44 protein-coding genes (1 of these 44 cut by a window edge) are annotated in these 57,671 nt (G+C 46.1%); 33 read left to right on the forward strand and 11 right to left on the reverse strand.

Features of this window, described 5'->3' with window-relative positions; genetic code table 11:
* Positions 1–78 precede the first annotated feature (78 nt).
* Both Y696_RS11405 and Y696_RS11410 read left to right on the forward strand, forming a co-directional pair.
* The gene (locus Y696_RS11405; protein WP_121510539.1) at positions 79–375 is read left to right on the forward strand and encodes a nucleotidyltransferase family protein; all 297 of its coding nucleotides are present in this window, start codon (positions 79–81) and stop codon (positions 373–375) included.
* Positions 372–710, forward strand: coding sequence for a DUF86 domain-containing protein (locus Y696_RS11410; RefSeq protein WP_183084216.1), 339 nt, complete (start codon positions 372–374; stop codon positions 708–710). Before Y696_RS11405 ends, Y696_RS11410 begins: the two co-directional genes overlap by 4 nt.
* 36 nt (positions 711–746) lie before the next feature.
* Here Y696_RS11410 and Y696_RS11415 read toward each other — a convergent pair whose 3' ends face one another.
* The 7 genes from Y696_RS11415 to Y696_RS11445 all read right to left on the reverse strand — a co-directional run bounded on the left by Y696_RS11415 (position 747) and on the right by Y696_RS11445 (position 6,695).
* A complete protein-coding gene (locus Y696_RS11415; protein ID WP_121510541.1) occupies positions 747–1,061 on the reverse strand; it encodes a nucleotidyltransferase domain-containing protein in 315 nt (104 codons plus the stop codon).
* Positions 1,062–1,252: 191 nt separating this feature from the next.
* Positions 1,253–2,734: a TrkH family potassium uptake protein gene (locus Y696_RS11420; protein WP_220668797.1), complete on the reverse strand. Its 1,482-nt coding sequence runs from the start codon at positions 2,732–2,734 to the stop codon at positions 1,253–1,255.
* On the reverse strand, positions 2,731–3,396 hold the full coding sequence (locus Y696_RS11425) for a TrkA family potassium uptake protein (protein ID WP_121510542.1): 666 nt from the start codon (positions 3,394–3,396) through the stop codon (positions 2,731–2,733). The genes Y696_RS11420 and Y696_RS11425 overlap by 4 nt, the downstream gene beginning before the upstream one ends.
* On the reverse strand, positions 3,393–3,830 hold the full coding sequence (locus tag Y696_RS11430; protein WP_121510545.1) for a TrkA family potassium uptake protein: 438 nt from the start codon (positions 3,828–3,830) through the stop codon (positions 3,393–3,395). Before Y696_RS11430 ends, Y696_RS11425 begins: the two co-directional genes overlap by 4 nt.
* Positions 3,817–4,479, reverse strand: coding sequence for a response regulator (locus Y696_RS11435; RefSeq protein ID WP_183084217.1), 663 nt, complete (start codon positions 4,477–4,479; stop codon positions 3,817–3,819). The genes Y696_RS11430 and Y696_RS11435 overlap by 14 nt, the downstream gene beginning before the upstream one ends.
* Positions 4,480–4,492: 13 nt before the next feature.
* Positions 4,493–4,849, reverse strand: a complete 357-nt coding sequence (locus Y696_RS11440; RefSeq protein ID WP_183084218.1) for a response regulator — start codon at positions 4,847–4,849, stop codon at positions 4,493–4,495.
* 10 nt (positions 4,850–4,859) lie between these two features.
* Positions 4,860–6,695 carry an ATP-binding protein gene (locus Y696_RS11445; protein WP_121510549.1) on the reverse strand — a complete coding sequence of 612 codons (1,836 nt, stop codon included), beginning with the start codon at positions 6,693–6,695 and terminating at the stop codon, positions 4,860–4,862.
* A 1,624-nt stretch (positions 6,696–8,319) separates the two neighbouring features.
* On the opposite strand from Y696_RS11445, the gene Y696_RS11460 reads away from it, so the two are divergent.
* Positions 8,320–8,595, forward strand: a complete 276-nt coding sequence (locus Y696_RS11460) for a hypothetical protein (protein WP_121510555.1) — start codon at positions 8,320–8,322, stop codon at positions 8,593–8,595.
* A gap of 458 nt (positions 8,596–9,053) precedes the next feature.
* Here the strand turns inward: Y696_RS11460 and Y696_RS11465 are convergent, their stop codons facing one another.
* From Y696_RS11465 to Y696_RS11475, 3 genes are read right to left on the reverse strand one after another with little or no spacing between them, the layout of a single operon-like run.
* A complete protein-coding gene (locus Y696_RS11465) occupies positions 9,054–10,328 on the reverse strand; it encodes a DnaB-like helicase C-terminal domain-containing protein (RefSeq protein WP_121510556.1) in 1,275 nt (424 codons plus the stop codon).
* A gap of 3 nt (positions 10,329–10,331) precedes the next feature.
* Positions 10,332–11,072: a hypothetical protein gene (locus Y696_RS11470; RefSeq protein WP_121510558.1), complete on the reverse strand. Its 741-nt coding sequence runs from the start codon at positions 11,070–11,072 to the stop codon at positions 10,332–10,334.
* Complete coding sequence (locus Y696_RS11475) at positions 11,053–11,301, reverse strand: hypothetical protein (protein ID WP_121510560.1); 249 nt, start codon at positions 11,299–11,301, stop codon at positions 11,053–11,055. Before Y696_RS11475 ends, Y696_RS11470 begins: the two co-directional genes overlap by 20 nt.
* Positions 11,302–12,046: 745 nt before the next feature.
* Between Y696_RS11475 and brxF the strand changes: the two genes are divergently transcribed.
* The 29 genes from brxF (at position 12,047) to Y696_RS11615 (ending at position 55,806) form a co-directional block, all read left to right on the forward strand.
* Positions 12,047–12,520 carry a BREX-3 system P-loop-containing protein BrxF gene (brxF, locus tag Y696_RS11480; protein ID WP_121510561.1) on the forward strand — a complete coding sequence of 158 codons (474 nt, stop codon included), beginning with the start codon at positions 12,047–12,049 and terminating at the stop codon, positions 12,518–12,520.
* Between the two features lie 17 nt (positions 12,521–12,537).
* Positions 12,538–16,257: a DUF6079 family protein gene (locus Y696_RS11485; RefSeq protein ID WP_121510563.1), complete on the forward strand. Its 3,720-nt coding sequence runs from the start codon at positions 12,538–12,540 to the stop codon at positions 16,255–16,257.
* Positions 16,257–19,073 (forward strand): DNA methyltransferase, encoded by a 2,817-nt coding sequence (locus Y696_RS11490; protein ID WP_121510565.1) that lies wholly within the window; start codon positions 16,257–16,259, stop codon positions 19,071–19,073. Before Y696_RS11485 ends, Y696_RS11490 begins: the two co-directional genes overlap by 1 nt.
* A 5-nt stretch (positions 19,074–19,078) precedes the next feature.
* Entirely contained in the window at positions 19,079–19,831 is a 753-nt protein-coding gene (locus tag Y696_RS11495) for a DUF3800 domain-containing protein (protein ID WP_121510567.1), read from the forward strand.
* Positions 19,832–20,047: 216 nt separating this feature from the next.
* Positions 20,048–22,807: a DEAD/DEAH box helicase gene (locus tag Y696_RS11500; RefSeq protein ID WP_121510569.1), complete on the forward strand. Its 2,760-nt coding sequence runs from the start codon at positions 20,048–20,050 to the stop codon at positions 22,805–22,807.
* Entirely contained in the window at positions 22,807–24,732 is a 1,926-nt protein-coding gene (gene pglZ / locus Y696_RS11505; RefSeq protein ID WP_183084219.1) for a BREX-3 system phosphatase PglZ, read from the forward strand. Before Y696_RS11500 ends, pglZ begins: the two co-directional genes overlap by 1 nt.
* A 5-nt stretch (positions 24,733–24,737) precedes the next feature.
* Positions 24,738–25,472: a hypothetical protein gene (locus Y696_RS11510; protein WP_147431784.1), complete on the forward strand. Its 735-nt coding sequence runs from the start codon at positions 24,738–24,740 to the stop codon at positions 25,470–25,472.
* Positions 25,473–26,030, forward strand: a complete 558-nt coding sequence (locus Y696_RS11515) for a hypothetical protein (RefSeq protein ID WP_121510573.1) — start codon at positions 25,473–25,475, stop codon at positions 26,028–26,030.
* Between the two features lie 166 nt (positions 26,031–26,196).
* A complete protein-coding gene (locus Y696_RS11520) occupies positions 26,197–26,688 on the forward strand; it encodes a hypothetical protein (RefSeq protein WP_147431785.1) in 492 nt (163 codons plus the stop codon).
* Positions 26,689–27,181: 493 nt separating this feature from the next.
* Entirely contained in the window at positions 27,182–27,304 is a 123-nt protein-coding gene (locus tag Y696_RS14355) for a hypothetical protein (protein WP_259459393.1), read from the forward strand.
* Positions 27,305–27,899: 595 nt separating this feature from the next.
* Positions 27,900–28,646, forward strand: coding sequence for a CBS domain-containing protein (locus Y696_RS11525; RefSeq protein ID WP_006489796.1), 747 nt, complete (start codon positions 27,900–27,902; stop codon positions 28,644–28,646).
* A gap of 12 nt (positions 28,647–28,658) precedes the next feature.
* The gene (locus tag Y696_RS11530) at positions 28,659–29,195 is read left to right on the forward strand and encodes a hypothetical protein (protein WP_006489794.1); all 537 of its coding nucleotides are present in this window, start codon (positions 28,659–28,661) and stop codon (positions 29,193–29,195) included.
* A 435-nt stretch (positions 29,196–29,630) separates the two neighbouring features.
* Positions 29,631–32,723: a PD-(D/E)XK nuclease family protein gene (locus Y696_RS11535; protein WP_183084220.1), complete on the forward strand. Its 3,093-nt coding sequence runs from the start codon at positions 29,631–29,633 to the stop codon at positions 32,721–32,723.
* Complete coding sequence (locus Y696_RS11540; protein WP_121510577.1) at positions 32,716–35,613, forward strand: exodeoxyribonuclease V subunit beta; 2,898 nt, start codon at positions 32,716–32,718, stop codon at positions 35,611–35,613. The genes Y696_RS11535 and Y696_RS11540 overlap by 8 nt, the downstream gene beginning before the upstream one ends.
* A gap of 97 nt (positions 35,614–35,710) precedes the next feature.
* Positions 35,711–37,705 carry a formylglycine-generating enzyme family protein gene (locus Y696_RS14360; RefSeq protein WP_259459936.1) on the forward strand — a complete coding sequence of 665 codons (1,995 nt, stop codon included), beginning with the start codon at positions 35,711–35,713 and terminating at the stop codon, positions 37,703–37,705.
* Positions 37,706–38,000: 295 nt separating this feature from the next.
* Positions 38,001–38,870 carry a hypothetical protein gene (locus Y696_RS11550; protein ID WP_121510578.1) on the forward strand — a complete coding sequence of 290 codons (870 nt, stop codon included), beginning with the start codon at positions 38,001–38,003 and terminating at the stop codon, positions 38,868–38,870.
* A gap of 339 nt (positions 38,871–39,209) precedes the next feature.
* On the forward strand, positions 39,210–41,459 hold the full coding sequence (locus Y696_RS14365; protein ID WP_259459937.1) for a formylglycine-generating enzyme family protein: 2,250 nt from the start codon (positions 39,210–39,212) through the stop codon (positions 41,457–41,459).
* A 153-nt stretch (positions 41,460–41,612) separates the two neighbouring features.
* Positions 41,613–43,127 (forward strand): formylglycine-generating enzyme family protein, encoded by a 1,515-nt coding sequence (locus Y696_RS11560; RefSeq protein WP_121510580.1) that lies wholly within the window; start codon positions 41,613–41,615, stop codon positions 43,125–43,127.
* A gap of 105 nt (positions 43,128–43,232) precedes the next feature.
* The gene (locus tag Y696_RS11565) at positions 43,233–43,430 is read left to right on the forward strand and encodes a hypothetical protein (protein WP_121510582.1); all 198 of its coding nucleotides are present in this window, start codon (positions 43,233–43,235) and stop codon (positions 43,428–43,430) included.
* A 391-nt stretch (positions 43,431–43,821) separates the two neighbouring features.
* A complete protein-coding gene (locus Y696_RS11570; RefSeq protein WP_121510583.1) occupies positions 43,822–45,591 on the forward strand; it encodes a hypothetical protein in 1,770 nt (589 codons plus the stop codon).
* A gap of 146 nt (positions 45,592–45,737) precedes the next feature.
* On the forward strand, positions 45,738–47,162 hold the full coding sequence (locus Y696_RS11575; protein WP_121510585.1) for a vWA domain-containing protein: 1,425 nt from the start codon (positions 45,738–45,740) through the stop codon (positions 47,160–47,162).
* Between the two features lie 207 nt (positions 47,163–47,369).
* Positions 47,370–49,034, forward strand: coding sequence for a hypothetical protein (locus Y696_RS11580; RefSeq protein ID WP_121510587.1), 1,665 nt, complete (start codon positions 47,370–47,372; stop codon positions 49,032–49,034).
* Positions 49,035–49,124: 90 nt separating this feature from the next.
* Entirely contained in the window at positions 49,125–50,831 is a 1,707-nt protein-coding gene (locus Y696_RS14370; RefSeq protein ID WP_259459938.1) for a formylglycine-generating enzyme family protein, read from the forward strand.
* A gap of 153 nt (positions 50,832–50,984) precedes the next feature.
* Positions 50,985–51,821 carry an SUMF1/EgtB/PvdO family nonheme iron enzyme gene (locus Y696_RS11590; protein WP_121510589.1) on the forward strand — a complete coding sequence of 279 codons (837 nt, stop codon included), beginning with the start codon at positions 50,985–50,987 and terminating at the stop codon, positions 51,819–51,821.
* 154 nt (positions 51,822–51,975) lie between these two features.
* The gene (locus Y696_RS11595; RefSeq protein ID WP_121510591.1) at positions 51,976–52,839 is read left to right on the forward strand and encodes an SUMF1/EgtB/PvdO family nonheme iron enzyme; all 864 of its coding nucleotides are present in this window, start codon (positions 51,976–51,978) and stop codon (positions 52,837–52,839) included.
* A 393-nt stretch (positions 52,840–53,232) separates the two neighbouring features.
* The gene (locus Y696_RS11600) at positions 53,233–53,400 is read left to right on the forward strand and encodes a kelch repeat-containing protein (protein WP_121510592.1); all 168 of its coding nucleotides are present in this window, start codon (positions 53,233–53,235) and stop codon (positions 53,398–53,400) included.
* A gap of 87 nt (positions 53,401–53,487) precedes the next feature.
* Positions 53,488–54,423, forward strand: coding sequence for a hypothetical protein (locus Y696_RS11605; protein WP_121510593.1), 936 nt, complete (start codon positions 53,488–53,490; stop codon positions 54,421–54,423).
* Positions 54,424–54,546: 123 nt separating this feature from the next.
* Entirely contained in the window at positions 54,547–55,389 is an 843-nt protein-coding gene (locus Y696_RS11610; protein WP_121510594.1) for a PEGA domain-containing protein, read from the forward strand.
* A 78-nt stretch (positions 55,390–55,467) separates the two neighbouring features.
* Positions 55,468–55,806: a PadR family transcriptional regulator gene (locus tag Y696_RS11615; protein WP_259459939.1), complete on the forward strand. Its 339-nt coding sequence runs from the start codon at positions 55,468–55,470 to the stop codon at positions 55,804–55,806.
* A gap of 8 nt (positions 55,807–55,814) precedes the next feature.
* On the opposite strand, the gene Y696_RS11620 is transcribed toward Y696_RS11615, so the two are convergent.
* Complete coding sequence (locus Y696_RS11620; RefSeq protein ID WP_183084221.1) at positions 55,815–56,582, reverse strand: DeoR/GlpR family DNA-binding transcription regulator; 768 nt, start codon at positions 56,580–56,582, stop codon at positions 55,815–55,817.
* 248 nt (positions 56,583–56,830) lie between these two features.
* Here Y696_RS11620 and nagZ point away from each other — a divergent pair, with 248 nt between their 5' ends.
* Positions 56,831–57,671: the 5' portion of a beta-N-acetylhexosaminidase gene (gene nagZ, locus Y696_RS11625; protein WP_147431786.1), read on the forward strand. Its footprint extends 689 nt past the window's final position; only the first 841 of its 1,530 coding nucleotides appear in the window; its start codon is at positions 56,831–56,833; its stop codon lies off the right edge, out of view.

Genomic DNA, 57,671 nt, shown 5'->3' on the forward strand with positions numbered 1-57,671 from the left:
TTGTTTCCCCGCGAAGCGGGCAATTCGACCGCCGATGCTATAATTAGCCTAGAACAATGCTAATTGTGGAGGAACAGTATGAATACTCTGGAAGATATTCTTTCGAAGCTCTCCGGGAAGCTATCAGAGCTGAAAGAGGAGTACAAGGTGAAAACCATAGGAGTCTTTGGTTCCTACGCGAGAAACTCGTACACCCAAAGCAGTGACGTGGACATTCTTGTCGATTTCGAACAGACTCCCGATCTCTTCGAGTTCATAAGGCTTAAGAACGATCTCGCAATGTTGCTTGAAAAGCGTGTTGATCTGGTAACTCGCAAAGCACTAAGAAAAGACTATGAAGATCGGGTCTTATGCGAGGTCAAATACATATCATGAGACCAGATAACGCTGAGAAACATATTGAAGAGATACTAAGGCTCATAGGAGAGATCGAGGGGTTTCTCCAGGGAGTGTCTTTTGACGAATTCGAGCATAAAAGATCAATCAACTACTCAGTTTTGTACGCCTTACTGCTAATTGGTGAAACTGTCAAGAAAATACCGCTTTCATTTCGAGCAATGCATCCAAACATTCCCTGGAAGGAAATCGCCGGAATGCGCGATGTGCTCATTCACGACTACCTTGAAACGGATCTCGAGATCGTCTGGAAGACTGTTCAGAAAAGTCTTCCAGAGCTGAAGAATGAATTGTCAAAGATCTTGAATGAATGAAACCTATTCTCGCTGAATGGTGTTAAGAGCCGCCCTTCATTGACCGTCCCAGATTATGGACCCTTCCTTCAAGGCGCTCTTGAAAACCATGAACGGGTTGTCTGCGTAGTCTGCGATATCGCTCTCGGTAGCTACTATGATGTCGAAAGGAGTCTTCACACCTTTGATTTCTCTATACAGCATCTGTGCCGTGCTCCTGCGGCCTTCCCCATCCTTCACAATAACCAGGAGATCATAATCGCTCGTGACTGAACCCTCACCCCTGGCGCGCGAACCAAACAGCAGTACTCTTATTGGAGACGCCAGCTGAACAATCTGATCCAGCAGGAGATTGAGATCATTATCGGCCATATTGACACCTCCTCGACTCCATTAAATTATTGCAAAATACCATTTTCCCAAAAACAAAGTCAAAAAGCTAACAGAAACATCGAAGGATTCATGATCCGCTCTCCACAGTGAACGTATTCACAAGATCGAACGCAACGCAATGCAAGAAACGGAGTGCTGGAAAGGGGAAATAAGGAATGGGAAGAGGACTGTCAGTTCTTAAAAATTTGTTTTGCATCTCTGATAACCCTTGCCATTGAGTAGAAGATAACGAAGAACTCCAGCCTACCGAGGATCATGCCGACGATCTGAGTCCAAGTTACCACGAGGGGAGCATCGGGAGAGGTGACGCCTACGGAGAGCCCTACTGTGCCCAGACTGGAGGCGAATTCAAACATGGCATCCTTAAGCGAATATCCGCTGGCAGTGATGATTACCACTCCTATCAGAAAGGTCATAATGTATAACGAGACATAATTTGCGGTTTCGATGAAATGGTTCTTTGTGAGATAAAACTTTCCGTCAGGCCTGTAAACGTAGTATCGGCTGGTGTAGTTACCCGGCTTACTGTACCTTCGAATGTTCCACAATACCGATTTTGCCAACAGCATTATTCTGTACTGCTTTGCTCCGCCGGCAGTCGACCCTGTCCCGCCTCCGACAATCATGAAAATTATCAGCATGAAGAGTGCAAGGCTGCCCCAGGACGCGTAACTAGTTATTGAGAATCCCGTTGTCGAGAGGGCCGACGTAAGCTCGAAGAGTCCTACTCTGAATGCCTTGGGCAACGATCCGTACACTTGCGAGAGAGAGAAGATGGACACGAGAGGAATGCTTATCAACAGCAGGAGAGCGCCAAAACGCAATTCACTGATCTTGAAGAACTGCTTGAACCTTCCTCTCAAGAAGAGATATGAGGCAGCGAAATTCACCGTCCCAAGTATCATCAAAGCAATCGTAACGGCCTCTATCGGAAGGCTGTTGTATTCGCCTATGCTTCCGACTCTTGTAGAGAACCCCCCCGTCGAAAGCGCCGACATGGCGTGATTTACGGAATCGAAGAGTCCCATGCCGCAGATCGCGTACAAGACCGTCCCCAGTGCGGTATAGCCGAAGTATATTGTGACTATGAGCCTGGTCGATCTTCTCACGTTGGGCAGAAGGAGATCGGACCTTCCTTCAGCATTGTAGAGACCCGGTCCCAGCGGACCTATGATCGCCGAAAGCATCACGACGGCAATTCCGGCTCCGCCTACAAACTGCATTAGACTTCTCCAAAAAAGGAAGAGATGAGGAGTTGAACTCACATCCATCATCGACAGACCCGTGGTGGTCCAGCCGCTGACCGATTCAAAGAATGCTTCAGAGAACCCAAGCAAACCGGCGATCATGAATGGAAGCGAGGAGAAAACGATCGAGGCGAACCATGCCAGAACGATGATGATTCCGCCTTCGTGAAGACTTAGCGCAGCTTCTTCTCCACCCTTGAAAAACCTCCTGAGAAGAAGACCCGTAAGCGCCGCAATGGCTGCAGGAATTAGAAATGCGTCCGCATACTCTACTTCGGAAGGGTAGAAGATCAGCAACAAGACCGGGAGCGCAAGGACAACTGAACATCCTATCATCATCACTCCGGTATAGTTCATTATGAGACTGTATCGCTCTTTCAGCAGCCGAACATATTTCAAACTCAATCTACCTTTCTCTTTATAGCGCTCAGAGTAGCCGACTGAACCTGTGGCAGAGACAGAATTATCAGCCTGTCTCCCGGAGAGACCGTCGTATCGCCGCGCGGTATTATGGGCTTGCCTTCCCTGATTATGCACCCGATAATTGCTTCGTGAGGCATCTCGAAGAGATTGAGCTGTTTTCCCGAAATCGGGTCTTCGGTATTCACGTCAACCTCCAGTATCATGACCTTTCCCTCTTCAACAGGGGTCAGATTCATTATCGTCTCATTCCCCACGCTTTGCTGAATGAGCGAAGAGATAGTCCTTACCGTGGAAACCACATAATCTATGCCCAGAGTCTTGAAGACCTCAACATTGCCCGGATCGTTCACTATCGCCACGGTCTTCCTCACGCCGAAAAGACGCGCCGCAGTCTGGCAAATCACAAGATTGTCGGGATCGCTTGAAGTAAGCGCCACAACCACATTTGCCGTATGGGCTCCGGCGTCTTCGAGTATCTCCGGCAGCGTCGCATCACCGTGAACAACGGTCGCCCTGTCAATCTTCGCAAGCTGCAAGGCGTCTTCCTTGTCCTTGTTGATCATGGTGACGGAATAGCCCATGGAAATCAGGTTTTTGGCAAGGAAATAGGCTTTCATCCCCCCGCCTACGACGATTATCTTCAACTCTCAACATCTCCCTCATTCAGAATGCTGTCGCTTACTACGGATGCTGCAAGAACTGTCGGGGAGATTGTTTCGATATCCAGATCTTCATAGACTCTCATCCTTGAGGGTTCGAAGACCCTCGCAATCACTTTTGGAACGTGATAAATCATCTTGGCAATCTGTGCAATCATGATATTCGTGTTATCATCGTCGGTTGACGCGATGAGGATATGAGCCTGTTCTATCTTTGAGTCCACGAGGGCACTCTTCCCAATGACTTCCGTCATTATCGTGAAACCGCTGAACTCCGGGGGAAGCTTCTTGAAAGCCTCTCGATCCCTGTCCACAACGACAACATTGTTTCCGGCCGCAGAAAGCTGGCCGGCGATGCTTGATCCCAGTCCGCCGCAGCCGACGATTATTATATACTTCGAGGTCTTATTCTTCTTCATCTCTTCGTATTTCGCTGCCACCGCTGAGAAGATGCTTTAGATTCTCTTCTGCTTGACTGTAAGACGGCTGCAACTTCAGGACCTTCCGATAGCTCTCCTTCGCCTTTTCTATCTCTCCCTTGCTCTCAAACAGCAGTCCCTGGTAATAATTGGCCTCGGCGTCGTTAGGATTCAGCGTCAACGCCTTGCCGAGAGAACTTTCGGCCTTTTCGTAATCTCCCTCCATTATCTTCTGCTTTGAAAACTCAAGAAAATCCTCGAAACTCTTGAGCTGACTTTCAGAGATCGAATTCCTCGCCCATACGGCCGATACCACTCTCCTGATCTCTCCGGGGGAAAATGGTTTCTGAACGAAATCTATCGCTCCGAGTTTCATCGCTTCCACTGCGTTTTCGACTGTACCGTAAGCCGTGATAATCACGACGTTCACGTGGTTGCCTTCATACCTGAGCTTCCTGAGAACCTCGATTCCGCTCATCGCTGGCAGCTGGAGATCCAGGAAGACCAGATCGTAATCGTTCTCCATGATTTTTGCGAAGGCCTCTTCTCCGTTCATCGCCACGTCAAGCTCGTTGTCCTCGCTTGAAAGACACCTCTTTAGAGTTATTCTTATGTTCTGAGCATCGTCGACAATAAGTATCTTCTTCATGATCATTACCTCCTCAAAGCCATTTCTCGACAGTCTCCCGAATCTTTTCCGGGGTAAAGGGTTTTACGATGTATTCGTTGGCCCCGGCATTGAAGGCTTTCTTTATGTCTTCTTCTCTGGACAGAGCACTAATGAAGATTATTGGTGTCTTCGAAGTATCTGATTCCTTCCTCATCGCCTGACAGACGAGAAACCCGTCCATACCGGGCAGAACTATGTCCAGCAACACGAGATCGGGCGAAATCTTCCTAGAAATCTCGAGCGCCTCGACGCCGCTTCGAGTGCAAACCACATCGTGCCCCATTTTCTCCAGCATAAGCTTCAGCGAGAGAACAATATTCTTTTCATCTTCAACTATAAGAATCTTCACTCGTTCACCTCTAACCCGAGAAATACAGGGTGAAGTAAAAGGTGCTGCCCATGCCCAGTTTGCTGCTTACCCAAATTTCGCCCCCGTGAGCAAGCAGGATTTCTCGACTGATTGCAAGGCCCAGTCCCGTTCCGCCCTGGTTGTCGTTGGCCCTTACAAACTTCTCGAATATCTTCTCATGCATGTCTTCGGGGATGCCTGTACCATTATCCGATACGGAGACAAGAATCTTGTTCATAGTCTTTCTCGCAGAAATATCGATCTTTCCGGTTCCGTCTTTTGGAACATATCTCAGGGCATTTCCTACCAGGTTCGTTATCACCCAGGATATCTTGTTGAAGTCCGCCTTCACCTTCGGTAGATCTTCATTGACGTCTATGTTCAGCTTGACGCCGCTTTCCTTAAGCTGAATAGGAAACGGTCTCAAAGCATTTTCGACGATCTCATCAAGAGAGTTGGGCTGGATATCCATCTGGATCTTTCCGGACTCGATCCTCGAGAGGTCAAGAAGGTCGCTTACCAGAGAGTTCAGTCTCTCCTGGTCCTCCTTCAAAGCTTTAAGCAATTCTCTCTGTTCCTCGCTTATGTCGCCCACAGTGCCGTCGAGCATCAGATTGACGGCCATGCCCATAGAAGTCAACGGAGTTCTGAATTCATGGGAAACGGTAGAAACAAACTCCGATTTCATAGAATCGACTTCCTTGAGCTTCGTGATGTCCTGCATGAGAGTCACAACACCTATTATCTCCCTCTGCTCGTTCTTAATGGGTTTGGATTTCACCCTGAAGTATTTCTTCTCCCCTTCCTTCTCAAGGTTCACATCGACGTAGTTCTTCTCTTCGTTCTTTTCCCCGCCAAGGGTCTTCTTTACCTGCTCGAATATCTCTTCGTTCTTGATTATCTCCAGGAAGTGATTTCTAAGAACCTCATCCTTCCGGATATCGAAAATCTTTTCGGCGGCCCTGTTCAGAACGATAAGTCTATTCTCGCTGTCGGTCACCAGAACAACATCTCCGATGCTGTCAACTATGCCCTCGGCCTTCTGCTTCTCTTCCATTAGCTTCTGCACGTTCATCTCTTCATATGAATTCAGCCTGGCCGCCATCGCATTGAACTCTCTTGAAAGCTCCGCAATCTCGTCGTTTCCCTTACCGGGCAGCTGCTGTTTATAGTCGCCCTGAGCAATAAGCTTGATTTTCTCTATTAGAAGGGTGATGGGTCGCACAATCTTGACGATCAGATACATCGAAAAGAGCACTCCAAGAAGAATCGCTACCGAAGAAATAATAGCAGTGGAAAAGGAAGCGTTCCGGGCAACTTCAAGTGCCCTGTTTCGCTTCGCCAGCATCGCTTCCTGGTTCACGGTGAGTAAATCGCGCGTAAGCTGCTTAACCTCTTCAAATAGAGGGAGGATGTTGTTGTAGTAGTATGAACTGGCCTCTTCCATAGTGCTCTCTCTCCTGATGTCTGAGAGCACATAGTATCTATTTACATAGTCCACATACAGTTCGCCTATGGAGCTCAGTATCGCCGGCTCTTCAGGCTCTGTTATATTATCCTCGGCTCTGGAAAGAGCCTTCAAGAATTCATTCTGATTGTAGACAAAAATATCGGCCGTCGAATCCTCAGGCGAAAACATGCTTGCAAGTTCGGCACTGTCCTGCCTCTCCAGCGCCAATGTCATGCTCTGAGCAGAGACAACGCTCTGATAATTTGCCTCCATAATAGCTTCGATGGCAGAACTCAATCTGGTGAAATTCGTGATCGACCAGATAGCTATAGTCCCGAGTACCACGAAGAGAAAAATAAAAATCGTGATCATCTTCAGTCTAATAGTTCTCTTCACGCTCACACCTCACAATCATCATTATAGACCCATCCCGAGGAGCTTGTCCACAAAAATGAAGAAAGCTGGGCAGAAAACCGGACCCAATACCGAAGCCTCCAATCGAAATTCATCCCAAAGTTTTGCTACCAAGAAGACAGAAAAGGGTGTGGATACTTACTGAGCCTTTGCCAGAATGTGCCCTGAAAGCCATCAAAACTCCGCAAGAAAGCCGTTCGCTACTGAAGCTCGGTTCTGGACTTCGCGTGGCTCAGGGTGAGGCTTTGAAAGAACTGGCAGATTCTTTCCAAGCTGTGCTGAAACAAGTTGCTGGGTTTACGCGCGATCATCCGTGACAGACTCCATTATTTACCTCCAGTTAACATACCTATCCTGATGAGCCAGTCCACTTACGCGGACAGTTCCGGCTTCGACGGGCATTAGAACCGCTGTACGCTTAAGAGCGGAAAACCCGCTGAGTGCTGAAAGAGCCGCTTGCTAGGAAACGCTGGTCGCTGATCGCTGTAAAAGGCCGTCCTTCGTTGTCCGTCCCAGATCACGGACCCGTCCTTCGCCAAGACCAAAGCCCAGATCCTGACCAGGAGCATTGTCAGGATGACGTGAAGGGTCTGTCATCCCGTATAGCCTGCCCTGAAGAGATTCTGTTCAGGGCTCCTGTACGGGATCTCTTTCTTCTCGTCCTTCTCGCCCTCTTTCCTCTCTCTAAAAACAAACGTTACACATGACAGGCTAGAGGTTACAAGATGAAGATCTTCATGCTCTTCTGACCTCCCACATCTGTCCTCTGACCTCCTCAATTTTCCCAAGATCCTGGACACGAAGTGTCGGAACGAAGAATTGCTCTTTCCAAGAACAGTTCCTAAGGCTCTTGCCAGACCCTAGACCCCAAAACCCTAGACCCGGTCATCGCTCTCGTCTCGGAGGACTTTGAACGGCCAACGGACAACCTTGTCTAATGTGACTGGCCTGAGTTAGCAGACCGACCACTTTTTGCCTTCTGCCTTGCGCCTGAGAGAGGGCTTCCCCTTCGGGCGAACGGCCGTTCGCCCCTACAGAATCACCTAAGATTGTCATCCCGTAGTGCTCCTGTACGGGATCTCATCTCGTCCTCTCTCCTAATCTCGTGGTCCTCGGCCAACGGAGAACCTTGTCTAATGTGACTGGCCTGCGTTAGCAGACCGACCACTTTTTGCCTTCTGCTTTGCGCCTGAGAGAGGGCTTCCCCTTCGGGCGAACAGCCGTTCGCCCCTACAAGAAGAATATGATTCTGAATCGGATCACAGATAAAGAAGATCGGCCTTCGTAGCAGACTGGCTTTGAGGATCTTTCCCCGCGAAGCGGGCCTTGCGTCCTGGCATGATCTTAGCCAGCCTTGCGTCCCGGCATGTTCTTCGCCGGCATTGCGACCGCCGATGCTTTACGGCGCATTGCGTCTCTGTTTTATACCAGCATCACTTCCTGCGAAGCAGCATCACTTCTGCCCTTACCAGACCCTACACATCACAACCCTAGACCCGGCTCTTCAAATCTCTTCTCTAAGCAATTTCTAAGCGGCTGTTAAGCGGGCTCTAAGAAATGAGCCGTAGACTGAGAATGTACCAAAAATCATATGGAGGTGTAAGAGATGAAAAAGACAGTGTTAATTGCGATAGCGGTTCTTCTGATCGGTGGAATGACATTGGCAGTAGGCTACGGAACGAAAGCGATGCAGAGAGTTCAGGATCCTACAACCTGTGAGAACTTCGTAGATGCAGACGGCGATGGAATAAATGACAACTGCCCGAATGACGGTGTAAGAGAACTGAAGAATGCCCAGGACGGAACAGGCTACAGACATGGAGCCTCTGGCGAAAAGGGACCGGGACTCGGCAGAGGATTTGGAAAAGCAGCACAACTGTAAGAGATAAACTCCTACACATTCAAGTCAAGGGCCCGAAAGGGTCCTTGTTCTTATAATGAATACAATCGACTTTGACAGCACGAATTCTGAAAGGCCCTTGAGAAGGGCTAGATTGAACGGAAAACCTGACGTGCCACCGCATTTTGAATGACAACTCGCCGATTCGCTGAGAATCTCAGAGGGTCCAGACTAAACTCGGGATTTTCTTTTGCGGGTCCTGTTTATTGCTTTTTTGAAAGAAGTTCTCTCCGAAGAGACAAAAGAAATGAAGAAATCAGATTTCAGAGTTTTGAATCTTCTTCTACTTGAATCTAGGAATATCGGCAGGTAATCCCAATCTCAAGAAAAATCTCGCGAAGGCTTGGGCGAGGTGTTCTCTGTACGGAGGAAGCAAACGAAGCCGGTTTCCGGAAAGCCACTGAATTAGGGGACAAAAAACCGGTGCGGGGCACCGGTTTCTATACAAGGCTAGGGGAAAGTTCTTCTTTGCATTTGGCGGATGTTCCCGTGCCTTCGATAAACTGTCTGGTCATGTTGAAGTCCATGTAGATAGTGCCTGTCTTTCCGTTTCTCTGTTTGGCAACTATCGCGTGATATTCGTTCAACGATTGGCTCTTGTTGTACAGTATTGGCCTGTAGATTAGGATTACTACATCGGCGCTGTGCTCTATCGTTCCCGATTCTCGAAGATTCGAGAGTTTTGGAATCCCCTTGTCGTTCTTGCCGACTTCTCTGTTCAGTTGCGAGGCAATTATGATCGGGACTTTGATATCCATAGCGAGAGCCTTCAGCGACCCCATTATCTCGCCGATCTCTGCGTCCTTTGACTGCTTTCCCGGGCAGCTCATGAGCTGGAGATAATCTATGAAGACAACATCGAATTGATGAAGCATATTCATCAGCTTTATGCCTGCTATGATCTCGTGAACAGATCTCACCCCGCTGTCACAGAAGAACATCTTCTGATCCATCGTCCTGTCAATCGCATCGTTCAGTAGCAATTGTCCTTCTTCGCTCAGCTTTTCCGACTCTGCACTGAGGTTTATATCGAAATCTTTCTGGTGCATTCTGTTCTTAAGGTCAACTACATCGATTTCCAGAGAGATATATCCTATAGTCTTTCCCTCGGCGGCCCAGCGATCCGCAGTATTCAGCATAAAGGCAGTCTTTCCCGTTGCTGTCTCTCCTGCTATTACCACAAGTTCCTTACCCCTAAGACTGTTCAACACCGTGTTGAAATATCTGAACGGCCAATGAAGCTTCTTGCTCTTGTTCGCCCAGACATCCGTGTGAAACTGCTTTAGAAGCATATTTGCCTGCTTCATGTCCACGTACTTGAATCCAGACGAGCTCTCATGAAGGAAGGACATGATTCTTTCGGTCGCAGCCTCAATTCCCATGCTGCCTTGCCCCATAGCACGAGAGATTTGGTTTAGCAGAAACCTGAATTTCTTGTTCCTTAAAGTCTCATTGAAGTAGTCGATCAGATTGTTGGCATGGTTTTCATCTACCAGTTCAACATCATCGACATCAAAGCGTTCCACCCTGTTGTACATTTCCATCAGGATGAAAGTGGGATCTTTGTCTCTCTTTTTTGAAATAATGTCGTAGATAATCTGCGATTCCTGGGAAAGAAACCTTCGATCTATCTCGTCAATCCTGCACCTAAGATTTATGTAGTGTATCAAAGCCTTTAGCACTTGCCTTTCGGACCTGACATCGAGAATCATCATCTCTCATAACCCCCTTCCATTGAACGACTCGCTCTCGAGAAAGCTCATAAATAGCTTCCATAGCTCAGGTTTCTTCAGGAGCGAAAATAGGTACTTTTTCTTATCATCTGCCCTGTTTATTGCTTCGGTGAAATATTCTACAAGCCACATGGGGAAATACCAGTCGATCTGTCGATCTGAATCTCCTATTAGCGCAGCTGCAAGTTTGTAATTGTCCTCGATTTCCAGCCTCTCTTTTATCAGACTTGCAGTTCTCTTGATGAAGTCATTCTTTCCCCACTTAGATATATCTTCGCTCGTGCCTGCACGATACGAAGTATCCTTAGTAATATCATTATTTAGTAGTGACGGGTTTTCCGCCGACGGATTATCCGCTTTTGGTTTTCCCGAAGCCGGGAAATCGGTTTGCGGGTGAACCTCGCTCAAATAAGGAGTTTCGTAAATCAGGTACCTCACCCCGTCGAACTTGCCCTTCGTTCCTCGCAGTTTGACTTTTTTCACATAACCGGCCTTCTGGAGTTCTTCAATTCCCCTTCTAATACTCTCCTTTCCATCCTTAAAATTCCTCCTGATCTCGGAGAGCCGAAACTCCCAGTCATCTGGTTTGGAAAGAAAGAAGGCGAGAAGCCCTTTCGCCTTGCATGAAAGAGAAGGATCGCTCAGAAAGCTTTTGTCGATCGCTACGAAATTTCTTTGCTTCTTTACTCTGAAAATAGATGTGGTATTAGATCTTGAGACTCTCAATTAGCTCTCTCCTTTCTTCAAATACATTCGCATAAGAATCGCGATTCCTGTCGTAGATCTCGTTCATAATCCTGTGGTACTCCCTGTGAACTCTTTCTTCCGAGGAAATGTTGCGGAAACGATCACGATAGGAACTGACGAATCCTCCTGTGCTAGAATCTCTTCGGGTAAAATATCCTTTGTACCTTTTCGGATCTCTTCCAGGAGATCCTTTTTTTCTTCTTGCCATTTTGACCACCTTCTTTCGGTTTGAGATTTTTCACACGGAATCGGAATAGGAAACACCGACTGGGCGTATCATAATCGCAAAGAAACCCTGATTCCAAATACTTAACTATTCTTTAAGTTTTGTTAAGACTGTCCGCTTCATAAACTCCCGAGTACTTGGTAGGAATTACACTGTTGAATTTCATCTCTTCTCCCTCCCTATCTGTTTAGTCTTCAGCTGTTTCTTATATTGAGATACAAGTAAGATCACCTCCTTGAGCAAAATCTGAATTCCTTAAGAGAAAAACGATCATCTAACTATCCAGAGCGGCTTTACAAAAGCAGTACTGATTACCTAAATCTCATGCCAAAGATAGAATCCGATGCCTCGAAATCTCTATTCACTCCTTATTCGCTGAGAGTTCAGAAAATCGAAGAAACACTTCTTGATCATCCGAGGGCCGACTTCACATATCAGTCATTATTTTATAGATACGGAATCCCCAAGACCAAGCTCAGGTGAAAATCACCTATTTTCAAGAAGATGAAACCTAATTGCAATAGCAACTATTTATGTCGAATCTCCCGGCAACGGACCGGAGAAGAAAGAGAAAGTGAAGCAGATGAAAGAGAATAATCTTCAATATTTGGCCCAACTGAGGTCGAAAATAACTCTAATCGCTTCAAATAGCTTTCATTCGCATTTTGTAACCAATGCCTGAATATTGTAAAATTAGATCATTGGACTATTGAGGTGAGCGTGTCTTATGAGAAATCTGGTGAAAGGTGACTATTCCTTTATCAGGAATAGTCTTTTTGAACGTCTTCAAGGAAAGGAACCAGGACTTTTGTTGTTAGCAGGCGGTAACGATCAAGAGAGATCTTCTTTGATGAATGACGTTGCTAACGAGCTGAACGCCGAAGTGCTTAATCTCAATTTTGTTTTGAGCAAAGAAATGAAGACGCTTTCAATGAACGAAAGACCACTACGGGCTTCCAGATTTCTTTCGGAACTAGTGAATTCACGAGAATTGCTACTTCTAGATCACATAGAGATCCTTTTCGAGCCACAGCTCAAACTTCTGCCGATTCAAATTTTGCGTAAAGCCGCAAGAACCACACCGATCATTGCAAACTGGCCGGGAAGTATTGAGAACGAATTCGCAATATATGCCCAAAGAGGCCATCCAGAGTTTATGGAAGTACGATTGGACAGCGAGATTATATTCAAAATAGAATGAGACAAGGGGGTTATAAAATGCGATATAGCGAACTGATTCATTTCGAACCGCTAGAATCAGTGATGCAATTGAAAGACACAAAGAAAGAGGAACGCGCTCGCGACTTCGTTTCCACTTACGTGATCTCTAAACCCATGTCCGATAATCTCTCAAAAGTAGTTTTCTCGAATCTCAGAGTTGACACTCCTGGAGATAACAAAGGATTATTCATAGTCGGAAACTACGGAACGGGGAAATCACATCTCATGGGGGTTTTAGCTTCAATAGCCGAAAATGCTAACCTCACTGAAATGTTGACGGATGAATCCGTCAGAGAGTCCGCAACACAGATCGCAGGGAAATTCAAGGTTATACGTTCCGAAATCGGTGCTACGGAAATGCCCCTAAGAGACATTGTCTTGAGCGAGCTCAAGATGGAACTCTCTGAGATGGGAATAGAATTCGACTTTCCATCTATCGACAAAGTAACTAACAATAAAGACACTCTGAATGAAATGATGAGCCTCTTTTGCGAGAAATATCCGGATAAGGGTCTTCTTCTAGTAATTGATGAACTGCTCGACTACCTTCGCCACAGGAAAGAGCAGAGCCTTGTTCTGGACATGACCTTCCTCAGAGAACTCGGAGAATTCTGCAAGAGTTCCCGCTTCAGATTCATTGCAGGTATTCAAGAGGCCCTTTACGACAATCCAGCCTTTGAATTTGCTTCCGATGCAGTTCGGAGAGTAAAAGAGCGCTTCATAGACATAAGAATCGCTAGAGAAGATATCGAGTATGTTGTCGCGAACCGATTGCTGAAGAAATCCGAATCTCAGAAGGCACGCATAAGGGAACATCTCCAGAAATTCACCAAATACTATGGGAGTATGAATGAAAGGCTAGACTCCTTCGTCAATCTCTTCCCCATACATCCGTCCTTCATTTCGATGTTTGAAAGGATAAGGTTTATAGAGCATAGAGAGGTCCTTCAGACGCTCACGAAGGTCATGAGTGATTTGCTTGATGAAAGGGTTCCCGAAGACGCACCCGGAATGGTTTCATACGACACCTACTGGGACAGGATAAGCTCCAGAAGCGATCTGGTAACTGTGCCGGAGATCAGGCAAACGAAAGAGAAGAGCGATGAACTAGTGGCGAAGATAAGAGCGGGAATGGAAAAACACCGCCTTGACAACGCTGTAAGGATTACTAAGGCGCTTTCCGTTCACCGACTGAGCACAGTAGATATAAACACGAAAATCGGACCCACCATTGATGAACTGAGGGACGACCTCCTGATTTACGATCCCGTGATAGAGGGTCTCGGAGGCGATCCGCAAGAAGACCTCTCGACGATGGTGGAAGGAGTTCTAAATAAAATAATAAACATCGTCAGTGGTCAATATATAGCTTTCATAAAGGAAAACGGCCAGTACTATCTCGATTTGAACAAGACAATCGATTTCGATAGCCAGATTGAGAAGAAGAGAAGCACGATGAGCGACGAAGCTTTCAACAAAAACTATTACTCAATACTGACAAAGCTTATGGAATGCTCGGATAGAACATACGTGCCTGGACACAGAATCTGGCAATACGAGCTGTTGTGGCAGAGTAAGAATACCACGAGATTAGGCTATCTCTTCTTCGGCCAGCCAAACGAAAGATCGACAGCACATCCTCCACGTGACTTCTATATCTACTTTCTGCCACTTTTCAAGACCGGATCTTTCAAAGACGAGGGGAGCGAGGACGAAGTCTTCTTCTCGATTGCTGACATCGATCGGGATTTCGAAGACAATCTCAAAAACTACGCAGCGGCCCTAGAGCTATCTCAAACGGCCGGAAGCCACAAAACTACATATATCAGGCTTTCTGAAGGCTATCTTTCAAGATGCACCAGCTGGTTGACTGAAAACCTGGTCTCGGCATATTCGGTTACCTACAAGAAGTCTTCGAAGTCGATTCCAGAAATCTATTCTCTTAGAAATAAACCCTTCAAGCAGCTAGATGGCTTCAAGGAGATAATCGACGATATATCCTCGACGCTTCTAGACAGTTACTTCTCAGACACCGCTCTGGGTTACCCAGAGTTTGAAACCAAAATGACCTCTCAGAACAGAAATCAAATCATCGAAACAACTATAAGAGGGATGATAAATAATACACTTTCGAGGCAGAGCAAAGAAACGCTTTCGTCCCTCCATCTGCTGAATGATAACGGCGATATAGTCACGTCGAAATCGCCTTATGTGAAGAAGATTATGAGCCTTTTGGAGGAGAAACCTGTTGGTAGTGTCTTAAACAGAAACGAGCTCTTCGAAATTACCGAGACCGGTGAATATCTCATGCCTTTCAGGCTGGAACCGGAGTGGGTTGTTGTCTTGCTGGCAGCAATGCTTTATATGGGCGAGATAGAGCTATCCTTGACTGGAGAGAAGCTCGATGCGAGCTCTCTTGACAAACTCCAGAAGCTATCCGTAGATGATTTGGTCAACTTCAAGAATATTAGACTGCCCAAAGATCTTCCCGTCTCGACAATAAGAGAGCTTTTCTCGCTGCTGAAAATCAATGAAGGTCAGGTTTCGCAGCTCCAAAATGGAGACTCCGCCCCTGTTGAGAACATGTTGAGAAGAGCTCAATCCAACGCTGAGGACCTTGCCAAGCTTAATGAAAAGATCAAGAATGGAATCGACTTCTGGGAAGAACCTCTACTTCAGCATTCAGAGCTTGAAGAGAGAATGAAAAAGATCAAGAGACTCAAGGATTTCTTTGACTCCCTCACAAACTACTCTACGGTTGGAAAGTTGAAGAACTTGAGAATCTCGAAAGATGACGTGGCAGAGATGAGAAATGAACATGAAACGATCTCGAGAATGAAGACGCTTATAGAGATAATAGATGAGCTGAGCAGCGATGTCGGCTACCTCCAAAGAGCCAGAGAACATCTCCCTTCCGAGACTCCATGGCTCGAAGAATACGGCGAAACGAGAAAGAAAGTGCTCGACAAACTTAAGGATAGCAGCCAGAAGTTGTCCGGCTTGAAGAGGGAGCTCCGATCATCGTTTGACGATTTGAAAATGGGCTATATCAAGCTTTACATCGAATTGCATAGAAAGGCGAGGCTGGATTCTCAGGGAGACTCTAGAAAGAGCAGGTTGCTGAGCGACTACAGATTCAAGACTCTCAATCGGCTTTCAACGATCGAAATGCTTTCAAAGCAGCAGTTTCAGGACCTGACAAATAGAATCACCACTCTCAAGACCTGTTACAGTCTCACCGAAAAGGATCTGGAAAGATCGCCATTCTGCAAGAACTGCGGCTTCAAACCATCCCTCGAAATTTCCGATAATCGAGAACTCTCTCTTGTTCTTGACACCCTCGATGAAGAGCTGGATAGACTCTTCGAATCCTGGACGAAAACGCTTCTGTCGAATCTCGAGGATCCTGTAGTCGGTGAAAACATACAGCTTCTCGACCCCGAAGGCAGAAGACTGGTAGAGAAGTTTATCAAAAGCCAAGAGCTAGAGGAAGAGCTGGTCGAAAATCAACTATTCATTAGAACTCTAGCCGAAGCCTTCTCGACTCTGGAGAAGATAGAGCTCACCACCGAAGAGCTTCAAGAAAGGCTATTCGGCGATCACGCCCCAAAAACACCGCAAGAGATGCGTAAACGCTTTGAAGAATTGATTGAAGAAAAGACCAGAGGCAAAGATATAAACAAAGTCAGAATAATCCTCAAAGAAGGTGAAATGTGATGGAGAACAACAGGCTGTTCGATGATAATGTAGACAAAGGGCCCGTTGAGTGCCTGGGGCTGACTTTCTCTAATGATGAAGAGAGACGGAAGTACTTCAGGGAAAAGCTGGAAGAGAAACTGAAGGACCCTGAGTTCAGGAAGATCGAAGGCTTCCCCAAGGGAAGCGACGAGGATATACTTAACCTCTCCGATCCGCCATACTATACGGCCTGTCCGAATCCATTCATAGACGATTTCATAAAGCATTACGGCAGACCTTACGATCCGGAAGAGAAATATTCGAGAGAGCCTTTTGCAGCTGACGTCAGCGAGGGAAAGAACGACCCGATATACAACGCTCATTCATACCACACCAAAGTTCCTCATAAGGCGATAATGCGCTACATATTGCATTATACTGAGCCTGGAGATATAGTGTTCGACGGCTTCTGTGGAACGGGAATGACTGGATTAGCGGCCCAGATGTGCGGAAATAAAGAGGCCGTCGAATCGCTTGGTTATGAAGTCAGAAAGGACGGAACGATACTGGATGAATCGGGACAACCTTTCTCGAAGCTGGGCGCCAGATATGCAGTTCTGAACGATCTCTCTCCAGCTGCGACCTTCATCGCCTATAATTACAACACGCCAGTCGATGCTAAGGCCTTCGAGAGAGAGGCTAAGAGGATTCTGAAAGACGTCGAAGAGGAGTGCGGCTGGATGTACTTCACGCTCTCCTCTTCGAAGCCTGAAGACATAGAAAGGGCCAGGAAGCTTCTCTCAGAACAGGGCAAAGACTTCGCGAAGGAGCCGCTCCCTTGGGGAAGGATCAACTACACCGTCTGGTCGGATGTCTTTTCCTGCCCCGAATGCGGCGGTGAGATCGTCTTCTGGGAAGCTGCGGTGGATAAGGAACAGGGGAAGGTTAGATCCGAGTTCTCCTGTCCTCACTGCGGCGCATCGTTAACGAAGAAAAGAATGGAGAGGGTCATTGAAACTAAGTTCGATCCAGCCATAGGCGAGACCGTGAAGCAGGCGAAGCAGATCTCTGTACTGATAAACTACTCAATAGGCAAGAAACGTTACGAAAAAGCACCCGATAAATTCGATCTGGCACTCATTGAATATATTGAAAAGAGCGAGATACCCTATTGGTATCCGACTCATAGAATGCCCGAAGGAGAGGAATCGAGAAGAAATGACGATGTAGGTCTAACTCATGTTCACCACTTCTACACGAAGAGAAATCTGTGGGTGTTGTCGGCGGTTTATTCTAGACTTGATTCTCAGGTTGCTCGTTTGCTTTTCACGAGCCAACTAATAAACGTATCTCGTCTTAACAGATACAGGCCTGGCGTTTCCTTTCCGTACAACCCCTTGAGCGGAACTCTTTATGTTGGCTCACAAGTCTCAGAGCCCTATGTGTTCACTGCTTTACTCAACAGAATCAAGAGACTTGTTGATGCTTTCTACCTGAAGGAATGTTCCAACTCAATAGGTGCAAGTTCAGCCACAGCCTTGCAGATTCCAGAGTTATCTACTGACTACATCTTCACAGATCCTCCTTTCGGTGGAAATCTAATGTATTCCGAGCTCAACTTCCTCTGGGAGGCCTGGCTTAAGGTCTTCACAAATAACGAACCGGAAGCGATAATGAACAAGGTTCAGCAGAAAGGGCTCCTCGAGTATCAAGAGCTCATGACGCGTTGCTTTAAAGAGTATTACAGAGTATTGAAACCGGGCCGGTGGATGACCGTCGAGTTTCATAACTCCCAGAACAGTGTATGGAACGCAATACAGGAAGCTATTCAGCGAGCCGGTTTCGTGATAGCAGATGTGCGAACACTGGACAAGCAGCAGGGAACATTCAAACAGGTCACAAGCACTGGCGCAGTGAAGCAGGACCTTATTATCTCAGCATACAAGCCCAACGGCGGGCTAGAGGACAGGTTCAAACTCGAAGCGGGAACTGAAGAGGGAGTCTGGGACTTCCTTCGGGAGCACTTGAAGAGACTGCCCGTTTTCACGGAAAAGAACGGCTCATCCGAGCTTATAGTAGAGAGAACGGATTATCTACTGTACGACAGGATGATCGCCTTTCACATCCAGCGTGGCAGATCCATACCAATGTCTGCTTCAGAGTTTTACAAGGGTCTACGGGAGAGGTTCCCTGAAAGGGATAGCATGTTCTTCCTGCCGAATCAAGTGAACGAGTACGATCGAAAAAGAATTAACGTGAGTGAGCTTCGCCAGCTTTCTCTCTTTGTCACAGATGAGAATTCGGCAATCCAGTGGCTCAGACTTCAACTTCAGAACAAACCACAGACCTTCCAGGAGCTTCAGCCACAGTTCATGCCAATCTCGCGCAGCTGGGCCAAACATGAGAAAGAGATCGAGCTCAAGGAGTTGTTGGAAGACAACTTCATCAAATACGACGGTGAAGGACCCGTTCCTGCCCAGATATGGAGTTGGTTACAAAAGAGCTCGAAACTGAGAGAAAAGACGAAAGACCGGACTCCCGAGACCGCAGACATCTCTCTGAAAGCAGAAGCGAAAGAAAGATGGTATGTACCCGATCCGGCAAGAGCGCAGGACCTTGAAAGGCTTAGAGAGAAGGCTCTTCTTAGAGAGTTTGAAGAATACAGAAATCACGTCGGCAAAAAGATTCGAATATTCAGAACAGAGGCCGTTAGGGCCGGCTTCAAACGACTCTGGACTGAGAAGGATTATAAGGGAATTGTAGAGGTCGCCGACAAGCTAAGCGACAAGGTGATTCAAGAAGATCCCAAACTTCTCATGTACTACGATAACGCCCTTACACGTCTTGGAGAGTAAAAACCGTGAAGTACATATTTTCCGACGAATACGGAACACCGAGCTACAAAGGGATTGATCGTGATGAAAACAAAGTGTTCTTTCTATCGGCGGTAATAGTGGATCCCGATGACTATTCCGAGTTCATTCTTGGACTGACGGACTTCAAGGTCAGGTGGTTCAAACACAAAGCCGAGTTCTGTCTTCATTTCAAGGAGATATCTAAGAGGGAGAGGATTTACAAGTTCCTGAATGATCCTGATAAGGAAGAAGAATTCCACAGAGATCTGCTCAAAGTTATTGGCAGACTCAGGTTTAAGTTCGTAGGAGCGTTTATTGACAAGACTCACATTTTGCGAAAGTACTTATATCCAGTTCATCCTTATATAGGTTCTATACAGATGATCTCTGAAAGATTACCGTTTGATGAGGATTATGAATATATCTGGATTTTGGAAAGCAGGAAGAAGTCGGAAGACAAGTTCTACAGTCAGTCTTTTGAAAACTTAAGAGATTTCGGATTGACAACAACAAGATTGAAACCACGGAATCAAGACCAATTGAAAAAGTTGGGAATTACCCCTCTTTTCAGAGAGAAAAGGGATAGAATTGCCGGACTGGAAATTGCGGACATTCTAGCCTACTGTTTCGGAAACTCCTTGAGAAAGGGCGCAAATTCTGATTTGTGGAAATACTCGAAAAGGATATTCAGGTTTGTTTGTAATAAGAGACTCAAGTTCCATAGATCAATAGGGAAGTCCTTGGGAAGTTTGTCCTAAAAAAGGTTAAGCGGAGCCTTTTTCCTGCTCCGCCCACGGGGACACCCCCATGCAAATGAATTATAGCATTGTGGCTGACGGAATGTCAATACTTCGATCGGGAGAACGAGAATACTGTCACAGAGGTAATTTTAGTGGTTCGTTTTGGTTAACTGAGGAACTTATTTGTTTATGGTCTCGTTTTGTGTGTAAGCTCTTTCTGAATTGGAGTTGTTTATGAGTGAAAAGTGGTACTGGCTGGAAAGTGAAAAGAAGCTATGTATGCTTCTTGAGAGCAAGGAGATTTGGGGTTACAAGACATCGAAAATCTGGATTCCGGGAGAAGACAGGGTAGTCCAAATAGCCTCCGATGAGCTGAAAGCTGCTGAAGAGGTGAAGGACTTTTTCTCGGAAGATTTCATATCCTATGTCTCGGCTTCGGGTAAACTGCTGAACGCCTTCAATTCGTCAGACATTCTTCTGGCACCCATGAATTCAGCCGTTCTACCGCTTCCTCACCAGATTCATGCTCTCCAACGGGCACTTTTAGGTAACAAGATACGCTTCCTTCTTGCAGATGAGGTTGGCCTTGGAAAGACTATAGAAGCCGGCTTGATTATCCAGGAGCTGAAGTTACGAGGTATTGTCAAGAGAGTTCTGATAGTTGCTCCTAAAGGACTGATTACCCAGTGGGAGAGCGAAATGAAACTGAAGTTCGACGAGAATTTCAAGCTGGTGTTCCCTTCAGAGCTTTCTGCATTTAAGAAACTGTCTGGAGTGCAAAATGCCTGGGAGCTCTTCGATCAAATAATCTGTCCTCTGGATTCAGTCAAGCCAATCTATTCCCGTCAGGGCTGGAGTAATGAGAAACTCCAAGAATATAATCAAGAGAGATTTCTCGATCTTGTCGATGCCGGCTGGGATCTTATAATCGTCGATGAGGCTCACAAACTTGGCGGGACCAATTCGGCAGTGGCAAGACACAGGTTGGGACAGAGCCTTGCACAGGCCGCTCCGTACGTCTTGCTGCTTTCAGCCACCCCTCATCAGGGAAAAAGCGATGCCTTTCTCAGGCTAATGTCTCTTCTTGACCCGATCGCATTCACCTCGGAGGATGAACTCGACAGAGATACGGTCTTGGAGTATGTCCTTAGAACGGAGAAGCGAAAGGCGATAGATATAGAGGGAAAACCTCTTTTCAAGAGGCGAATCACGAATCTGGTATCTGTTGATTTTGGCGAGAACCACGTGAAGCAGTATCTTTTGTACGAAGCAGTCACTAAATACGTAAGAGAAGGCTACCGGAAGGCGATAAACCAGAAACAGAATTACATGGGGTTTCTAATGCTTCTGATGCAGAGGTTAGTCGCCTCATCAACTGCCGCTATAGCCAACGCTTTGGAGAAAAGACTGGAGGCAATCTCCGGTTCGGGCGATCAGATGGTACTTCCACTGGAACTCAACAGTTATTCATTCGCAGAATTTGATGAGATGAACAACAGCGAGGAGATAGATTTTCTCGGGATAATAAGGATCAAACCTTTCGTCAGCGAAGAGGAAAGGGTTCGCTATCTTCTAGGTTTGGCGAGATCGGTCGAGTTCGAAGAGAACGATGCCAAGGCTATGAAGCTACTGGAGATCATTCAAACAAGTAGAAGAGAAGAAGTAGATCCAGACGTGAAGATTCTCGTCTTTACTGAGTTTGTAGCAACACAGAAGATGCTCCAGAGATTTCTCGAAGATCGAGGGTTTCCTGTTTGCATTCTAAACGGTTCAATGAGTTTGGAAGAGAGACTGAAGGCCCAGAGATCGTTCGCTAAGGAATCTCAGATTATGATCTCTACCGATGCAGGAGGAGAAGGTCTTAATCTTCAGTTCTGCCATGTAGTTGTTAATTACGATATGCCGTGGAATCCGATGAAGATAGAACAAAGAATTGGTAGGGTAGATAGAATTGGTCAGAGCCAGGATGTTAAGGCCTTCAACCTTGCAATGAAGTCGACTGCTGAATTCAGAGTTATCGAAGTCATCGAACAGAAGCTGAAAGTAATTCTTGAAGAATTCGGTGTAGATAAGACTGAAGATGTCCTAGATTCGACTGAAGCGGCCAACCTCTTCGACGAAATTTATGTCACCGCAATTACAGACCCAGACAATCTGGAAAACCAGATTGAAAGTTCGCTGGAAAGTATAAGACAGCAAATTGTTTTGTCAAAGGAAAGAGGAAGAATCTTACCTGCTGACAGTTCTCTTGAGCCAGAGGAAGTGAGAAGGCTTATAAATCAACCAGTTCACTACTGGCTAGAAAGAGCAGTCACATCTTATGTAAAGAGCAAGGGAGGTAAGGCAATTGCACTGGGCAAAAATTGGAAGATAAGTCTTCCCGGGGTAATTGGAGAGGAGCTTGTGGCTTTCTCACGCAATGATAACCCTGATTTCAGGGCAATAACATTCAACGATCCTTTGGTCAGATCCATTGTTAAGGAAATTCCGCAGTTTCCTGAAGGATTACCAGTACCCTCTGCGATAATTCGCAGCGTACCAAGAGGGATATCAGGTACTTGGTCGCTATGGAGAGTGACGGCCCATGGTTCGAAATATGATCTTAAGAGAGTTTTGCCGGTCTTCGTGAATGAAAAAGGAGACCTACTTCACGGGTCGGCCGATCTGATCTGGAACAGACTCATCGAGGGAGAGATTACGATTACTGCATTTGAAGAGGCTTCAGGGATCTATGAAGGAGCAAATAGAAGATTAAAGGAGACTTTCGATGAGCTGAAGAGTCTTTATTACAAGAGAGCGGACAAGGAGAGAGAAAGGAAAAAAGACTGGTTCAGGATGAGAAGAAAACTCGCAGAGAGATCGGGTCTCTCACGGGTAAGGGATTACAGAGTTCGAAAGGTCGACAAGGAATTTGAAGAATGGAGTTCCCAAGAAGAAACGATTATTCCCCAAATCGAGCTTCTTCTTGCCTTGATCGTCAAGGGGGAAGAGTAATGAGATCCCTGAATTCTCGCATTATTGATAAGATACTCAATCCCGAAAAGGACTCTATGATCGTATATGATCCCGACGGACTTGTCGATCAGGCAGTTCTTGAAGAGCTATCGGAACGAGGCTTCCATGTTATTGAGTACAAAGATCCTATTGCCTTTAGATTTGAATATGAAAGTGAGTTTCGAGACAAAGCAAAGAGCTTCTTAGTACTGACAAGAGAAACACCTGCGGGAGAACTTCCCTTCGACATCTATTCATCACTATTGACCGTTGATGTTTCATTGAGTTCGATCTTTCCGAAACTCAGCAGAACCGCTCTCGAGAGTCTTGAAAGATGGGAGTTAGATAGGCTCAATGATTCTTATAGCGACGACCTCGATTATCTATCGACAAGGAGGACGAGAGAGTTCATTCTGAAGCGCATCTATGAATTCGATCCTTCCAAGCGCTATAACCTAACTGAGCTTATAGCCTGGCTTATAAAGCTCCACTATAACAGGCTTCAGCTTAGAGGCGAGCTTTTCGATCTTGTAATGGATATTGCAAGAGAAAGGGGTTATGAGAGGCTGTTGGATCTACCCTCTTTTGTTGAGCACAGAGAGAGTTTTCTTGAGTTTCTTCAGGAAAGATGGCCAGTATTTCTGAAGAGGCATGGTAGATTTTCAGTGAGTGATAATAACGAAGCTTCATTCAGACAGAAAGGTCCTAATTCTCTGCCCTTCGATGATCCCTCTATAAAGGTCTATACAGACACAATGTTTGCCGAGGGCCTGCTTAAACCTGTCCCCGTTGATGATCCGTCGAAGTTCGAAAAATCCTGGATGGTTATAGGGATTGATGGTCCAGGTTCAGAGCGAATACGATTCAAGAAGCTTCTCCAGATTGTCAGTGATTCACTTCCAAAAGCTAATACTAGTTACAATAACTGGATTGACTTTGCCTGGCGCTGGGCAGAGCTCAACCTAGTTGCCTGTTCGATCCCTTTGGGAAACGACGATCAGTCAGATTTGAATGCAATTAGAACAATCACAGATTCTCAATTCGAAAGCTGGATGGTCGAAGAGTATGGAAGGTTACTCACGGTCTCGTCAAGATGGCCGGTGACAGTAAGAGATATTTTCAACTGGACAAGCAAGTTATCCATAGAAAATAAGAAGCTAGCTCTCATAGTAATAGATGGAATGTCTCTTCTTCAGTGGCTGAAACTGTCTAATTGCATGAAAGACTTTTCATTTGAGCAGTACGCAGCTTATGCGATGATTCCGACAATAACTGCGGTCTCTAGGCAGGCAATCTTTTCCGGAATGCTTCCCATGGACCTGCCAAACTTAACAAGCAATTCCGCAGAGAGCAGGCTGTGGGAGCGGGCATGGTTAGATAGAGGTTTTAGAGAAAGAGAGATCGCTCACATTAATAAACCTGACAATCAGTTAATCCGAGAAGTGGAACAGTCTATCGGCAAGGGACAGTCGTTGATTGGGATTGTCATAAGAGAACTTGATGAAAAGGCTCATGGTGAAAACATTGGAATGAGGGCACTATTAGCAGCCACAGAAACCTGGGCAAAGGAAAGCTGCTTTCTAGATTTATGCAAACTACTTTACAGGGAGGGCTATGAAGTTTTTCTAACTAGTGATCATGGAAACGTGGAAGCAAACGGAATCGGGAATCCTTCAGAAGGGTTGATTGCGGAGACAAGGGGTGAAAGGGTTAGAATCTACAAAGATCGGCTCCTAAGAGAAAAGATCCATATTGAATACCCAGATTCGATAGAGTGGGTTCCGGTGGGACTTCCACAGAATTTCTTTCCCCTTATAGCTCAGGGAAGACGGGCCTTCACAACAGCTAACTCGGTTGTGGTTTCTCATGGAGGTTTGACACTAGAAGAGGTTATCGTTCCACTAATCAGATTAAGGAAAGGATGAGCAAATTGTCTAAGATGCTTGGATTTGACAGACAGATAAAAAAGGAATGGCTAGATGTCACTATTGAACTACTTTTCGAAGGCAAGAACGCTCAGCACATAAGAGAAATGCAAGAGAGATTTATGGCCTTAGATCTTCCCGGAAAAGATGCGAGAAGAAAGACAAGACTCGTCATTTCAAGAATGTGGCTCGACAACAATACAAAGCTGATACCTTTGCGAAAAAGAGCTCTTGAGATTCTGAAAGAGAATCCAGAGATTGACACCAGAGTATTCCACTGGGGCATGAGCATAGCAACCTATCCTTTCTTCAGAGATATCGCGACAATCATTGGGAAGCTCATTGCCCTTCAGGGTAACTTCAAAGTCAGCCAAGTTCACGACAGAATCGGTAAGATTTGGGGAGGAAGGTCAACACTTACCAGAGCCTGTTCAAGGGTAATTCAAACCATGATAATGTGGGAAATTATAGAGAGTACAAAAGAGTCTAAATCATATAACGCCGTTCAAAAGCTGCGAGTTGCCGTGAGAAGAAAGCAGGTAGCACAATGGTTGATTTACAGCCTACTATTAAGCAGGGAGAATGGATCAGTTCCTGTTGAAGAAATCGGAAGATCACCTGAACTCTTTCCTTTTTCGATAGAGATTGGTGTCGATGCTCTTCTTTTTTCAAACGGAATTAAATTATCTCATCGGGGGATCAAAACAGACTTTATTTCGCTCAAGGAGAATAATACTTGAATGAAGACAGATAGATTGGAATCTCTTTCAGAATTGACTGCCAAGTACTGTTACGAGAATCTCGATCTTGATTCTGCCATGCTTGGAAGCGAATACAGTTATCCGAATTTGCCTTTATGTATAATCGATACCGTTTTCTCGATAGGCGTGAGTTATGTTTCTACAAGAAACACAGTAGACAGATTCTGCAGATTTCTGAGCACTGAAAGTACTTCCGAATCGTTTTCAGTTTCATCTTTCCTTTCACTTTATCACTCGTACTCACCACAAAGAATAGCTGTAGAAGTCTTCGGAAACAAGCAACGGACCTCTACTGTCAACGGAATACTGAAAGCTGAAGCGGTTATGATGTTTTCTGAGGCGGTGAGAGCACAGGATATTGAATACCTTAAGGATTCTAGCTCTTTGTTAAATAACGAGGAGTTTGAAGAATCTGTTTTGAGCATTCCAGGACAGAGAAGTGGAATATCTCTTAGATACTTCTATATGCTTATCGGTTCCGATAACTTCGTGAAACCTGACAGAATGATCTTAAGATTCCTGCAAACTGCAACTTAATGCGAAAGCATAACTCCTGACCTTGCATGCAGAATAGTCCAATCGGCTTGCGAATTACTCAGACAATCATTTCCAAACTTGACTCCTAGATTACTGGATAACATTATCTGGAGATTTCAAAGTGAAGAAGCAAAGAAAAACGCTAGTCCAAAGAAAAGGAGGAATCATGAAGAAAACTGTAGAAATCGAAAAATTCGATCTGATGAGGTTTACTGAAAAGACACTCGATTACTGCAAGACATTACTTGATCCTGAAATGGAACCAACTTCCGGAATAGGTTCTGCTGAAGACTATTCTTCCATTCCCGATTTCAGTGATCGAGAAGAGAGAGACTTACGGAAAGAAATTCTAGAAGATAACCTAATGCTTTTCTTCCCATTCATAATGGGGGGTACTGAACCTCCCATTGTGAGTGCAGATGGCAGTTCCTTTTCATATAATCCAGATGATGAGGAATCTGAATACTCTGTTCTTTCCGATCCTATGATTATTCATGGATTCACGATACGAAAGGAGGGCGAGAACCTCACAATTGAATCTGCCGCATATTATCCGGGAGGCTGCACCTTTTCACCGCCTTTTTTGGAATATAAAGAGGATTGCAGCTTTCTGGAGGAACCAATGGAAAAGTTCATTGATTCGTTCATCACAGCCTGAAATTACTTAGTGCTGATTTAATACAAAGCGATTGAGAGAATTCTCCATGATTTAGGAAAAGTGTTACGAATAACTGCCTCGGCCAATAGTAACTAATTCAGGGGCACCAGCATCAGCCATTGCCACTTCTGTATCCAGAACTTCGGGATTCGTTCCAGACTGCGCTTTGCTCTGCGAGAATGGTCCTGCAATTTGGACACTATGAGGTATCCCCTGCAAGTTAAGACAGATGTGTAGATGGCTCCTGAACTCAGCACTGTAGCTTCAAAAAGAAGCCTATATCGGATTGTTGCCAAGGCTTGCAGAACGTATGTATAGGAGTCTCATCAAGGCGACAAGTTACTTATACCTTGAGTAGCTTTGTAGGAATCGGGAAGATGAGGCATGTTTTGAGAAAATCGGAAAGAGAAAGAGTAAGCAATATGATCGGCCCGGGAAAGACGTTGATTTCAGGAAATGGTTGTCTTAGCGAACAGAGAAGAGAGGTGTCAAAATGAAATCATGGATTTTTCAGGATAATCCGGCGATCTTGAGAATCGATAACTACCCGAAAGATCCCTTTGGTGATGACAAAATAAACAAGATCCGACTCCAATCTCGGAAGCCTTTTGATTGATTTGAAGCGGTCTTTTCCGTGACAGACTCGTTTTTTGCATTGCATTGTCTTCCGATGATTTGATTATCGAGCTCATGACATCACCCGCGATAAGGTAAGGAAACGAAAGTAAGAAACATAACTCAGAATCCCCGAAGACATAATGGTCTAGCGGAATTATTAGTGTTCGGAATGTTCAGAAAGAACTCCTGAACTTGAAACTAGAAAAACAAAAAGAACCGTTAAGCACGTAAAACAAGGCGGTCTTTGTCATAGTAAGAGTTTCTTATTCAAATATCCCAACATCGTAATATTTTTCAGTAAACCTTATCGGCCAATGGAGCCCACTTATATAATCAACATCTCTTGAAACCCTCTCTGGAAGCTGTAACCCCCTTGACAGATTCAACATCTAACTGCTATAATGAAATTGTAAACTATTAGTTATTTACCTCTCTTATTGACGTTCTCACACCATTTTGTTCAGCACCTAGCAGAAATTCCCCAAAACACACTCTACTTTCTGTAGTCTACTTGTTTTCTGTTTACAGACCTATCGATCAGCTTCACTAGCTTCATCAAGTTCTAGAGAATTCATTTGTGGAGGTGGAAATCTATGGACAAGAAAGATAATTCAAGCAGGTTTCTTGCGGCTTTTGTTTCAATTGAAGAGTATCTTAGGCGCGCAACAAATACCACTGGCAGGCTCGAATTTTCAAGCGTAGTGACAAAAGTGGCCAACAACGATCGGGTTTTAAGTACATTTAAGCATAGGTTATTAGATTATGCTGACCTAAGAAACGCTATTGTTCACACTAGGTCACCAGATGGTTCGACCATAGCGGAGCCGCATGAAAGTGTTGTAGAGGATATTGAATTCATTGCACGGGAGCTCAGAAACCCTCCCAAGATTACATCTCTGAATAAGAATGAGGGAGTTACAGTCATCGATCCTGAACAATCTGTCAGGAGCGCTCTTGCGATAATTAGAGAGAAGTCTTTCTCACAGATCCCCGTTTACTACAACAAGGAATACAAAGGAATTCTTACAACAAACGCTCTTGCCAGATGGATGGCAAGCGTTGGAGAAGAAGAACGAGCTTACCTTGATGAAAGCACTGTTGAAACGGTGCTTGAATTCTCAGAAGAGAATGAAGATGTGAAGTTCGTCAATAGAAACACTACTCTTTTCGAAGTAGTCGATGCATTTGTCGAGGCCAGTAATGCCGGCAAGAAGCTGGAGGCCATTCTCGTTACGGAAGGTGGTAGCAGAAAGGGATTTCCCATGCAAATCATAACCATATGGGATATTCCAGCTATAAACAGTGTGATATATGGGAACAGTGGATACTCAAGGGCATGAGGAGATGATAATATGAGTCTTGACTGGATGGGGGAACTGGGTGGGATAATTAGAAGTGCTATTGAAAGGAAACTCGATTACTTGAATCTCGAGAAACAGTGGGAGAACTCCTTGAGTACAAAAGGATTACTTTACGCGGAAAACGTTAGGCGCAGGGAAGTGCTTCTTTGCAGAAGAGAGCTAGAAACTTATAGGGAATCGGGATCCTCCTTCCTGCAGGCAAGAACAGATCTTCTTACAAAGCTCTCTGATAGATTGACAGGACTTCTTCTCGAAATTAAACAGATGGAGAAAGAAAGGATTCTTCCATACACAATCCTCTCAGTATCCGATCTTACAGATGATTTTAGTACGGCACACTACGTTTATCTTTGTAGAAATCCCTCTGATAATGAACCTCTGAGCTCATCCATCAGGGACGAGCTGAAGAAACTCTCATCAAAGTATCCGGAGAGATTCCATGAGGCTGAAAAGACAATACTTCCAAGAGAGTATGACACGACTTTCATAGTGGGGTTCATCAATCATTTCTATGAAAGTGAAGATTGAAGCATTTCTCGGAGCCCGGAATTCTTGACTCGTTTCTTGAATGTCAAAACAAGAAATCCCCAGATTTCACCACAACCAGTACCGCTTACAGTAGCAGAGACAACCGATCGCTCAGATTCGACCTGTGAATTTACGAAGCAAGTCTTTTCTTTCTATCAGGGATTTCTATATTAAAAAGAGTATTCCAAAAATGAATATCGAACCTTGACGGAAGACTACCTTGCCAATGACTTTGGGAATCGAAAAGGATTCTGCTGCCGCAGGTCATTCTCTGGATATGATCTTTCTCGGGTGAGTGACGACAATGAATAAAGTTGCTGGACGTAACGGCAAGACTATTAAATTAATTATATCAGGAGTGAGATACGCATTGTTTACGTTATCAAAAACTGTACAATGGTAGTAAAGTTAAGATCTTTATTTAGGGGACAGTTCTTGAAAGGTATTCTTGTCTGTGGAAAAGAAGGCAGAAGAAGAAGCGATTACTTGCTGCAGAAGATTCAGGAGAGCTACAGCGATAATCCCTTCTCGTTTCTCTTCGTCGGACCCTCTTCATTCTTTCTGCGAACTGTGAGAGATTCCCTGTTGAATAGCGGGCTTTCGATCGCCGCCGGACAGTTCAGTACTGAGAGATCTCTCGCCATGAAAATAGTGAGGGAGATGTTCCCGGATCGCAGAGCCGTTCCCGAAAGAGGCGAACGAATAGAGATCGCGAAGGCCTTCGAAAAGGTCAAGAATTACTATCCTTCAGAAAAGGCCACGAGTTACTTTCATGAAGCCATCGTCGTTTTGAAGGAGAATCTCGGAAATTTCGAGACCGCCTTCGGGAGAGAAGACGTCGTTCCAGAGGTTCTGAAGAAAGTCTACGCAGAGCTTCAAGATCACTTTGAAGATAGGAAACTGTTCGATTCATACGATGCTATGAGGCTGGCGGCAGAGCTACCCGATCTCGAAAGAGGCGCTTTCGGAAAGACTCTGTTCATAGACGGCTTCTACGATTTCAGTCCGGCAACCAGGGCTTTTCTGAAGAATATTATGCGTTGCTTCGACGAGGTCTATTTCTCATGTCCTGGAGATAGTGATAGAAAAAATCTGTTCAGGGAGAGTCAAACCATTTCAGCTCACTTCGAGGGCATCGGCTTCGACAAGATAAATGTTGATCGGAGCGAAATCGGCCCACTTACAAAAGTAAAGGAGATTCTCTTTTCGGATCGGGAAGAGTTCAATGACACCGGGTGTGAAAACGCTGAGATTGTCGAGTGCAACGATCTGTACGGAGAGGTCGACTTAGTCGCCAGGGAAGTAAAGAGAGCGATAGCGAAGGGAGAACTGAAGCCAGAGGAGATAGAAATTGTAATACCGAATCAGGATTACTGGAGGGTGTTGAAGAAGTCGCTGAACGACTTCGGGATCCCTGTAGTGAGCAAGAATTCGGTTTCCTTGCTCGAGTCGAAGAGTGTCCAGACCCTTCTACTGCCGCTTGAAGTGGTATCCGGTTCTTTTGAGCCTTCGGGAATCCTCGAAATGATAGATGCCGGCTACGGTGGCGGTACGATAGATTCCGTTCTTTTCGAGAAAGTAATGGCATCGGCCGGTCTGCAATTCGAAATGTCGGAAGCCAGGGCAGAGGATGCAAAGAAGGTATGGCTGGAGAAGCTAGAGACATACAAACGTTTTCTCGATGCAAAGTCTGAAAGCCTAGCCTCCAACGACGATCTTGACGAGGACTTCTCTGCTCTTTCCCAAATCCAGGAGATAAAAGAAGAGATACGGTTTATAGAGTATGCTGCCAAACCCGCTGTCAAGAGGGTCTTTTCACTTCTGAATAGCATCGAGAGAAATGTGTCGATGCCTCTTTCGAAATATGAAGCCTTCTTCCGAGTCTGTGAAGAGGGGCTTGGATTAAAAGAGCTTACGGGAAACGAGGAAAAGACATTAGTATCTGAAAACATTGCCTGCGTCGAACAATTCATTCAAAGAGCCGTTCCTTCACACGCCGGGATTCTTGAAGCTATAAAAATCACCGAGTACGATCCAGAAAAATACTACAAGTCTCTCATGAAGTATCTGGAAGGCGAGGATCTGCGGGGCGAGGCCAATATGGGCGGTGGAGTCGAAGTCCTCTCGCTGATCGACTCTCGATACACTTCGAAGAAGGTCAAGTACTTCATGGGATTCAACGAGGGAAATTACCCCGTTTTGTCTCTCAATCCACTCTATGCGGGCGCGCAGTACTCCGAGCCCAGAGCCAAGGACATTCTGGGCATTCAGGAGAACAGGCAGAAGCTGGGCCTTTTCCTGGCGATAAGCGGTGCGCAGGAGAATCTCTGCATAACTTTCTCGAACTCCACGGTCGATGGGAACGTGTTGATGAATTCTCCTTACGAAGGGTCGGTTCTTGGGGCGTTCGGCAAATCGGAGCCCAAACCCCACGGCCGCGTAGAAGGGAAGCGCACCGATCTCGTACCTTCGCCTTCGGAGTCTATGAGTCCGGCGGATTACAGGCTTTCGATTGCCAGTCTATTCAAGGAGAGCCCCAAGGAATGGGAGAAACATAAAGACTCGGAAACAGCCTCCACTCTGGAGAAGAACCTGAGCTCGATCACAAACGACTTTTCCTTCAAGGTCCCCGGCGTGAAAGCAGCCGAGGAGCTGACGGAGAAATGTATAAGCTTCTCTACGGTCGGGACCTACTGCAAGTGCAAATTCAAGTATTTCTTGAACTATGTGCTTGGGTTGCAGCCTGTTCCGGAGGAGATGCTGGAGCTTTCTCCCATGGATGCGGGAAGCGTTTTTCATGCCGTTCTCAGCGATAACCTCGGAAGGGGCGTCCCGCTAGACGAGAGCCTCGAGAAGAATCTCCGGAGGTTTTCTGGCGGCATAAACAAGGCGCTCTTCAAAAGGCGCTACGATCAGATGTTGAAGATACTTACAGAATATGTGGATTACGATCAATCGGAGGAGACCAGTGCCGGAAGGACTGTATTCCGTACGGAGCTCTCCTTCGGGTTCGATACATCCGATTACGGCCCACTGAAGCTGACCCCCGAAATTTGTGTACACGGAATCGTAGACAGGATCGATACTTGTGAAGACGGTACGCTATTTGTCATCGACTACAAGAGCGGAAAAAGTCTGGGATCGGCGATGGCCGAACAGCTTATACTCTATTCGATGGCAGTCGAAAACGCCTTTTCGGAAGAGAACAAAGTGGTGAGCGGGGGAGAATTCAGGCTCATAAAGGGTAAGAGTAAACGCAACAATTTTTCGATCGATTACTCTTTGGGTGAAAGAAAGTGGAAGTTCTTTGGTGGACTCAAGTTCAAGATTTGCGACACTGCCGAAAAGGGAATGATTTCGGACGACGAGTTTATCGGAGCCGTTGAAGAGATAATCAAAAGCATCCAGTGCGGCGATTTCTCCATCGAAACCTGGAAAGGAAAAGCATCTAGTTGCTATGGGTGCGAAAACGAAGGAATCTTCAACATTCTGAAGTGGAGACAAAAAGGCGGGTCAAGCGATGAATAAGAACACATTCATCTCCGCTTCTGCAGGCACCGGCAAGACATACAGGCTGGTTGAGGAATACATGGAAATTCTTCGCTCCGACGAAAAGCTGGGCATCGAAAACATCCTGGCGATTACCTTCACTGAAAAGGCAGCTGCGGAGATGAAGGAGAGAGTGGCGAAGGCGATACTGGAACAAATAGATAAAGCTGCCAGCGAAAGCGAGCGGAAAAGATGGAAAGAGATCAATTCAAGGGTCATGCACGCCTGGATCTCGACTATCCACTCCTTCTGCGCGAGAATACTCAGGGAGTCTATTCTGAATACGAATTCCGATCTGGATCCTGGATTCTCGATCATTACGGGAACGAAGAAGATACTCGAACTTCAGGCCCTTGGAAGATTCTTCTCGCGCAATCTCGATTCTCTGGATGAAATGATAGACATCTACGGCCTGGACAATACTCACAAGATTCTCGAGGACTGCCTCTCCAAGAAGAGACACAACATGTATCTCTACAGCCCCATTGAAAACAAAGATAAGGAAGAGAACGCCGAGAAGATCTCCAGAGCGACAGCTGTCTGCCACGAAGCATTTAAGAAGCTAAACAAGGAATACGAGGAACTGACATTGAAGAAGGCTCAGCTCGACTTCGAGCAGTTGCTAGAAGAGACAAGGAAGATGCTGAACGACAATCCCAAGATAGCAGCGGAATATTCCAAGAGGTTCAAGTACATTCTCGTTGACGAGTTCCAGGATACGGACGAGCTTCAGGCGGAGATTATCAGTAAGTTGACGGCTTCGGGAAATGTGAAGGTGCTTTTTGTAGGGGACGACAAGCAGTCGATTTACCGGTTCAGGGGAGCGAATGTCGAGATCTTCAATCTGACAAGAAGGAAATTCGAAGAAAGCGACGACGCTACTGACACTCTCGGAAAATCATACAGATCGCACCCGGAGATTGTGAAGTTCCACAACATATTCTTCAAGAAAGTGATGAGCAACCCAACGCTTGAGGCATTTGCGTCGAGGTACGGCGAGAATGTGGAGGCCCTGGAGCCTCACGGTGACAGGAGAGAAAAGCGGGTAAGAATACTTGAAAGCAAAGGCAAAGACCACGCAGGACCCGTCGCTGCTCACATACGTTCGCTTCTGGATGAGGAGCTCGATTTCAGAGAGGGAAAATCTGTTGTAACACGCAAGATACGGCCAGGGGACATAGCCATACTCCTCAGGAAGTTCAAGAACGTTGAAAAGTATCAGGAGGCGCTTGAAGCAAATCGGATTCCTTACTATACGGTGGGCTCTAGAAAGTTCTTCCAGCGGCCCGAGATAGCCGGACTTATAGCATTCGTCAGTTTTCTCGGCAATCCCGCAGACGACAGGGCCTTCCTGTCGTTCTTCCTTTCTCCGGCATGGGGAGGTACGCTTCAGGATGCAGCGAGACTCAAGGAGAAATACAGTCACTTCTATGATTGCATCATGAGGAGCGAAGATGAATCCTTTGTCGATCTTCGCACGATCATAACAAGGTACTCGCGCCTTGCGAGACTACTTAAGCCGGGAGAGATTCTCGACTCCTTCGTCGGAGAGACGGACTACCTTCCGAAGATGACGCTCCTTGCAATGCCAGAGCAGTGTCTGGCCAACGTGATCAAATTCCTTCAAATATCCAAGGAGCTCGACTCTCTCGGGATAAGTTTGAGGGAGTTTTCGAAGAACATCAAATTGTATTCCGAAGAGGCGGACGAGGGCGAAGCGGCCCTGGAGAACGAGAAGAGCGACAGCGTGAAGATAATGACAGTCCACCAGGCAAAGGGGCTGGAATTTCCCGTTGTGATCGTTGCAGAGATGACGGAGAATCCGAGGAAAGAGACCCCTTCATTGCTTTTCGACACAGCTTCGAAGGGCTTCACTCTTTACAGCAAGGAACTGACGACGGATGACCTAGACTTGGTTTATAGAGCAGATCTGAGAAAACAGGTCGAAGAAGAGAAGAGAACCCTCTACGTGGCGCTGACAAGACCCAGGGAAATACTTGTGATGAATGTCGACAAAGAGGCCATGGAGAAGGATCTGAAAAAGAAGAGAGACGATACGGCTATCGGCTGGCTTCCTCAGATAGTGATTGGCCTCTACAACGATGAAACCGGGCAGCTGGAGAAAGAGCTCGAGGACCTGGTTACTTTTGTGAAGACCCCGGCTATCATTGAAGGCGCGGAAATAGGACGTGAAGGAACCGCTTGGGAAGAGCCCGATAAAGATTACATGAAGCGCTTCGATCATCTCAAATTCAGGAGAATAGTCTCACCCACTACGCTCGACTTCGATGACAAACAGACAGAGATTCTGGAGATCGACATCATCGAAAGAACTTCACGTTCCTCAACAGCCGAAGGGCTGTACGTTCACAGGATCTTCGAGCAGCTCGGAAACCCCGCTGGAAGACCAAAGGGAAAGAGACTGAGTGAGATCCTGAAGGACTCTGGACTTCTAAGAGAGTCGGCGGCCCCTGAAAGGGCAAAGGAGATCCTGGAGCAACTGAAGGAGCTTGGCCATCACGAGATAATTCGCGAAATCGAGGACTCAGAGGTTTGCAGAAGCGAAGTGCGCTTCGAGAGAGCCTTCGACAGGTTCATACTGGCGGGCGTAATCGACAAACTCTACAAGACATCCGACGGCTGGAAGATCGTCGACTTCAAGCTGGCCGAAAAGAGAGCTGACATGCTTGAGAGATACAGGTTCCAGATGGAGTTCTACCTGTATCTTCTGAAGAATTCTCTCGACCCTGTTTCGGCGACTATACTGTATCTCAAAGACGGGGATACGGAGACCGTGACTCTCCAAAACACTCGCGACTTCGAAATCAGACTCGAAAACCATGTGACCGATCAAACAGAAGAAAACTGAAAACAGTCTCTGATTGGCTTTGCTGTATGGAACGGACTTGATGACGGAGGGCTTTATTGCCTGCGTAGCGAAACTTCGTCTAGAAGGAGTGAGCTCTTTGAACGAAAGAGTTAGAGAACAACTCACAGAGCTGGTGAAGACGCACGGTGTAGATATACTCGATCAACCGGATAAGATCGAGACCTTGCTCAAAACGTCCTTTGGGGAATCTGAAACCAAGATAATGGCTATCGTAACGGCTCTGAGAGAGGGTTTGCTCAGAGAGTTACTGAGAAGCAAAGACTCCTCTACACAGACTGCTGCAATTGAAGGTTTTTCCCGACGACTTAGAAAAAACCGCTCCATGGATGAAGAGGCCGCGACTTGGGCTATAGAAAGCATAGCACTAGCGCTTGGGAAGTTAACGCCGGCCGAAACTGAATATTCCGGGATAAAGACAACAAATGGAGACGAACTGGTCTATGTCGAGGGCGGTTCTTTTGTCATGGGTGACACCTGGGGAGACGGAGCCGACGTTGAAAAACCGGCGCACAGAGTGAATATCACTTACGATCTCTACGTGGGCAAGTATCCTGTGACCTTCGAGGAATACGACAGGTTTTTCATGGAGACAGGAGCAACGGAACCGGAAGATGAGGGCCTGGGAAGGGGAAGAAGACCGGTAATCAACGTGAACTGGTTCCAGGCGACCTGGTACTGCAACTGGTTAAGCGAGAAGGAGGGCTTACCTCCGGCCTACTATGAAGACGGGAGTCTGCTGGACGAAAACGGGAAGAAGACAAATGACATAGCAAGAGTACGGGGATACAGGTTGTTGAGCGAGGCCGAATGGGAGTATGCGGCAAGGGGCGGGAAAGAGAGCCGAGGTCACAAATATTCCGGCTCCGATGACCCAAGCCTTGTTGCCTGGTTCGATGAAAAACCCAGTGAAGCTCCGACCGATTTGAGTGAAGAGAAGAGGCTCGTAGCCAACGAAGTTGGGATGAAGATGCCAAATGAACTTGGCCTGTACGATATGAGCGGCAACGTTTGGGAGTGGTGTTCAGATCGATTCGATGATTATGCCGGTTCGGAACAGACAAATCCACATTCAATAAGCGAAGGCGGCCGGGTCATTCGGGGCGGATGCTGGTTCAAACCAGCCAGTTTAGCAGAGATTGCTCGCCGAGAAGAACTTTCACCGATGGAAATCCACAATGGCGTGGGCTTTCGAATCTGCAGAGCGGCAGATCGAAAAACAAAAGCAGATTCATTTTCACAGATAAATGAAAGACAGGCCAATGAGGCCCCATTTATTCCAGCCGGAGAGATTCCCGACTTGGTGCTCGTCGAGAGAGGAAGCTTCAAAATGGGAGACACATGGGGCGACGGCTTGATAGACGAAAGACCGGTTCGCGAAGTAAGAATTACGTATGACTTTTACATTGGCAAGCACGAAGTCAGGTTCTCAGAATTCGACGTCTTCTGTGAAGCCACGGGAAGAATCCCTCCTTCCGACGAGGACTGGGGGAGGGGAGATTTGCCCATCATAAACGTAACTTGGTGGGACGCCGTGGAGTTCTGCAACTGGCTTAGCGAGAGAGAAGGTCTCCCAAAGGCCTATGACGATGACGGACGCCTCCTGGATGCCACAGGAAAGGCTACGGACAAATTGGAAAGAGTACCCGGATTTAGGCTGCCTACGGAAGCCGAATGGGAATATGCGGCCAGGGGAGGTAACAAGAGCGAAGGTCATAAGTATGCAGGAAGCGACGACGTGGATGAAGTCGCCTGGTACTCCGAAAATTCGGGAATCAAGACGCACGAAGTGGGAAAGAAGGCGCCTAATGAGCTGGGAATCCACGATATGTCCGGCAACGTCTGGGAGTGGTGCTCCGACTGGTACGAGGAAGACTATTACAGGTACAGCCCAAATGTGAACCCGTACAATACCGAAGGCGACTACGAACGGGTCATGCGGGGCGGCAGCGCGGGACTCAATGAGACTTTCGCTCGGGTAACTCATCGCGATTATCTGGAGCCCTCTTCAGCGGGCAACGCCGTTGGCTTTCGCATATGCAGAACAGCCAACGAACAATCCGAACTTCCTTGACACAACCAAATACTTTTTTCTCAATACACTTTTAGAATCATTTACTGGTGGACCCGATTCCTTAGAAAATGGAGACGGGAAGATGAAGACCTACACTGCGCAGTTCTTCTACTGTAGAACGCGCTCATAGAAAGGAGGAATCATATCTGGAGTACAGATCTTCATTTCGGAAAACAGCAGGCCCGCTCTTGTCATGAGCTTTCATCTCGCTGCAATCACCGTTTCTCAAAGGTCCTGCTGAAAGCAAGTGAGAGTGTGTCAATTACGGGAACCAAATAACTGGAGGGATCGAATAATGACTGTTGAAATGCTTGTGTATGATGGCATAAGGAAAACGATAAACAGATTCAGAGAGAATCCTTTCTTTTACTTCACAGAGTCAGATATCCATGCTTCTCTTCAAAGAGATATCATGGAGGGAGGCAGCAAAGAACTCGTTCACAGGAAAGATGGGATAGCTGTTTCCCTTGTTCATTTAGAATATCCCACAAATTTCAGATATGAAAAAAGCAAACTTCTTGAGGGATATGGTAATGATATCTTGATTACATCGATCGATAATGAAGCTAAATACGGTGATAGAGGTAATTTCGATCTCGTTGTACTAAACAAGGATTTTGTTCTTTCTGTATTCGAAAAAACTCATGATAGCGAAAATTCAGAATTTACCGACCTTGAAATGATTCTGAAGCGTGTGATAAACAAAGATGCTTCGCTTTCGATAGAAAGGAAGCATAAAGATGATTCAACGTACAAAAGAGAAGTGCAGTATGCCATTGAGGTTAAGTTCATACACCCCTTCAATGCGAGAAATATAAATATGCTCGAAGAAGTGATCACGGACAATGAGAAACTGAGATTGGCCACCGAACACTCCGATGGTTTCACTAAAGCTATAAACCTGGTTTTCTGTAGCTCGCAGGAGAAAGTCAGATCCGATCGTAAAGATCCTGTAATTAATAGAATAAGAGAATACATCAGAAATGGTAAAACAGTACACGAGAACAGAGAGTATAAGGTTCCTGAGGCTGCACTAAATGTATTTATCGACTCTCATCTGGATGAGTCGAGAAAAAATACCGATAAACCGATTACCTGGCCCGCTAAAGGCACCATGAATTCAGAAGATTGGAGGAATGAACTGATAAGCACGATAATAAGGTAATTGTCTGTTCAAGACTTCTCTACCCCATGAACAAATCGCGAATCCGGTGAGAGAATCCATAAACGTGATCTCAAAATAATCCTCATAACCATCGACAATTCACAAGATGCGTTTATGAGACCGAAACATTAGAACTGAGAAGATAAGCGTACTACAGAACATCAGTTACAAATACGAAAAAGACTGTGGAAACAGGATTTTCAGAACGAAATTTGACTTTGTATAGAATATAACAACTGCTATATTAATCGTATGAGTGCATTGCACTACTTGCCGTATATTGCCTGAGTCTTCACGTGCTTACTTCGAGTGCGAGGCCTCACTTATGGAGGTGGGGTAATGAAGCGAGTATTCCTTACGCTGTTTCTGATTGGCTTTCTATGTGTCACGCTTGCAAGCACGGAGATAAAGGCCTTCGCTTTCGGAGACCGGGCGTTCAAAGTGGCATACGACGAGTATTTACAAGATCATGTCCTGCCCACCGTCTATGAAATGACAGATACCGGGAGGGTGAAGCTAGACGACAAGAACCTCGGTATCTATTTCATCTGGAAGCATTGGTATTGGTGGAATCAAGACTGGAAATACTGGACAGATTACTGGAGCAAAACACTGGCCGAAATCTCTTCAAAGCGTATGGGAACGGCTATAGGCACGCTGCTAGTAGAAGGAGGAAGCGCGCTCCTCGGAACGGGGATAACTATGCTTGTAGGAGACCTCTTCTCTCTTGGAGCCAGTCTGCCGGCAAGCGTGAAGGCGGTGTTCGAGGCGGGGAAGCTGATCTCCATAGCCCTTGGACTTACTTCAGCGGGCCTGAATACGATCGCGGATACGTTGGCTACGGATAAGGAAGACTTCATAAGCGTTTATATTGCCATGTCGGGAGTCGATAACAACAGCCTTGAAGAGGCGAGAGAATTGCTGGACGTACTGGAAAAGAAGAAGGACGCAATAATGCTCGCCGACTCCGAGATAAAGCTAATAGACGCTATGAACAAGATTATGAATCTGCAGGCATCCACAACGATGCTGGTCCTCGAACCGGCGACGTTGTCCACAATTCAAGGACTCCTGGAGATAATAGACGACTCGCTGCTTGACCTGGCAACGGTTGAAATCGCTCCCAGGGGGATAAAAGAGGACGTTGAAGGGCTCAATTTATTCCTGAACGCTTCAATAATCCATCTAGGACTGCTTGTGGACCTGTCGAGAAATCTGGACGAACTACAATCCGAGATACAGAGTGCTGAATGGAGATTCGACAGCGCGTGGATGGCAAGGGCAGTAATGAGGGCAGCGGCAATCGAAAACGCATACTACCGTGTGATGGCGGGTTACATAAGGCTGCACCTGAAATACCTGCAGAAAGAAGATCCAGGTGTGATGACTCATATAGATTCAGGACTCAGCACGTTCAGGAGCTTTATAAAGAATGTCGGATACTATCTGGGAAGCGAAGAGGAAACGATGGTGACCGAAGTGAAACCGCTTCCGGCTCCGATAAATCCCATGCCCGAAGACGGCGAAATAGATATACAGATCATCCCTTCACACGGTCACGACTGGGTGAGTCTAATGTGGGAGATGCCAGACACGGAAGGCAGGACCGTTACGTACGATGTGCTCGCCGGTACCGGTCGGGATAGCCTGACATACATAGCCCGAGACCTGACGGAAAGGATGTTCTTCTACGACGGGCTTCAGGAAGGCAAAGAGTATTACTGGAAAGTAATAGCCAAAGACAATATGGGAAACAGGAGTGAGAGTCAGATATGGAAGTTCAGCACGGTAAAAGTGGGAGCTTTTCTGAAGACACCCTCCGGAATAGAGATGGTGTATGTAGAGGGCGGAACTTTCACTATGGGCGACACCTGGGGAGATGGATACGATTATGAAAAGCCAGTGCACCAGGTAACGCTCAGCTACGACTTCTACATAGGCAAGTATGAAACTACATTCGACGAGTACGACGCTTTCTGTGACGCTACCGGCAGGAGTAAACCGGATGACAAAGGCTGGGGAAGAGGGAACAGACCGGTAATCTATGTTAGCTGGAACGATGCGATAGCCTACTGCAACTGGCTTAGTGAAAATGAAGGATTGAGTAAGGCATATGACAGTCAAGGAAATCTTCTGGATAAGAATGGCAGAATTGCAGTAGACATTTCTTATGTCGAAGGATACAGACTACCTACAGAAGCAGAGTGGGAATACGCCGCGCGAGGTGGTAAGCAGAGTAAGGGATACAAGTATTCCGGAGGAGACGAGGTGTACTTTGTAGCCTGGTACGGCGACAACTCAGGAGGACATACACACGATGTCGGAACGACGCAACCTAATGAATTGAATATATTCGATATGTCCGGAAACGTATGGGAGTGGTGCAGCGATTGGTATAACAGCGGGTACTACGCAAAGAGCCCAACGACCAACCCGTATAACTATACAGCTGGTTCCTACCGGGTGTTTCGTGGCGGTAGCTGGGGCGACAGTGCGACGTACTCGCGTGTGGCGAATCGCAGCAGCAGCTACTCTCCCACTAACGCGTACTACCGCCTGGGCTTCCGTATTGCAAGGACGGTGCCCTGATTACACTTTAGCTTTTTTACATTTTTACCCTTTGCTGAGTCTCAGAGCGCCGGTGCACGGTTTTCTGCACCAGTGGCGCGAATGAGACGGGACAAAGGTTGACATAACCGGAGAACAGAAATCTGTAACTAACATAAGTGGGGAGGTGTGGGAATGAAGAAAGCGGTATTGCTTATACTCTGCGTCATATTTCTGGCAGCATTTGGACTGGCGAACACGGAACCGGTTATGCCCGCGATAGAGACGGTTCTGGACACAGAAAGACCGAAAGATGTGGACATACTGTTGCTGAGAAACGGGGACAAACTGACGGGCACTGTCGTGAACGAGAACTTCTCTATAAGAACCTCCTACGCCCACATAGTGATAGAGACCAAATACATAGCCGGGATAAACCTCGAAGGGGGAGCGAACAACATAGAATCCATAATCACCGTGAACAACAACCGCTTCTCGGGGTTCATAGACGACGCCTTCATTAGTTTCAAGCTGACGAACGGACCGCAGCTGGAGATAAGGCGCGAGAAGGTCCTGAAGATAGTCTTCAGGCAGAGGCCTCAGGAGACGGCTGGAATGAAGTGGAGGCAGTTCATGCAGCTGAAGAACGGGGACTACTTCCACGGGCAGATACTTACTAAGGACATAACGATCTCCACAACTTACGCGAAGATACCGCTCGACTTCGCCACCACCGAGTCTATAACGCTCATAGGGGACGCCAATCCGCTCACCACAGTTAAGATGACGAATGGGGACACGGTGCAGGGGATACTCGAGACGGAGGACATAGAAATCGAGCTTGACGTTGGATCGGTGATAGAGGTTTATCAGGATAGGATAGACAGGATATTCTTCAAGGAGGGCTACGTGCCAGATAGCATACCCTCGATAGTTACAAGCAGTACGACGGCGAAGGGAAATTTATTGCTGGTAGAGAAAGGCAGCTTCACGATGGGCGACACTTGGGGTGGAGGAGACAGCGATGAAAAACCGACCCACAAGGTCACGTTTACTTACAACTTCTACATAGGCAAGTATGAAACTACATTCGACGAGTATGACGCCTTCTGTGAGGCTACCGGAAAAAGCAGCGCAGACGATAGGAATTGGGGAAGGGGAAACAGGCCAGTTATAAACGTGAGTTGGAACGACGCTATCGCCTATTGCAACTGGATGAGTGACAAAGAAAAACTTCCCAAAGTATACGACAGCAACGGGAATTTGCTGGACAAAAACGGAAGTATAACGACCGATCCGTCTAAGGTAGTCGGATACAGATTACCGACGGAGGCCGAATGGGAATATGCCGCGAGGGGTGGTAAAAAGAGCAAAGGTTATAGGTATTCCGGGAGCGACAATGTAGATGAGGTGGCCTGGTATGATCAGAACTCGGGAGGAATGACTCAAGAAGTCGGGAAGAAGGCACCTAATGAGCTGGGAATCTACGATATGTCCGGAAACGTGTGGGAATGGTGCAGTGACTGGTATGGAGGGTACTCCAGTTCGGCACAGACGAATCCGTATAACAACAGTGGTTCCGACCGGGTGCGTCGTGGCGGTAGCTGGGGCAACAATGCGACTTACTCACGGGTAGCGGCTCGCGACTGCTACTCTCCCGCTTACGCGTACGACCTCCTGGGCTTCCGTATTTGCAGGACGGTGCCCTGATTTACACTTTAGTATTTTTACATTTTTACCCTTTGCTGCGGCTTCGAGCGCCGGGCACGGAGTAGCCCGCAAGCGCGAGGAGACGCAGGAGGTACCGGAGGTTATATGGCCTTCAGGATAATAACTATTTCATTCGACAACGAGAGAGAAGTGTTTCCGGATAATGATCTCAACGCTTTTCTGCTGGACAAGAAGGTTAACAACTATCGCGTCGAGTTCTTCATCAACGCCGGGAGGACTTACTGGAGCGTCTTTCTGGAATACGAAGAGATAGAGGACAGAAGCGTTGAAAAGCTGACATAACAACAGGGCAAAGGATAAAAGGAAGTATTCGAAGAGCCAAAGGACCAGAAAAGGAAAAGGGCACAAACTCGCGTTGCCAGTCCGTATATTTTCTTTCTTGCTTTACTGGTTGTTTTCATGAATTTCAAAAGTCAAAATCAGGGAAAAGTGTTAGTAGTCAGCCTCTATTTGCTCTCCTTGATACATAAAATCGAGTTTTCAGCAAAATTGGAAGACTCTTTTTCTGCAATCATAAAGACTTATTCGAATTACTTAGGTCATCTCTTTGTAAATAATGTAACAAGTGCTATATTAATCGTATGAGTGCATTGCACTTGTCTTCTCATCAGCAGCATTTTGTCGAAAACGACTATTCATAAGTGCAGTACCCCCAATAGCGGGAGGTGGTGCAGTGAAAAGCGAGCGCGATTTTTTTGGGCGAAAGCTGTTAGCCTTGAGTCTCATCCTTCTTCTTTCAATTCTTGTGGCTGCTTTCAATCTTGGAGACGCCTTAAAGAGCATTCAAGAGTCTGCTGGAAATGTTATCAACAAGACAAAGGAATCAGTTTCAGACATTTACGACAAAGCCAAAGACACATTGTCAGAGACTTATGACAATGTCAAGGACACAGCAGGTAATCTTTACGATAGTGCAAGAAACACAGTTGGAAATGCTGTTGAAGATGCTTCAAATAAGGTCGGGAACTATTCTCAGCAGTTATCAGAGACGATAAAAAAGGAAGGCAAAGAGGCCATAGAAAACATTGAGAAAAAGACTTCCGAAATAGTGAACATGGATACTAGAGAACTGGTGAATAAAGCAACTGAAATCAAGGATTGGACGGTAGATGAGGGAAAGAAGATCTGGAAAGAAATGGACGAATACCCTATGTTGAAATCCGCTGTGCAAGTTGCAGCCAATCATGCCTATGAAAGCACTGTTGGACAGGTAGAAACAGAGATAATCCTTGCCACAGCGGTTTATGAAATGGCAAAAGACGGTAAGCTTGAATCTGAAGAGATGATGGTCTTCTGTGATCAAGTAGTAACAATGGCAATCGAGGAAGAACTAGCAGAAGTAGAAATGGCAGTGCAGATAGTAGGAGTGGTTTCGGAAGCATCTGGTCTCATGAGCGAAAGCGAAGTGGATATGATGCTGAACCTTTATGATAAGGCAGTGGATATAGCATTTTATAACAGGGACTGGGATGAGAAAGAGATCATAGAGCTTATGTACTACGTCTCAGAATCGATCCCGATGTATGATTATTCGATAGAAGAAGTAACGCCCATTGTCGAAAAGGCAATTTTGCAGGCAAGAAATGGATCGATCGAGCCGGAGCAGGTAATTCGAGAGTTGCGTATGGAACTGGGTTACGCTGGTGAACCGATTGATTACCTCACCCATGGTGGGTTAGTCATCGCAGGCATCTTGTTGCTTTTCTTTGGATACAGGATACTCCGGAGCAGCGCCTGGTTGATCGGCATATTGTCTCTTCCCACTATAGTGGGTATAAGTGTCTATTTCATGAGTGATAATGTGGCAATAACTGCTGCCCTTACCGTTATAGCGTTTCTTGCATCGATTTTCATACGAAAGGCATTTCTCCATTTGCTGGTTGGATTCGCCGGATTTGTTATGACCTATGTATTTATTGTCTTTATGATGTCAAAAGAGCTTATTGGAAGCATCCCGATCGAGTGGTTGTTCGGGATCTCATTATTAGGAGCTATTGTAAGCGTATTAATAAGAAAGTTCATAGTAATAACATTGACTTCACTAGCGGGCGCGACTCTGGCAGTGTCGAGTGCGGCAAGCATAGTGAACATGGTTGACCCGGGGATATTTGCCGGAACCGGAGCATCTTCAGTTCAAAGCGTCGGGACGAATATACGGGCTTTTGTGCAAAGCATAGAGATTATTACCAGAAACCTCTTCGATCAAATAGCTTCGTTTCTCTATTTGGACAGACTGGATATAGATCTAATGCCAGTAAGGCCGACATATGCGAATTTGAGTGGCGGAAGTCAGTATTTCTACTTTTCTCTCATAGTGCTAATCCTCATTGTATTGAGCATGGTCTTTCAGTACCGAAGACAGAAAACAAAGATTGCAGTGAAAACATTAGAGAATTCGGAAGGACATGAGCTTGTAGATGGTGAAGGTGATTTCAACCCTTGACCAATTTTTGAAGAGCAATGACTTTCGCTTTTTGGTAAGTGTTTTCCGTAATAAACAGTTCCTAATGATGAGACAGTGCTAGTTTGCAAAGACGTCCGTTTGCTGGGAAATCATAGCAAAAACTGCTTTCGTTTGGAGGTGAGGTTTTGAAGGGAACTTTTCAAAGGATTGTACTAATTCTCTTTGTTGTGGTCTTATTCTCGGTAATGACCTTCGCGGAGTTGATTGTCAAAGAAAAGGACTTTACAATGCTACCGCTTATAAAGCTGAAATTTGGATCACAGGAAAGACTTAGCCTGCAGACTACGGTTCTAGAAGACGGAAAAAAGGTCCAGGTTCAGAGGTTTGAAATGACGCAAGGAGGTATGGTAAAGCCCGTCGATATTGTCTTTGTCATCGATACATCTGGAAGTATGGACGACAAAGTCGAGAAGCTTAAAAACTCCGTTCGAAGTATCCTGAGCATAATGACTGGAATGGATTATCGCGTTGCAGTAACGGGATTTGGTGACTCAGGCAGTTTCAAGATCTACAAGTATCAGGGTGAAAACTTCGTAAATAATGCTTCCAGTGTTGAATATCTTCTTGAATTGCTCTTAGACGACAATTTTGGAGGGGATGAAGCGCAAATAGAGGCTCTGTACGAAGCGACGAAATTACCTTTTAAGAGTGGTGCTTTGCGCTTAATGATAATGATTACGGATGAAGATACAACACAATCATCTGCCAATTCAAATTTGTACAACACACTCATTCGCAAGATTTCAGAGGATCAGATAAGCGTTGTCTGCCTTCTCGGTTCCCACGGTACAACCCCAGCTACTGAAGATACCAGATACAGTGAGATATCTCAGAGAAGTGGTGGATACACTATGGATTTAGGCAGTTCGGGTATTGAATCAAGCATGCGCGGGCTTGCCATGGCACTTACGGATGAATACTACCTTGAGTATTACACTAATTGTAAGTTCTACGATGGTAGAACTACCAAAATCACCATTGGGAACCAGTCTATGTCGATACAGATACCGGAAAGAAAAGTAAGTTTGAGAATCAGAAGCAATATGAACTCAACGTTATATGTCGATTCTACTGTGGTTGGACAAACAAATCAATACATAACCCTTTACGAAAGCACTGTACCGGTGGATTTCAGAGTTGGTGACCAGAACATGGTTCCTAGAGAGTTCAGTTCAGTGGTTAGGAACATGGATCCTTACTACGAGCTTGTTCCGAGAAAGCTGAGTTATGAGATTTCTCTCAACTACTTTAGTGCTATTGTTAATTCGATTTTGATTGGAGTGACTTTAGGAGGGCCGATTTCTTTGGCTGCTTGTATGGCTGCTTCAATGTTTTTTGATTTCTTCGATGCTGATATGATAGTGCCCACCGTGGTAATTGGAGCTACTGCCACAGCGTTCGTTTTCTACAGGGCCTTAATAAACACTGAGAAGAGTGAGCAAGAAGCAAAAAAAGCATCTTACGATGAGTACAACTTACTGGTACAACGTTATTTCGAAGGAAGATGTTCGTACAACGACCTTATCTCAAAGTATAACCAGCTAAAGTGAGGAAGAGTTATCATTCCATATTCCGGTCAAGAATCCGGATAAAGCTTCCATGAACACGAATAGCTACTCCGAAACAAATGGTTTTGGAAAACTGTGGATTTGGTTCTTTCAGACAGATTGAAACTCTTGTTACTGCGGTAAGCTCTCGAAACAATTAAGCTATTTTCTCCAATCTTGCAAAAAAAGGCAAAAAGAGGGGGGAAAGTAATGAAAAGAAGAGTAATGCTTCTATTGACGGTTGTACTTGTTGCAGCATCGCCTTGTTTTTCTTTGTATGTAGGAACACTATACTTCCCGAAAGACAGGGTTGATGTGGGAGGTGGAAACGAAATCTATACCTTCTTCGTGGAAGAGCCGATGACGATGTTCGATTACCTCTTCGGAACGACCAGTTACTTTGACAAGCTGAAAGATGAAGGGAATCTCAGGAGGTTGTACAAAGAGACCCTTATAGACATAGCTATGCTGGGTACCCTGGATCCCTCAATAAGCTTGATCTCAGAATGCTATGAAGAGATAGACAGGATAGGTGGGGTTTGCGGAGATGCTTCGGAAGCTATGGACTGGTTAATCACGATTTACTCTGCGATCGTGAATAACAGGTATGTACCCGGCAGTGATGAAATGGGGACATTTCTGAATTATCTAAAGCGCTTTGGCAGAGTAGACACTAACATCACATCACAGTGGAATGCAGTTTCCAAAGGGATAGGAATAGCTGGCGAGATCGTGAAATGGTCAAAATATCCGTTATTGATCAATTCTGTAAGTGCTCATATGCTATCTATGGATTTCGCACTGCGAAGACTGAAGACACTGCAAAGGGAGATTGCCCAGAATACAGATTCATTAGAGGTCTCTCCCCTTTTCAAAGAAGCACTATGCGAAGCGATTGAAGACCTCGAGGCTTGGTCAAATGAAGGGAACATGAGAAGATTCGCAACGGCATATTTTGATCAGATAGACGAGATAGATTTAGCGGCGGATGTTGCAGGGACGGCTATCTCTGTAATTAAGGGAGCTATGAGTTCCGCAGGAGTTTCTGCCATTCCGATTCTGGGTTGGGGATTTGCCATCAAATTCAGTATAGAGACAATACTGAGTGGAATAGATGCGCAGGAAATCTTCGGCAGACATCTCATATCCGGAGACATATTGCACCATCTGAGAGAGCTGCGATGGTCAAGCGAGGTCGGAAGCGGCGAGTATATTGAAATCGCGATGATGGAGCTATACAGCCAGATGTATGCGGCGGAGCTAGGAAAAGACTTCTTTGGGGAGAAAGTGCAGAAGTTTGTGGTGTGGAAGAGCAGAGAACAGAAAGAGGTAATAAAGGACTTCGATAATGATATCGAGTTGGTCAGGGGATATATAAAAGAACTGGTGAAATCAGACGAAATCCTGAGTGAGCTGGAAAGAATCTATGGGGAAACAGGCAATGCAGCTATTCCCGATAGTAGCCAGATTATTCCGGCAAAGTCGACTCGAGAAATAAAGCTAGCCTATGGAAATGTCACCTATGGAATTGAGTATACCTGGCCAATTTCATGGATGGCAATTGGTGGATTCACACTCCAAGACGATAAGTGGGTGGAATTCGGTATCCCCGGAGGAACAGAAGCTAGACTCGAATTTGTCCCGGAAGATCACGGTTGGAAATACGCGCTTCTGGTGGTGGCAACCTACTACACGAGGGAAATGTACATCATTACAGAGGTTTCTGATCCCGACTACACATATAGGGTTCAGTGGGAAAGTTCTGCCGGATTACCTCCGATGAGTTTTAATGCAAGGCTTTTCAGAGTCTCGAGTAACCCCAGTGAAGTTGAAATCAATCTCTGTCTTGAGGAATTCGAAAACCCGGAGTCTTGATTTGCTGATTTCTCTGGCTTATGGATCAAGTGCGAATTATTCATTGAAATAATATTGGGAAATCGTTTCCAAAAGGAGGGGTAATGTACCATGATCACAAGAGAACTCATGGAGAAGCTTATAAGAAAATATGTAAAAATCACTATAGTCTATTCAGTAATCATTTTCATCATGATAATAACAAATCCCTTCTGGCAAGATGGGAAAGAATTTTGTGAGTGGTCGAGCGGGGATGTATTTAAGTGGTTTTCTAATGAGGGTTTTACTTTCCAGTGCTTTGCGCTAAATTCCCTTCCTTTCTTTCCCATTTTATATTTTGTTCTTTCTCTGTTTTTACTAATACCTAAGAAAGCCAGCAGAATAGTATTTAGTTTTCTGTCGCTATTAACGACGGTGATTAACGTAGTACTTATTATAGTTGTTTTGGAATTCGCTTCTAGGGCAGGTAATAACCGCTATGGTAGCTTCTATTATTCAGAAGAGGAAGGTATATGGGGTTTAGTTAATTCAGTAATCTCTCTTTCTGCGACTTTGGCAATAATCTTAGCAATAATTTTTACATTGCCTGTAGTGCTGGTGAGTATTGCTAGCAAGAATAAGACACGAGAAATAGTTGTGGCAGTGTTTATTACTTGTTTATGCATTATAGCGCTTATTCTAATTCTGACAAACCCCTTCTATCTAGTGGGTAGCCGGTTATTTCGTCTTACGCCGTTCCAAAATCAGTACTTTCTTTATGCTTTTGCGATCAAGGCTCAGCCTTTCTTTCCATTGGCTGTTTTGGCTCTCTTCTTCATAAACCTCATTTCCAATGAAGCTTATCGGAAATTAGTGCGTATTACAAGTTCGATAACTGGTTTCTTGTTTGCAGCTAGTATTATAATTCTAGTTTATCTGGCTAGTTATAGAATCAATGAAAGCGGATTCTCAAGATATTTCAACTATAGTTATGAGCAAACTATTTTGGGGTTCTCTGGCATGTTTTGGTCTCTCATCGTTGTAATAATGATGTTTACTATCCGAAGATCATCTTTTTCCATACAGAAAATGGTGAAAGTCGAAAAGGGTTCTTTCACAACGGTAAGCAGTAACAACGAAGACCAGAAAGTTGCTTCAGAGAAATCTAGCACAATTACATTCGATTACGACTTCTGCATTGCGAAATATGAGTGTACATTTAGCGAGTATGACGTGTTTTGTGAGATCACTGGGAGAAAAGAACCAAACGATAGCGGTTGGGGAAGAGGAAATAGACCAGTAATATATGTGAGCTGGTGGGATGCAATAGCTTACTGCAACTGGTTGAGCGAAAAGGAGAAACTTACGAAGGCTTATGACACCAATGGAAATCTGCTGGACAAAGAAGGAAGAGTAACGACTGATCCGTCGAAGGTCGTCGGATACAGATTACCGACGGAGGCCGAATGGGAGTATGCCGCGAGGGGTGGTAAAAAGAGCAAAGGTTACAGGTATTCCGGGAGCGACAATGTAGATGAGGTGGCCTGGTATGACCCGAACTCGGGAGGAATGACTCAGGAAGTCGGGAAGAAGGCACCTAACGAGCTAGGGTTGTACGATATGTCCGGAAACGTATGGGAATGGTGCAGCGATTGGTATGGAGACTACTCCAGTTCGGCACAGACGAATCCGTATAACAACAGTGGTTCCGCCCGGGTGATTCGTGGCGGCAGCTGGGTCGACAATGCGACTTACGCACGGGTAGCGTATCGCAACAACTACTCGCCCACTCTCACGCGCAACTCCCTGGGTTTTCGTATTACAAGGACGGTGCCCTGATTACACTTTAGCTTTTTTACATTTTTACCCTTTGCTGCGTCTTCGAGCGCCGGGGCGTGGGCTTGTGTCCCAGGGGCGCGAGAAGGCGCTACTAGGTTGAAGTCGACTTCAAATGACAATTTATATATCTTGCATAATTGGGGAGGAAGAAAAATGAGAAGAGCGTTACTACTGACCTGTGTAGTTCTTCTACTGACAGTCTTTGGACTTATAGTTGTGAGCTGCTCAAAAGCGCCGAAAGGAATGATCCTTGTCGAAAAAGGCAGTTTCACGATGGGCGACACGTGGGGAGATGGAGGTAGCATGGAAAAGCCAATCCACAAGGTGACGTTCACGTACGACTTCTACATAAACAAGTATGAGACTACATTTGACGAATACGACGCTTTCTGTGAGGCTACCGGAAAAAGCAGCCCAGACGATGAAAATTGGGGAAGGGGAAACAGGCCAGTTATAAACGTGAGTTGGAACGAAGCTATCGCTTACTGCAACTGGCTCAGCGAAAAAGAGAATCTCCCCAAAGCATATGACAGCAACGGGAGTTTGCTGGACAAAAACGGAAGTATAACGACCGATCCGTCGAAGGTGCTCGGATACAGATTACCGACGGAGGCCGAATGGGAATATGCCGCGAGAGGCGGAGAAGTAAGTGAAGGATATAGGTATTCAGGTAGCAACTATTTGGATGAAGTGGCTTGGTATGACCGAAATTTTGGGCTTATGACTCAAGAAGTCGGGAAGAAGGCGCCAAACGAGCTGGGTATCTACGATATGTCCGGAAATGTATATGAATGGTGCAGTGACTGTTATGGAGGGTACTCCAGCTCGGCACAGACGAATCCGTATAACAACAGTGGTTCCGGCCGGGTGCTTCGTGGCGGTAGCTGTTTCAACGGTGCGAATGACGCACAGGTAGCGTGTCGCCACGTCTACTATCCCACTATCGCGGGCGGCGGCATGGGCTTCCGTATTGCAAGGACGGTGCCCTGATTTACACTTTAGTATTTTTACATTTTTACCCTTTGCTGCGGCTTCGAGCGCCGGGGCGTGGGCTTGTGTCCCAGGGGCGCGAGAAGGCGCTACTAGGTTGAAGTCGACTTCAAATGACAATTTATATATATTGCATAATTGGGGAGGAAGAAAAATGAGAAGAGCGTTACTACTGACCTGTGTAGTTCTTCTACTGACAGTCTTTGGACTTATAGTTGTGAGCTGCTCAAAAGCGCCGAAAGGAATGATCCTTGTCGAAAAAGGCAGTTTCACGATGGGCGACACGTGGGGAGATGGAGGTAGCATGGAAAAGCCAATCCACAAGGTGACGTTCACGTACGACTTCTACATAAACAAGTATGAGACTACATTTGACGAATACGACGCTTTCTGTGATGTTACCGGCAGGAGTAAACCCAACGACTGGGGTTGGGGAAGGGGAACCAGACCTGTAATCAACGTGAGCTGGTGGGACGCCATCGACTACTGTAACTGGTTGAGTGAAAAAGAGAAACTCCCGAAAGCATATGACAATAACGGAAACTTGTTGGACAAAAACGGGAGAGTAACGACGGACATAGCAAAGGTTGTAGGGTACAGGTTGCCTACTGAAGCCGAATGGGAATATGCAGCCAGAGGTGGGAACAAGAGTAAGGGATACAAGTATGCAGGAAGCGACAACGTAAATGACGTTGCCTGGTACAGTTCGAATTCGGGGAGCAAGACACAGGAAGTCGGTAAGAAGGCGCCCAACGAGCTGGGTATCTACGATATGTCAGGAAACGTGTGGGAGTGGTGCAGTAACGGACTTCAATGGTACACAGAGACACCAAAGACAAATCCGTACAACTATTCCCAGCTCGTTCACCACGTTAGTTCAGATGATCCGTACCGGGTGTATCGTGGCCGCGGCTGGAACAGCGATGCGACGAGCGTTTGGGTAGCTGACCGCGACTACGGCGACTCTACTGACACGTACGACAACCTCGGGTTCCGTATTGCAAGGACGGCACCATGATTTACGCTTTTTCATTATTCTGCGTCTCAGAGCGCCGGGCACGGAGTAGCCCGTAAGCGCGAGGAGACGCAGCAGATATCGGAGGTTCTATGGCCTTCAGGATAGTAACGGTTCCTTTGGACTACCCATCGACGGGCCGGAAGACACGTTTATGAGAGTGGGACTCGAGGGTGGATAAAACAACCCCCAGAACATCAGCCACAATCACCAACAACCTGAGGCAACAAGAACCTACGGGGAAATTTGACTTTGTATAGTATGTAACAACTGCTATATTAATCGTATGAGTGCATTGCACTACTTGCCGTATATTGCCTGAGTCTTCACGTGCTTACTCTGAGTGCGAGGCCTCACTTATGGTGGTGAGATAATGAAGAATAGGTTCCTGTCTGTATGTTTTATCCACTGAGCGCCTCCTGGCAGAAAGGAGATCCCTCTCTTTCAAAGAGGAGCGCGCTTGCGGCAGCTTCGGTAGGTAGTAAGGTTTATTTGATTGGTGGTTATCTCTACGGGAATCCGGTAATAGAGCTCAATTCAGTAGAAGCTTATTCGACCGAATGATCACCAATACCGGTTTTTGAGAGAAGGACACTACTTGACTTACGCTCTATGAGTTGAATGCCAAATGCTTGTAGAATGAGAATTTCGATGGAGGAGGGAAATGAGTATGAAAATGATAAGAAGAATGTTGGTCATGATTTCTCTTGTTTGTTTGTTCTTCCTGCAATGATTTTGGCTACAGAAATGGAGACGAGCTGCGCTGTCTTTTTCAACGATGGTCAGGTGATTCATGCGGAACGGTTTCTGAAATTCCAAAACTTTTATTATTATAATGGAAACTTGAGATCTGGCTCAGCATTTAGTCTATCTGATAGCCTAAGTTTCGCTAGAACTCTTGAAAGTCAATCCTTCGATGTTAGGGTGTCAGATATCAGTAGACTTGAAAGACTTGGAGATGGATGGAGGAACAACCTAATAAGAGTAACTCTGCGTAATAGCAAAGCGGACAATTTATATCTAGTAGTGTCTGAGGATCTGAGTAGAATATTCGTAGATTACGTAGATTCATTTACCGGACAACTAATGAAAAACTACGATCTTGATATGTCCAAAATCACAGCCGTTTCTTTTGGCCAAGACATAGGCAATATGAAATTCAATCCCATCACAAAACAGATATTCCCCAAGGAATTCAACTTTGATCCATATACCGGAGAAAAACTCAGATTTATCAGTAGCACTACATCTGCGCCGTTCTCGGATAGTTATCAGTACAACACAGATGTTCAGTCATCCAACTACAACACTTATTCAGAAGGAACGGGAAAGCTAACTCTCGTGGTCACTGTAGGACTTACAAAGATATTCTTCCTCACGACTCACGACCTCGTGGTTTCTATAAGTGGCCCTGTATCGAAGGAACAGACATTCACGGATATTTCCGCCGGCAGTCCGGTGCAGGTTGCATTTAACGACATACCCAACGGTGAATACCACGTAGAAGCGAAGTGGGGAGACGAAGTTGTAGCCAAATCAATAGTTGTAAATGGCGACACGGTTGATTTTCAGATGATCATCTATTGAGTCGGTTGCGAACAGACGTTCCGAAATCCATAAACTGTGGGCATATAAGACATAAGCAAATGCCAAAAGGGGTGAGCACATGAAAAAGATACTGTTGCTGCTACGGTGGTAGCAAGTTTTACTATGTTGTTTGGTACGGAAGCCCCCAGATATGTTGCGTTAACCTCTTCAGACGGGGTCAAGATTCTCGTGGATGGCGTTCACAAGGGAACAGTCGTCGGAAGCCAGCTTATACTATCACTCGAACCCGGAACGTACACGCTTACCGCCCAGAAGCAAGGCTATGAGGACAAAAGCGTTGTAGTGACTGTGCAATCGGGCAGATCGACGTCTGTGAGTATTGAATTGAGTCAAGCTAAGATAATGCAGGAGAAGATCCCAACGGAACAGAAGAAGGTTGTTCTGGGGCAGAAGACAGGCACTATAAATATTTACAGCATTCCTTTCCCTTCTGCAAAGGTATCCATAAACGGAGTCAACTATGGGGAGACGGATATAAGACTCACGAATTTTCCTGTCGGAAAACTAACGATTAAAGTAGACTCCGGCGGCAAGAGCCTTCAGAATGTTTTCACACTCAACGAGAATGAAACCATCGATCTGCAGGCGAACTTCGTTGACGGTAAGATATACCAGCTATTCACCGTCAGTTTTGACTTTCCGGACGATGTGGAAGTAACAGTAGACGGGAACACTATAAAGAAAAACGAGCCCGTTGTCTTGATCGGTCCGGATCACCGCGTAGAGATGAAGGCGACCGATCTATCGCGCTATGAGCCTCCGACTGTGAAGCAGATAACAGTTACGGGCAATGGTTCTTATGAATTGATCCCAGATTTTTCGGAGGAATACCTCGATTACGTCTCCTCCCTTCACCCCGGAGAGCTTGTCAATGTAGAAGGGGGTAGCTTTCACGCTGGAAGACCCCTGGGGCGGAAGATACATTGCAGGAAAAACAACCCATAAGGTCGCGGACAACACCATAATCACTGAGGCTTTTGACAGGTAGAGGAGAGAGAGACGAGAAATATGAGGGGAAGTAGAATGGGGATGGGAAGGCCCTGGATAGAGCTTTACCTGCTGTTGCTCATAGCCGAGAAGCCGGCCCACGGATACGAGCTTTCAACGAGGCTGGAGGAATTCGAGATCCCGATATTCAGCGTCGGTCAGATGGGGAACCTCTACCGCGTGCTGTCGAACCTCGAAGAGATGGGGTTGATAGCTTCTGAATGGGACACCGAGGAGGCCGGACCGGCCAGAAAGACTTACAGGATTACCACGCCGGGCCTCGAATACCTCAAGAACGCCGAGATAAGGATAGGAAGGTTCAGGGACAACATCAACGGCTTTTTGAAGAGAATAGAACAGCTTAAGAAGGCTTGAGCGGGAGGTCAATCTTTCGCTATCACCAGGTTTAACCTTCCGTAGAGTTTAGCGGCCGTCTCTCTGTCTATGAGGTTGTCGGTTATCAGGCAATCGACCTCGTCTAGATCCACCGATTTGAAGGGAGCGATTCTCTGGAATTTGCTGGAATCACAGACCACGAAGACCTGTCTGGACGAAGCTACCATGGCCCTGTTTAGAAAGGCGCTCGATTCGTCCACGGCGAAGACCCCGCGCTCGATATCTACCGAGTTGGCCCCTATGAAGGCCTTATCCACCATGACGGTTCTGAGATACTCTATCGCGACGAGACCGACGGTCGACATATTGTGCCAGTCGAGGTTCCCGCCAAGCAGCGTGACGCCTGGATCTATGTAATCGGCGGTTTCCTGGGCGATCGCTATGCTGTTGGTTATTATCTGAACGTGCTTTCCGCTTTTGACAAGCAGTTTCGCGATCTGGAGAGTCGTGGTGCCGGCGTCGAGTATTATCGTCTCTCCGTCTTCGATTCTTTCGAGCGCCGCCGCGGCGATTTTGAGCTTTTCCACGTTGTGCTGGTTGATACGCCTGCTGAAAGAGACCTCGAACCTCTTCTTGCTGCTCAAGACCGCACCGCCGTGGAAGCGTTCGAGAAGCCCTTCGCTCTCGAGCTCGGCCAGATCCCTGCGTATCGTCGCGTGGGAAGTGTTCACGAGTTTGCAGAGCTCGTTCACGCTTATGCTCGAGTTGCTGGCTATCAGTTTCAATATTTTTTCGTGTCTTTCCAGTTTGGTCATTGACTGATCTCCCCCAACGGTACGATATTTTATGATAACACAACGCTCTACACATTCCCGGTTTCGGATCGTATTTTCGCGGGTATCGATCTTTCCGTTGCTTTTCATTCAATTAGAGACGTTTATCCGTCTTTCTTGCCTTTTTTCTTGTTTTTACTGTGTGTTTCTGTGTTTGGTTTATTTTGATCGAAATATTAGTATAAGATCATAAACGATCATTAAAAGCAAATCCTTTGTCCATTGGAGTGGTGTTTATAAAAAGTATGAATTCAGGGATAATAAGCCGTTTCTTTTCTTTCGGTTTCGGTTTAAACGAAGAAAAAGGAGCAATAGGTCCTTCGCTCATAGATCTGCTCGAGGAGGGTATATCGGCCATTAACATTTCGGCCAGGAACGTCGTGAACCCGCCGAGTCTATGGAATCTGATCGGTTTTATAAGGGAGCGATCGGGATCTATCCCTTTCATCATGTCCGACGAAGAGGGCGGACCGGTGAAGAGACTGGTACCGGGTTTCACCAGAGGGATAAGTCATATGGGTCTGACGGAGGCCGGGCCTTCCATGGCTTACGACATGGCGAGCCGCATGGCCCGGGAAGCGTCGGCAGTCGGAGTGAACGTGTTCTTCAGCCCCGTCCTCGACTGTAACAGCGAGACAGCCAATCCGATAATCGGAATCAGGTCTTTTTCTGCCGATCCTCACGAGACGGCCCGCTTCGGCGCCGAGTTCTGCAGGGGTCTCCATTCGGCCGGCGTTCTGACTACGGGCAAGCATTTCCCCGGCCACGGAGCCACCCGGGAGGACTCCCATCTCTGTCTGCCGGTAGTGGAGATTTCCGAAAAGACCTTCCGTAGTGTACATCTCTTCCCCTTCGAAAAACTGATCGGGGAGGGTCATCTGGATTTCCTTATGACGGCGCACATAGTCTATCCTTCGATCGACGATAAGCCGGCGACGCTTTCCAGAAAGATTCTCACCACCATTGCGAGGGAGGAGCTGGGGTTCACTGGCGTCATCATAACCGATTGTCTGGAAATGGATGCGATGAAGAAGATCTACGGAATAGAACGGGCTACGGTCGATGCCTTCA

The organism is Mesotoga sp. H07pep.5.4, from assembly GCF_003664935.1.
Taxonomy (GTDB): Bacteria; Thermotogota; Thermotogae; order Petrotogales; family Kosmotogaceae; genus Mesotoga; species Mesotoga prima.

Excerpts from the sequence above, each read along its gene's own strand:
- Y696_RS11610 (WP_121510594.1), top strand. The coding sequence starts at position 54,547 with ATGTTGTTTGGTACGGAAGCCCCCAGATATGTTGCGTTAACCTCTTCA.
- Y696_RS11615 (WP_259459939.1), top strand. The coding sequence starts at position 55,468 with ATGGGGATGGGAAGGCCCTGGATAGAGCTTTACCTGCTGTTGCTCATA.
- brxF (WP_121510561.1), top strand. The coding sequence starts at position 12,047 with ATGAGAAATCTGGTGAAAGGTGACTATTCCTTTATCAGGAATAGTCTT.
- Y696_RS11475 (WP_121510560.1), bottom strand. The coding sequence starts at position 11,301 with ATGGCAAGAAGAAAAAAAGGATCTCCTGGAAGAGATCCGAAAAGGTAC.
- Y696_RS11520 (WP_147431785.1), top strand. The coding sequence starts at position 26,197 with ATGAAGAAAACTGTAGAAATCGAAAAATTCGATCTGATGAGGTTTACT.
- Y696_RS11430 (WP_121510545.1), bottom strand. The coding sequence starts at position 3,830 with ATGAAGAAGAATAAGACCTCGAAGTATATAATAATCGTCGGCTGCGGC.
- Y696_RS11525 (WP_006489796.1), top strand. The coding sequence starts at position 27,900 with ATGGACAAGAAAGATAATTCAAGCAGGTTTCTTGCGGCTTTTGTTTCA.
- Y696_RS11530 (WP_006489794.1), top strand. The coding sequence starts at position 28,659 with ATGAGTCTTGACTGGATGGGGGAACTGGGTGGGATAATTAGAAGTGCT.
- Y696_RS11580 (WP_121510587.1), top strand. The coding sequence starts at position 47,370 with ATGAAAAGAAGAGTAATGCTTCTATTGACGGTTGTACTTGTTGCAGCA.
- Y696_RS14365 (WP_259459937.1), top strand. The coding sequence starts at position 39,210 with ATGAAGCGAGTATTCCTTACGCTGTTTCTGATTGGCTTTCTATGTGTC.
- Y696_RS11540 (WP_121510577.1), top strand. The coding sequence starts at position 32,716 with ATGAATAAGAACACATTCATCTCCGCTTCTGCAGGCACCGGCAAGACA.
- Y696_RS11415 (WP_121510541.1), bottom strand. The coding sequence starts at position 1,061 with ATGGCCGATAATGATCTCAATCTCCTGCTGGATCAGATTGTTCAGCTG.
- Y696_RS11590 (WP_121510589.1), top strand. The coding sequence starts at position 50,985 with ATGAGAAGAGCGTTACTACTGACCTGTGTAGTTCTTCTACTGACAGTC.
- Y696_RS11600 (WP_121510592.1), top strand. The coding sequence starts at position 53,233 with ATGTTTTATCCACTGAGCGCCTCCTGGCAGAAAGGAGATCCCTCTCTT.
- Y696_RS11460 (WP_121510555.1), top strand. The coding sequence starts at position 8,320 with ATGAAAAAGACAGTGTTAATTGCGATAGCGGTTCTTCTGATCGGTGGA.
- Y696_RS11465 (WP_121510556.1), bottom strand. The coding sequence starts at position 10,328 with ATGATGATTCTCGATGTCAGGTCCGAAAGGCAAGTGCTAAAGGCTTTG.
- Y696_RS11620 (WP_183084221.1), bottom strand. The coding sequence starts at position 56,582 with ATGACCAAACTGGAAAGACACGAAAAAATATTGAAACTGATAGCCAGC.
- Y696_RS11565 (WP_121510582.1), top strand. The coding sequence starts at position 43,233 with ATGGCCTTCAGGATAATAACTATTTCATTCGACAACGAGAGAGAAGTG.
- pglZ (WP_183084219.1), top strand. The coding sequence starts at position 22,807 with ATGAGATCCCTGAATTCTCGCATTATTGATAAGATACTCAATCCCGAA.
- Y696_RS14355 (WP_259459393.1), top strand. The coding sequence starts at position 27,182 with ATGAAATCATGGATTTTTCAGGATAATCCGGCGATCTTGAGAATCGAT.
- Y696_RS11515 (WP_121510573.1), top strand. The coding sequence starts at position 25,473 with ATGAAGACAGATAGATTGGAATCTCTTTCAGAATTGACTGCCAAGTAC.
- Y696_RS11435 (WP_183084217.1), bottom strand. The coding sequence starts at position 4,479 with ATGAAGAAGATACTTATTGTCGACGATGCTCAGAACATAAGAATAACT.
- Y696_RS11410 (WP_183084216.1), top strand. The coding sequence starts at position 372 with ATGAGACCAGATAACGCTGAGAAACATATTGAAGAGATACTAAGGCTC.
- Y696_RS11405 (WP_121510539.1), top strand. The coding sequence starts at position 79 with ATGAATACTCTGGAAGATATTCTTTCGAAGCTCTCCGGGAAGCTATCA.
- Y696_RS11500 (WP_121510569.1), top strand. The coding sequence starts at position 20,048 with ATGAGTGAAAAGTGGTACTGGCTGGAAAGTGAAAAGAAGCTATGTATG.
- Y696_RS11490 (WP_121510565.1), top strand. The coding sequence starts at position 16,257 with ATGGAGAACAACAGGCTGTTCGATGATAATGTAGACAAAGGGCCCGTT.
- Y696_RS11485 (WP_121510563.1), top strand. The coding sequence starts at position 12,538 with ATGCGATATAGCGAACTGATTCATTTCGAACCGCTAGAATCAGTGATG.
- Y696_RS11605 (WP_121510593.1), top strand. The coding sequence starts at position 53,488 with ATGGAGGAGGGAAATGAGTATGAAAATGATAAGAAGAATGTTGGTCAT.
- Y696_RS11550 (WP_121510578.1), top strand. The coding sequence starts at position 38,001 with ATGACTGTTGAAATGCTTGTGTATGATGGCATAAGGAAAACGATAAAC.
- Y696_RS11560 (WP_121510580.1), top strand. The coding sequence starts at position 41,613 with ATGAAGAAAGCGGTATTGCTTATACTCTGCGTCATATTTCTGGCAGCA.
- Y696_RS14370 (WP_259459938.1), top strand. The coding sequence starts at position 49,125 with ATGATCACAAGAGAACTCATGGAGAAGCTTATAAGAAAATATGTAAAA.
- Y696_RS11595 (WP_121510591.1), top strand. The coding sequence starts at position 51,976 with ATGAGAAGAGCGTTACTACTGACCTGTGTAGTTCTTCTACTGACAGTC.